Origin of the sequence: Desulfogranum mediterraneum DSM 13871 (assembly GCF_000429965.1) — a bacterium.
GTDB lineage: Bacteria > Desulfobacterota > Desulfobulbia > Desulfobulbales > Desulfobulbaceae > Desulfogranum > Desulfogranum mediterraneum.
The window spans coordinates 289,739-346,175 of the sequence record NZ_KE387004.1; the positions used below are offsets into that span (position 1 = coordinate 289,739).

At 59.7% G+C, this 56,437-nt stretch carries 52 protein-coding genes, 2 tRNA genes and 1 riboswitch (2 of these 55 cut by a window edge); of the genes, 33 read left to right on the forward strand and 21 right to left on the reverse strand.

Translation table 11 applies throughout. From position 1 onward, the window contains the following. The 3 genes from G494_RS23985 to G494_RS0116125 all read left to right on the forward strand — a co-directional run. Nucleotides 1-113, forward strand: partial view of an ABC transporter ATP-binding protein gene (locus G494_RS23985; RefSeq protein ID WP_232362583.1) — the end only. 604 nt of this gene lie to the left of the window's left edge; the window shows 113 of its 717 coding nt (coding positions 605-717); its start codon lies off the left edge, out of view; its stop codon occupies nt 111-113. Then, nucleotides 110-2,488 (forward strand): ABC transporter permease, encoded by a 2,379-nt coding sequence (locus G494_RS0116120; RefSeq protein ID WP_028585345.1) that lies wholly within the window; start codon nt 110-112, stop codon nt 2,486-2,488. Before G494_RS23985 ends, G494_RS0116120 begins: the two co-directional genes overlap by 4 nt. Before the next feature lie 70 nt (nt 2,489-2,558). Beyond that, nucleotides 2,559-3,764, forward strand: a complete 1,206-nt coding sequence (locus G494_RS0116125; protein ID WP_028585346.1) for an efflux RND transporter periplasmic adaptor subunit — start codon at nt 2,559-2,561, stop codon at nt 3,762-3,764. Nucleotides 3,765-3,848: 84 nt separating this feature from the next. On the opposite strand, the gene G494_RS0116130 is transcribed toward G494_RS0116125, so the two are convergent. Together G494_RS0116130 and G494_RS0116135 are read right to left on the reverse strand one after the other, a co-directional pair. Then, the gene (locus tag G494_RS0116130) at nt 3,849-4,157 is read right to left on the reverse strand and encodes a hypothetical protein (protein WP_051305775.1); all 309 of its coding nucleotides are present in this window, start codon (nt 4,155-4,157) and stop codon (nt 3,849-3,851) included. A gap of 270 nt (nt 4,158-4,427) precedes the next feature. Then, complete coding sequence (locus G494_RS0116135) at nt 4,428-5,450, reverse strand: haloacid dehalogenase-like hydrolase (RefSeq protein ID WP_084456983.1); 1,023 nt, start codon at nt 5,448-5,450, stop codon at nt 4,428-4,430. Between the two features lie 292 nt (nt 5,451-5,742). Here G494_RS0116135 and G494_RS0116145 point away from each other — a divergent pair, with 292 nt between their 5' ends. Next, a complete protein-coding gene (locus tag G494_RS0116145) occupies nt 5,743-6,528 on the forward strand; it encodes an enoyl-CoA hydratase/isomerase family protein (protein ID WP_028585349.1) in 786 nt (261 codons plus the stop codon). Between the two features lie 94 nt (nt 6,529-6,622). Next, nucleotides 6,623-7,558 carry a pyridoxal-phosphate dependent enzyme gene (locus tag G494_RS0116150; protein ID WP_028585350.1) on the forward strand — a complete coding sequence of 312 codons (936 nt, stop codon included), beginning with the start codon at nt 6,623-6,625 and terminating at the stop codon, nt 7,556-7,558. Nucleotides 7,559-7,713: 155 nt separating this feature from the next. Here G494_RS0116150 and G494_RS0116155 read toward each other — a convergent pair whose 3' ends face one another. Next, the gene (locus tag G494_RS0116155; RefSeq protein WP_028585351.1) at nt 7,714-7,920 is read right to left on the reverse strand and encodes a hypothetical protein; all 207 of its coding nucleotides are present in this window, start codon (nt 7,918-7,920) and stop codon (nt 7,714-7,716) included. A gap of 550 nt (nt 7,921-8,470) precedes the next feature. Further along, nucleotides 8,471-8,611, reverse strand: a complete 141-nt coding sequence (locus tag G494_RS27005; protein ID WP_153305916.1) for a hypothetical protein — start codon at nt 8,609-8,611, stop codon at nt 8,471-8,473. A gap of 386 nt (nt 8,612-8,997) precedes the next feature. On the opposite strand from G494_RS27005, the gene G494_RS25700 reads away from it, so the two are divergent. Both G494_RS25700 and G494_RS0116175 read left to right on the forward strand, forming a co-directional pair. After that, nucleotides 8,998-9,768, forward strand: a complete 771-nt coding sequence (locus tag G494_RS25700; protein ID WP_161630008.1) for a helix-turn-helix domain-containing protein — start codon at nt 8,998-9,000, stop codon at nt 9,766-9,768. Between the two features lie 167 nt (nt 9,769-9,935). Beyond that, the gene (locus G494_RS0116175) at nt 9,936-10,274 is read left to right on the forward strand and encodes a tRNA-binding protein (RefSeq protein WP_028585352.1); all 339 of its coding nucleotides are present in this window, start codon (nt 9,936-9,938) and stop codon (nt 10,272-10,274) included. A 70-nt stretch (nt 10,275-10,344) separates the two neighbouring features. Here G494_RS0116175 and G494_RS23995 read toward each other — a convergent pair whose 3' ends face one another. After that, on the reverse strand, nt 10,345-11,781 hold the full coding sequence (locus G494_RS23995) for an MFS transporter (RefSeq protein ID WP_035247159.1): 1,437 nt from the start codon (nt 11,779-11,781) through the stop codon (nt 10,345-10,347). A 246-nt stretch (nt 11,782-12,027) separates the two neighbouring features. Continuing rightward, nucleotides 12,028-13,176, reverse strand: coding sequence for a ribosome small subunit-dependent GTPase A (rsgA, locus tag G494_RS0116185; RefSeq protein ID WP_084456985.1), 1,149 nt, complete (start codon nt 13,174-13,176; stop codon nt 12,028-12,030). A 535-nt stretch (nt 13,177-13,711) separates the two neighbouring features. Here rsgA and G494_RS0116195 point away from each other — a divergent pair. From G494_RS0116195 to G494_RS0116210, 4 genes are all read left to right on the forward strand, one after another. Further along, complete coding sequence (locus G494_RS0116195) at nt 13,712-14,017, forward strand: putative quinol monooxygenase (protein WP_028585354.1); 306 nt, start codon at nt 13,712-13,714, stop codon at nt 14,015-14,017. 27 nt (nt 14,018-14,044) lie between these two features. Next, nucleotides 14,045-14,704 (forward strand): carbohydrate-binding family 9-like protein, encoded by a 660-nt coding sequence (locus G494_RS0116200; protein ID WP_051305798.1) that lies wholly within the window; start codon nt 14,045-14,047, stop codon nt 14,702-14,704. Nucleotides 14,705-14,754: 50 nt separating this feature from the next. Next, a complete protein-coding gene (locus G494_RS0116205) occupies nt 14,755-15,114 on the forward strand; it encodes a VOC family protein (RefSeq protein WP_028585356.1) in 360 nt (119 codons plus the stop codon). Nucleotides 15,115-15,256: 142 nt separating this feature from the next. Then, entirely contained in the window at nt 15,257-16,603 is a 1,347-nt protein-coding gene (locus G494_RS0116210; protein ID WP_028585357.1) for a dihydrolipoyl dehydrogenase family protein, read from the forward strand. Nucleotides 16,604-16,690: 87 nt separating this feature from the next. Here G494_RS0116210 and msrB read toward each other — a convergent pair whose 3' ends face one another. Further along, the gene (gene msrB / locus G494_RS0116215; protein WP_028585358.1) at nt 16,691-17,794 is read right to left on the reverse strand and encodes a peptide-methionine (R)-S-oxide reductase MsrB; all 1,104 of its coding nucleotides are present in this window, start codon (nt 17,792-17,794) and stop codon (nt 16,691-16,693) included. Between the two features lie 885 nt (nt 17,795-18,679). Between msrB and G494_RS24000 the strand changes: the two genes are divergently transcribed. Together G494_RS24000 and G494_RS24005 are read left to right on the forward strand one after the other, a co-directional pair. After that, nucleotides 18,680-19,057 carry a VOC family protein gene (locus G494_RS24000; protein WP_035247006.1) on the forward strand — a complete coding sequence of 126 codons (378 nt, stop codon included), beginning with the start codon at nt 18,680-18,682 and terminating at the stop codon, nt 19,055-19,057. Nucleotides 19,058-19,148: 91 nt separating this feature from the next. Next, nucleotides 19,149-20,075 carry a DUF169 domain-containing protein gene (locus tag G494_RS24005; protein ID WP_084456986.1) on the forward strand — a complete coding sequence of 309 codons (927 nt, stop codon included), beginning with the start codon at nt 19,149-19,151 and terminating at the stop codon, nt 20,073-20,075. Nucleotides 20,076-20,223: 148 nt separating this feature from the next. On the opposite strand, the gene G494_RS0116240 is transcribed toward G494_RS24005, so the two are convergent. From G494_RS0116240 to G494_RS27950, 3 genes are all read right to left on the reverse strand, one after another. Continuing rightward, the gene (locus tag G494_RS0116240) at nt 20,224-21,291 is read right to left on the reverse strand and encodes a sensor histidine kinase (protein WP_035247009.1); all 1,068 of its coding nucleotides are present in this window, start codon (nt 21,289-21,291) and stop codon (nt 20,224-20,226) included. Between the two features lie 2 nt (nt 21,292-21,293). Then, nucleotides 21,294-22,001, reverse strand: a complete 708-nt coding sequence (locus tag G494_RS0116245) for a response regulator transcription factor (protein ID WP_028585361.1) — start codon at nt 21,999-22,001, stop codon at nt 21,294-21,296. A gap of 135 nt (nt 22,002-22,136) precedes the next feature. Next, nucleotides 22,137-22,268, reverse strand: coding sequence for a hypothetical protein (locus G494_RS27950; protein WP_269746605.1), 132 nt, complete (start codon nt 22,266-22,268; stop codon nt 22,137-22,139). A 44-nt stretch (nt 22,269-22,312) separates the two neighbouring features. Between G494_RS27950 and hrpB the strand changes: the two genes are divergently transcribed. Together hrpB and G494_RS0116260 are read left to right on the forward strand one after the other, a co-directional pair. Continuing rightward, entirely contained in the window at nt 22,313-24,856 is a 2,544-nt protein-coding gene (hrpB, locus tag G494_RS0116255) for an ATP-dependent helicase HrpB (RefSeq protein ID WP_028585363.1), read from the forward strand. After that, complete coding sequence (locus tag G494_RS0116260; protein ID WP_028585364.1) at nt 24,853-25,764, forward strand: radical SAM protein; 912 nt, start codon at nt 24,853-24,855, stop codon at nt 25,762-25,764. Before hrpB ends, G494_RS0116260 begins: the two co-directional genes overlap by 4 nt. Here the strand turns inward: G494_RS0116260 and G494_RS24010 are convergent. From G494_RS24010 to G494_RS0116290, 5 genes are all read right to left on the reverse strand, one after another. Then, on the reverse strand, nt 25,757-27,004 hold the full coding sequence (locus G494_RS24010) for a diguanylate cyclase (RefSeq protein ID WP_161630009.1): 1,248 nt from the start codon (nt 27,002-27,004) through the stop codon (nt 25,757-25,759). The genes G494_RS0116260 and G494_RS24010 overlap by 8 nt on opposite strands. A 292-nt stretch (nt 27,005-27,296) precedes the next feature. Beyond that, a complete protein-coding gene (locus G494_RS0116270; protein ID WP_051305799.1) occupies nt 27,297-27,701 on the reverse strand; it encodes a YkgJ family cysteine cluster protein in 405 nt (134 codons plus the stop codon). A 297-nt stretch (nt 27,702-27,998) separates the two neighbouring features. Further along, nucleotides 27,999-28,892 carry an ABC transporter substrate-binding protein gene (locus G494_RS24015; RefSeq protein ID WP_084456990.1) on the reverse strand — a complete coding sequence of 298 codons (894 nt, stop codon included), beginning with the start codon at nt 28,890-28,892 and terminating at the stop codon, nt 27,999-28,001. A 35-nt stretch (nt 28,893-28,927) separates the two neighbouring features. Then, nucleotides 28,928-30,946, reverse strand: a complete 2,019-nt coding sequence (locus G494_RS25705; RefSeq protein WP_051305779.1) for an adenosylcobinamide amidohydrolase — start codon at nt 30,944-30,946, stop codon at nt 28,928-28,930. A gap of 153 nt (nt 30,947-31,099) precedes the next feature. Beyond that, nucleotides 31,100-33,085, reverse strand: a complete 1,986-nt coding sequence (locus G494_RS0116290) for a TonB-dependent receptor plug domain-containing protein (RefSeq protein ID WP_028585366.1) — start codon at nt 33,083-33,085, stop codon at nt 31,100-31,102. Nucleotides 33,086-33,277: 192 nt separating this feature from the next. Beyond that, nucleotides 33,278-33,477, reverse strand: a riboswitch (cobalamin riboswitch). Between the two features lie 287 nt (nt 33,478-33,764). Here G494_RS0116290 and G494_RS0116295 point away from each other — a divergent pair. The 12 genes from G494_RS0116295 to G494_RS0116350 all read left to right on the forward strand — a co-directional run bounded on the left by G494_RS0116295 (nt 33,765) and on the right by G494_RS0116350 (nt 46,376). Continuing rightward, nucleotides 33,765-34,073 (forward strand): type 2 periplasmic-binding domain-containing protein, encoded by a 309-nt coding sequence (locus tag G494_RS0116295; protein ID WP_153305918.1) that lies wholly within the window; start codon nt 33,765-33,767, stop codon nt 34,071-34,073. 121 nt (nt 34,074-34,194) lie between these two features. Further along, the gene (locus tag G494_RS0116305; protein ID WP_084456993.1) at nt 34,195-35,106 is read left to right on the forward strand and encodes a CsgG/HfaB family protein; all 912 of its coding nucleotides are present in this window, start codon (nt 34,195-34,197) and stop codon (nt 35,104-35,106) included. 17 nt (nt 35,107-35,123) lie between these two features. Continuing rightward, nucleotides 35,124-38,033: a CsgG/HfaB family protein gene (locus G494_RS0116310; RefSeq protein ID WP_028585369.1), complete on the forward strand. Its 2,910-nt coding sequence runs from the start codon at nt 35,124-35,126 to the stop codon at nt 38,031-38,033. 44 nt (nt 38,034-38,077) lie between these two features. Further along, complete coding sequence (locus G494_RS0116315) at nt 38,078-39,610, forward strand: hypothetical protein (RefSeq protein WP_028585370.1); 1,533 nt, start codon at nt 38,078-38,080, stop codon at nt 39,608-39,610. 195 nt (nt 39,611-39,805) lie between these two features. Beyond that, nucleotides 39,806-40,291 carry a DUF1425 domain-containing protein gene (locus tag G494_RS0116320; RefSeq protein ID WP_028585371.1) on the forward strand — a complete coding sequence of 162 codons (486 nt, stop codon included), beginning with the start codon at nt 39,806-39,808 and terminating at the stop codon, nt 40,289-40,291. 15 nt (nt 40,292-40,306) lie between these two features. After that, nucleotides 40,307-40,870, forward strand: coding sequence for a hypothetical protein (locus G494_RS0116325; RefSeq protein WP_028585372.1), 564 nt, complete (start codon nt 40,307-40,309; stop codon nt 40,868-40,870). Between the two features lie 181 nt (nt 40,871-41,051). Further along, nucleotides 41,052-41,531 (forward strand): YMGG-like glycine zipper-containing protein, encoded by a 480-nt coding sequence (locus tag G494_RS25710; protein ID WP_028585373.1) that lies wholly within the window; start codon nt 41,052-41,054, stop codon nt 41,529-41,531. 346 nt (nt 41,532-41,877) lie between these two features. Next, nucleotides 41,878-42,759, forward strand: coding sequence for a transporter substrate-binding domain-containing protein (locus tag G494_RS24030; protein ID WP_035247017.1), 882 nt, complete (start codon nt 41,878-41,880; stop codon nt 42,757-42,759). A 29-nt stretch (nt 42,760-42,788) separates the two neighbouring features. After that, the gene (locus G494_RS25715) at nt 42,789-44,963 is read left to right on the forward strand and encodes a two-component system sensor histidine kinase NtrB (RefSeq protein ID WP_051305780.1); all 2,175 of its coding nucleotides are present in this window, start codon (nt 42,789-42,791) and stop codon (nt 44,961-44,963) included. Nucleotides 44,964-45,129: 166 nt separating this feature from the next. After that, nucleotides 45,130-45,267 (forward strand): hypothetical protein, encoded by a 138-nt coding sequence (locus G494_RS27010; protein WP_153305919.1) that lies wholly within the window; start codon nt 45,130-45,132, stop codon nt 45,265-45,267. Nucleotides 45,268-45,294: 27 nt separating this feature from the next. Then, complete coding sequence (locus tag G494_RS27955; protein ID WP_084456997.1) at nt 45,295-45,684, forward strand: peroxiredoxin-like family protein; 390 nt, start codon at nt 45,295-45,297, stop codon at nt 45,682-45,684. Between the two features lie 134 nt (nt 45,685-45,818). Further along, nucleotides 45,819-46,376 carry a DJ-1 family glyoxalase III gene (locus G494_RS0116350; RefSeq protein WP_028585375.1) on the forward strand — a complete coding sequence of 186 codons (558 nt, stop codon included), beginning with the start codon at nt 45,819-45,821 and terminating at the stop codon, nt 46,374-46,376. 414 nt (nt 46,377-46,790) lie between these two features. On the opposite strand, the gene G494_RS0116355 is transcribed toward G494_RS0116350, so the two are convergent. The 5 genes from G494_RS0116355 to G494_RS0116375 all read right to left on the reverse strand — a co-directional run bounded on the left by G494_RS0116355 (nt 46,791) and on the right by G494_RS0116375 (nt 50,200). Next, a tRNA-Met gene (locus G494_RS0116355) sits at nt 46,791-46,867 on the reverse strand. A 143-nt stretch (nt 46,868-47,010) separates the two neighbouring features. After that, nucleotides 47,011-47,087, reverse strand: a tRNA-Met gene (locus tag G494_RS0116360). Nucleotides 47,088-47,191: 104 nt separating this feature from the next. Next, nucleotides 47,192-47,647: an acyl-CoA thioesterase gene (locus G494_RS0116365; protein ID WP_051305781.1), complete on the reverse strand. Its 456-nt coding sequence runs from the start codon at nt 47,645-47,647 to the stop codon at nt 47,192-47,194. After that, the gene (locus G494_RS0116370; RefSeq protein ID WP_028585377.1) at nt 47,640-48,872 is read right to left on the reverse strand and encodes a cofactor-independent phosphoglycerate mutase; all 1,233 of its coding nucleotides are present in this window, start codon (nt 48,870-48,872) and stop codon (nt 47,640-47,642) included. Before G494_RS0116370 ends, G494_RS0116365 begins: the two co-directional genes overlap by 8 nt. 23 nt (nt 48,873-48,895) lie before the next feature. Next, nucleotides 48,896-50,200 (reverse strand): homoserine dehydrogenase, encoded by a 1,305-nt coding sequence (locus tag G494_RS0116375; protein WP_028585378.1) that lies wholly within the window; start codon nt 50,198-50,200, stop codon nt 48,896-48,898. A gap of 345 nt (nt 50,201-50,545) precedes the next feature. Between G494_RS0116375 and G494_RS0116380 the strand changes: the two genes are divergently transcribed. From G494_RS0116380 to G494_RS24045, 6 genes are all read left to right on the forward strand, one after another. After that, nucleotides 50,546-51,220 (forward strand): adenylate kinase, encoded by a 675-nt coding sequence (locus G494_RS0116380; RefSeq protein WP_028585379.1) that lies wholly within the window; start codon nt 50,546-50,548, stop codon nt 51,218-51,220. Nucleotides 51,221-51,321: 101 nt separating this feature from the next. Then, a complete protein-coding gene (locus tag G494_RS0116385) occupies nt 51,322-51,906 on the forward strand; it encodes a D-sedoheptulose-7-phosphate isomerase (protein WP_028585380.1) in 585 nt (194 codons plus the stop codon). Between the two features lie 57 nt (nt 51,907-51,963). Continuing rightward, the gene (locus tag G494_RS0116390; RefSeq protein ID WP_028585381.1) at nt 51,964-52,923 is read left to right on the forward strand and encodes a hypothetical protein; all 960 of its coding nucleotides are present in this window, start codon (nt 51,964-51,966) and stop codon (nt 52,921-52,923) included. Between the two features lie 68 nt (nt 52,924-52,991). Then, nucleotides 52,992-53,921: a hydroxymethylbilane synthase gene (gene hemC, locus G494_RS0116395; protein WP_028585382.1), complete on the forward strand. Its 930-nt coding sequence runs from the start codon at nt 52,992-52,994 to the stop codon at nt 53,919-53,921. A 154-nt stretch (nt 53,922-54,075) separates the two neighbouring features. Then, nucleotides 54,076-55,638, forward strand: coding sequence for a uroporphyrinogen-III C-methyltransferase (gene cobA, locus G494_RS24040; RefSeq protein WP_035247021.1), 1,563 nt, complete (start codon nt 54,076-54,078; stop codon nt 55,636-55,638). A gap of 58 nt (nt 55,639-55,696) precedes the next feature. Further along, the gene (locus G494_RS24045) at nt 55,697-56,104 is read left to right on the forward strand and encodes a cereblon family protein (protein WP_051305782.1); all 408 of its coding nucleotides are present in this window, start codon (nt 55,697-55,699) and stop codon (nt 56,102-56,104) included. Nucleotides 56,105-56,114: 10 nt separating this feature from the next. Here G494_RS24045 and G494_RS0116410 read toward each other — a convergent pair whose 3' ends face one another. Next, nucleotides 56,115-56,437: the 3' portion of a glycosyltransferase family protein gene (locus tag G494_RS0116410; protein ID WP_232362584.1), read on the reverse strand. 865 nt of this gene lie beyond the right edge of the window; only the last 323 of its 1,188 coding nucleotides appear in the window; its start codon lies beyond the right edge, outside the window — the gene reads right to left on this strand; the stop codon is at nt 56,115-56,117.

Below are 56,437 nucleotides of genomic sequence, written 5' to 3' on the forward strand. Positions count from 1 at the left end.
CCCCGGCCATGGCCCAGTTGGCCAACCGCACCGCCATCATCGCCGACGGGGTCATCGCTGAGATCATCACCACTGCAGATCCCCTGCCTGCCGGAGCGGTGGACTGGTCATGAACGCCCTGAACCGCAAACTTGTCCGGGATATCCGCCACAACCTGGTCTTGCTGCTGGCGGTCAGCGCTATCATCGCCGTGGGCATCGGCTGTTTCGTGGGGATGCTGTCCACGGCCCGCAACCTGGAGTATGCCAGATCCAGCTACTACTCCTCCTGCCGGCTGGCTGATTTCTGGCTCGACCTCAAAAAGGCACCGGTCCAAGAGGTCAGGCGGCTGGCCGCCATCCCCGGCATCTCCGAGATCCGCGAACGTATCCAGTTCCAGGTGATGCTGGACCTGCCCGGGGCGGAAAAACCCATCGGGGCCACGCTCCTCTCCCTGCCCGACCAACCGGCCCCGGTGATCAACAATATCATCCTCCGTCAGGGCACCTACTTCAGCCCGGGCCGAGCCAACGAGGTGATTGTCTCGGATAAATTCGCCCAGGCCCGCAGGATCCGGCCCGGGGACACCATCATGGCGGTGCTCAACAACCGGCGCAGGGAACTGGTGGTCACGGGCACGGCCATCAGCGCCGAGTTTGTCTACCTGGCCTCGCCCGGGAGCATGGTGGATGAACCTGGCAGCTATGGCTTGCTCTTTATCAAACGCAGCTTTGCCGAAGACAGCTTTGGCTTTCACAGCGGCTGCAACAGCGTGGTCGGGCTGCTGGCCCCGGGGGCACGGGCAGAAAGCAAGGTCATGGTCGAGGCCCTGGCCGCCAGGCTGAAACCCCATGGAGTCTTTAGCGGCATCCCGCGCCAGGAACAGTTTTCCCCCATGGTCCTGGATGGCGAGATGAAACAGCTGCTCAACACGGCTGTTATCTTTCCCCTGTTCTTCCTGATCGTGGCCGCCCTGGTGCTCAACGTCCTGATGATTCGCCTGGCCGAGCAGCAACGAACCGTCATCGGGACCCTCAAGGCCATCGGCTATGACAACCGGGAGCTGATGCACCACTTCCTCCGCTTTGCCGCGGTCACCGGCCTGGTTGGCGGTCTGCTGGGCTGCCTGTTCGGCTACCTGCTGGGGGATGCCATGACCAGGATGTATGTCCGCTACTTCACCTTCCCCCAGCTGACCAGCCAGCTTTATCCTGATCTCCAGCTGACCGGCATCGCGATTGCCCTGCTCTTCGCCATCCTGGGAACCATCAGGGGGGTACGCCGGATCATGGCCCTGGAGCCTGCCGAGGCCATGCGCCAGGCGCCGCCGCCCCTGGGTGGAGCGGTCTTCCTGGAGCGCTTTCAAGGCTGGTGGACCGGCCTGGATGCCCAGTGGCAGATGATCCTCCGCGGCCTGCTCCGCAACAAGGGACGCACCGCCATTGCCATGTTTTCCGCGGCCCTGGGGAGCAGTATCGTGGTCCTGGCCTTTGGCTTTGTCGACTCCATGGACCAGATGGTACGCCTCCAGTTTGAACGGGTCCTGCGAAGCGACTACCACCTCAGCTTCCATGACGAGCTGAGCAGCTCCGGGCTTGACGCGGTCCGTCGTCTACCCGGGGTGAACCGGGCGGAACCGGTGCTCAACCTGGCCTGCACCTTCAGGCGAAACAATCGGCTGAAACGGGGGGTGATCATGGCCATCCACCGGGGCAGCAGCCTGACCACCCCGGTGGATGACCAGGGGCGTCCCATTGGTCTGCCGGCTACCGGCCTGCTGATGACCACCCGGCTGATGGAACAGCTGCAGCTGCGGCCCGGTGAGCTGGTGGAGGTGGTGCCGGTAAAGGGGGAACAGCTCAGCCGCAGGCTACCGGTGATCCAGTCCATGGAGAGTATGCTGGGTCTGGTGGTCTATGCTGATTTCCACTGGCTCAACCGGGTGCTGGGGACAGAGGGGGTGCTCAATGAGGTCCGGATCCTGGCCAGCCATACCCCTGCACAGAGACAAGGCTTCATGACGGCCATCAGGGCCATGCCCGGCCTGGAGAGCCTGACTGATCTGGGGGAACAGCGGCAGGCCCTGAACAAACAGCTCAACGGGGCCATGCGCTTTTCGGCTGTAATCATGATTCTCCTGGCAGGGGTGATCTTCTTCGGTGCCATTCTCAACTCCACCCTGATTGCCATAGCCGAGCGTCAACGGGAGATGGCCACCTTCCGGGCCATGGGCTACTTCAGCCATGAGGTGGCCAGGATATTTTTGCGGGAAAACCTGGTCAACAACCTGAGCGGCACCCTGGCTGGCCTGCCCCTGGGCTACTGGCTGCTGAAGGCCTCTATGCAGGCCTTCAGCACTGATGCCTACAGCTTCCCAGCTCACCTGGCGCCCATGAGCCCGCTCTACACCCTGGGATTGGCGTTCCTCTTTGTATTGCTCTCCCAAATCGTGGTAATCAGAACCCTGGGCCGGCAAAACTGGCTGGAAGCCCTGAGCCTGAAAGAGTGAGTACCCCCTAACCAGGGTACCCCCTCGGCTCTCCTGGCCGAGGGGACCTGTAGCTTGAGGAAAAAGAACCATGGCAGCAGCAAAAAAACGTCGCTGGGTTTGGACAGGGGGTAGCCTCACCGCCCTGGTCCTGATCACTCTGACCATCTATGCCAAGCTCCACCAGCAGGCCCCTGCCCGCCTGGCGGTTGCCGTCCAGGGAACCATCCAGGCCTATATCGAGGAACGTGGCCAGACCAGCCTGCCCCACATCTATCACCTGACCATGCCCATGCAGGGACGGGTCCTGCCCATGACCGTCCAAGAGGGGGACCAGGTCAAGGCCGGTGCCTTGGTGGCCCGGCTGGATGATGCCGACTGGCAGGATGCCACCCAGGAGACCCGGGACATCATCAAGGCCGTGGCCAAGTGGGTGGAGGCAGCCCGGGCGGAGGTCAAGGCCAGCGAAATCCGCCGTGATTATACCCAGTGGGAGTGGCAGGCCGACCAGAAGCTGTTGAAGACCCGCTCCATTAGTGAAAAACAGGAGCGGGAATCCAGGCACCTCTACCTGGATGCTGCGGTCAAAATCGAAGAGAGCCAGGCCATGCTCCACATGAGTGAATCCCTACAGTCCATCATGGACCTGCTGCCCGGCTATGTCCAGCGTAACCTGGAGCGTACCCTGGTCAAGAGCCCGGTCTCCGGGACCATCCTCAAACGCCACGTCTGGAACGAGCGGGTGATGACCCCGGGTGAGCCCCTGCTGGATATCGGCAACCTGGAGGAACTTGAGATCGCAGCCGAAATCCTGACCGAGGATGCGGTTCGGATTGAGCCCGGCGATCCGGTGGAGATCTTTGGCGGGGCCGTCGGAGAGGCACGGATAGCGGGCAGGGTGCGGCTGGTGGAACCGGAGGCCTTTACCAAGATCTCTTCTCTGGGGGTTGAAGAGCAGCGGGTGCGGGTGAAGATCGTCTTTACCAGCCAAGGCATGGAATCCCTGGCAAGATCAGGACAAGGACTCGGCTTGAACTATCGGGTCAGGGTCCGGATTATCACCGCTCAGAAGCCGAAGGTGATCCTGGTACCGAGGACCGCCCTCTTCCACGGCAGCAAGGGTCAGTGGCAGCTCTACACGGTGGTGGCCGGACGTGCCCGCTTGCGTACTGTCCAGGTGGGGCTGATCAATGATTTTAAGGCCGAGATCGTGGCCGGGGTTCAGCTGGGAGAGACGGTGGTTATGGCCCCGGAATCCTCCATCTCCGACGGCACCAGGGTGATGGCCATGAAGTAAGGATGAGGACCAGGGGGCAGGTCCCACCGGCGAGACCTTGGGATAGGGAATCGCCGGCTGACCAGGGAGATTTTTTTGGGGGGATCAGTGGGTCGCTCCGGAGCTCATCCCTTTGAACTGGGCATAGAGATCATGGAGCCTCTGCCGCATCTCATGGATTCTTTTGGAATCCTCATCCGGTAACCAGCGGGGTTCGCTGATGGAGTAGATGTACTTGGCCAGTTCATCCAAGGAACTCTCCAGGGCGGAACACCACTCATCGTTACATTCGCTGCCGAACTCGGCGCTCTCCTGGATATCATGTTCTATAATCTCAAACGACTGGTTCAGGTTATCCATAAACGTGCGATGGGTCATCAGGAAGGAATCGACCATATCCTTTTGCATCTTCATAACAGTACCTCTTCTTGGCAAGGATAGAACCGGGTGAAGAGCCCTCAACGCCGAGAGCTGGATGAGCTCCCGGCAAGGGTTCCCAGGGGAACCTTGAAGCGTGCTCTGGCTGTTCACCACTGGCAGGTGGACCATCGGGATGCAGGGTATATTGACACGAGGTGGAAACATAGCCCGCTCTGCCCAAATGATCCTGTGTCTTCTACTATAAGGTTTATTGGAGTTGGGACAAGTTAGCTCGATCAAAAAGAGCCGCTCAGCCACCCCCCTTCACTGCTCCTGCCCCCTGGGATCGACAAAGACCCGATTCCAATCCTCCTTGATATCCACCACCTGCCAGTTACGTTTGGCCGCCTCGTCGAGGGCCTGGGAAAGCCTGCCGATCTCTGAATCACGATCATAGGCATACTCGCGTTTGCCGTCGGTGTGGTGCACCAGCAGGCCGAGTCGAGGTCCCTGACCGCTGGTCACCCACTCAAGCATCTGAAAATCACCGTCTGAATTGCCAAAGGCCATGACCGGGCGCCGACCGATGTGGTGGTTAATGGCCAGCGGCTTTCCTGCTTTATCGTTAAAAAAATCCAGTTGCTGCTGCCGGCGAATCACTGGCCGGCCCTGACGCTGTTCATAGCTGGTCTTCACGGTGGTGCCGATCACCTGCTCCGGCGGAATGCCGTAGACCTGCTCGCTCCAGGGTCGCATGAACTGCAGGCCGCCGCCTGAGACGATAAAGGTTTTAAAACCATTGGCCCGCAGATAGTCGAGCAGTTCCACCATGGGCCGGTAGACCATCTCGGTGAGCAGTTTACCGCTCTGGGGATGCCTGGCCGTGGCAATCCAGTCACTGACCTGCTGCTGGAACTCGGCCTCGCTCATGCCACCATGGGTGGCCAGCAACAGTTTTCTGAAGTGGTCAGCCTCCCCAAAGAAGGCCTGATGGAGTTCACCCCGCAGTACCGAGGCAAAGGGCTCCTGCCTCTGCCATTGGGGGTGCAGGGAGGCAAGTGCACGAATCCGATCAGCGATAAAGTAGACCTGGAAATAGAGCGGTTGTTCCGCCCAGAGGGTGCCGTCATTATCAAAGACCGCGATACGTTGCTCCACCGCAAGATACTCGGGAGAACCTTCCGAGGTGACCGTGACCACAAAATCGATCAATTGAAACTTGGGCAGGGTTTCGTTCCATGACGGCAGGGGGTCGGACTGGGCCCAGCCAAGAGTGCTGACTAGAAGAATGGCAGCAGCCATGAGGGGTAAGACAGCTTGCACGGGGACACGGACTGGGCTGGTCATCTCTCTCCTCCTCGTTGAGGTCCCTGACAGAGGACTTCCCTCTAAGGACTAAGGACCAAGGACCGGGTGGGGTATCCTCATCTGAGCGGCCACGGCTCGATCAGACACAGATACTACCTTTTCAATGAACATTATAGCATCGATGGCAGAGATTATACCATGGCCAAATCTTTTCCTTCTTTTACATCTTTTATTTGCCGCTTCGCAGAGCCGCGGGTAGGATACGAGCTATCATCTGCCTGGCTAAGGTCCGGTCTCTCATCCAAAAACAGCATCAACAGCGAGGACATCCATGGCTGAGCGTATCCTCCTCCCCCACACCAGAGATGGCATCTGTACCATCACCATCAATCGCCCCCAGAGTCTCAACGCACTCAACAGCAGGCTGCTGGCGCAACTGACAGAACTGGTAACTGAACTGGAAAAGGACCGGGCGGTCCAGGTGGTTTTGATCACCGGTGCCGGCGACAGGGCCTTTGTGGCCGGAGCAGACATTGGAGAGATGGCGGCCATGAGCCCCGGCCAGGCCCTGGAGTTCTCCCGCAAGGGGCAGCGGTTGATACAACTGCTGGAACGACTCGACAAAACGGTCATTGCCGTGGTCAATGGCTACGCCCTGGGCGGCGGCCTGGAGTTGGCCCTGGCCTGTGACTTTATCTACGCCGCCGAAAATGCCCGCTTTGCTCTGCCCGAGCTCAGCCTGGGGGTAATCCCAGGTTTTGGCGGCACCCAGAACCTGCCCAGACTCATCGGCCCCAACCGTGCCCGTGAGCTGATCTTCTCCGCCAGAATGATTGATGCCCGCCAGGCCGAGGCCTGGGGCATGGTCAACCTGGTTCTCCCCCAGGACAAACTCCTGGACCATGCCCGGGAAACAGCTCAGGCCATCATGGCCAACGGCCCCGCTGCACTCAGCCTGGCCAAGGAGGCCATCCGCAGCGGCATGAACATGACCAGGGATGAGGCCATCCCCCACGAGAGTGTTCTCTTTGCCCACCTCTTTGCCGGCTCTGAACAGGCCGAGGGCATGGCCGCTTTTCTGGAAAAGAGAACTCCGCAATTCAACAGCGACCAGTAAGCTCCATGGAGCGAGTAAGGCTCAGTTGCTCCCACGCAAAGCAAGGTTGCCCCTGCCAGGGCAAGCTGCATAAGCTGCCAGGACCACCCCTGCCATGAACCTCCATATTGAAACACCACTGCTCCCTTCCAGGGCCTTGAGCCTGGAGAGCCGACGAAGCGTCTGGCTCAAGCTGGAGGCCCTCCAGCCCTCGGGCTCCTTTAAACTGCGCGGCGTCGGCCATGCCTGTACACACTATGCCCGCCAGGGTGCCCGCCGCTTTATCTCCTCATCCGGCGGCAACGCCGGCCTGGCCACCGCCTACGCAGGACGCCGGCTGGAGATCCCGGTGACCGTGGTGGTGCCGGAGACGACCCCTGAGCGAGCCACAGAACTGCTGGCACGTGAACAGGCCGAGGTACGGGTCCATGGGGCCAGCTGGCAGGAGGCCAACGAACTTGCCCTCTCCCTGCTGGGCAAAAACGATGCCTTTCTCCATCCCTTTGACGACCCACTGCTCTGGCAGGGCCATGCCGGCCTGATCGATGAGGTCGCTGCCGCCGGTCTCAAGCCCGATGCCATTATCCTTGCCGTGGGCGGTGGCGGACTGCTCTGCGGAGTGGCCCAGGGCTTGCACAGACACGGCTGGGACGAGCTGCCGATCATTGCCGTAGAAACCGAGGGCACCGCCTCCTTTCATGGGGCGGTGGAGGCAGGCAGGCTGGTTAAGCTGGCCAAGATCAGCGGTGTGGCCACCTCCCTGGGCGCCAACCAGGTCTGTGCCCAGGCCCTGCAGTGGGTAGGCCGGCATCCCGTCACCACGACCCTGGTCTCGGATAGAAGCGCCCTCTCTGCCTGTGAACGCTTCCTTGATGATCATCGCCTGCTGGTGGAACCGGCCTGCGGTGCGGCCCTGGCTGTAGCCTATGAAGAAACTGCCCTCCTGGAACGCTACAGGACGGTGCTGGTGGTGGTCTGCGGCGGGGCCACCGCCACCAGCGAACAGCTCAGACAGTGGCGGAGGCAGACAGCTCACCAGCCACTGTCTTGATTGTTATGGGCTCTGCCCCTTTATCGCCAAGAATGCGAGCACACTTTTTTTAGCTTATGGGGTACCTTGGAGCGTCCCGAGTTCCAAGGAGGAGTGAAGTCTGATCAGCACCCCATTTTCCTCTCTGGCTGGGACAGACACCTGCTCACTGCTGCTCAGGAATCATCCTCCAGGGCCAGTTCCAGATCGATCATCTCCCTGGCCCGCTCCAGGGCGCGCTCTCTGTTCTCCCCACCCATGGCCACATACTGACGGTAGCCGCTGGGACTGATGATCTCAAAGCTGAACCTGGCACACATCTTTGCCTCGGCCTTCACTGCAATGGCCCAGCCCTTATAGACATCGCTTAGCTGGTGCTGCATGATACCTCTCCCTCCCCAGGAAGCCAAAGGACGGCTTAAACCATTGGTTTTTCGACCAGGCACGGCTTATGCTCAACCTTATGCTTAACCATTTACCCTTGGAATATTGAATATATAACTGGAGCACATTGTCTCACGGCTTGAAAGCGGACAAAAGTACACCTCGTCTACACCTCGTCAAGATACCGTACAACAGGTTAATTCTGACAGGTGAAAGAGTTCCAACCACCGTTTTGTATACACCAGAAGGGATCTTCCTTGAAGCCCTGTTTCCGGCAAAAAGGCTGAACCGTGCTCTCTGGAGAAGGATATCCCCGATCCTGAAAAAAAAAAGGCTTTCAACGTTGCTGTACGCGTGACAAAGAGGGACAGCCCTTGGCTGGACTAGAGGCCAGCTTGAAAAATTGCTTTTTCTTCCAATCTCGGCGTTGCACTCAAAATTTCACCCTCGGAATATCAGATGTATGCCTGCGGTAAAATTTATCGCGCGCCTTGACCTTGATCGAAAAATCTCATTTTTCAAGGTACCTTAAAGAGGCCCACACAGAGTTCAGCCCCGGTCAACCAGGGCCAGTTCCAGGTCGATCATCTCCCTGGCCCGCTCCAGGGCACGCTGTTCGCTGTCACCACCCATGGAGACATGTTGGCAGTGACCATCAGGATCTGTAATATCAAAACAAACCTGGCACACATGGTACTCTCCGCGGTCACCGAGATCGCCCAGCCCTTGTAGGTGTCTCTACTTTTCCGTTTCATAATCGTGCTCCACTGTGCTAGAGATACCAGGCAGGGACGTGCTGCCCCCATACAGTAACAGTAAGTGTGGCTGCTCCTTTTTTCCAGAGAGGCCCAGCCCTGGCGGAAACAGGGAGGGGCTTTAAGAAAACGCCTCCTACCTCGGGCTTGAGCTCACCCCGGAGAGTGGAGACCGTATCCGGAACAGTAAAGAGTGGGCGAATTCACTCCTCCAGCAGCGATCGTTCAGCCCATTAGATGCCCGCACACCATACCTCCAGACCCCATTCGCTCAGGATGAAAGAACCTCTTCACTATCGCTCGCCCCTCTCTCCGGGGATTATGGCACTCTCGTGTAGATCCGAATTTGTCTTTGAAGACCACATCCATGAGGGCCATGTACTCTGGGTCAACTCTGAGGGCGCTGAACAGTATCACCTCCAAGGTCGGTCAGCACTCCTCCAGCCAGGGTGGGTCAGCATCATAGAGCCTGGGGTGGTCCACGCCAACCACGCCTGCACCCCGGCAAAACGACACCTGCGCAGTCTCTACCTGGACCGGAAATTCTTTAGCTATCTGGAGAAACTCCTCAGCGGGAGTTCCTGGGGCGGTTCCTTGCTCCCGACGGTAGTCGTCCGGGATGGGCGATGCTGGCAAAAGACCATCACCCTCCATCAGGCAATCATCACTGCTCGGGATCAGCTTCTGATTGATGAACTGTTGCTCTCCCTCTTTACATCCATCAGACAAGCCAACTTCAGGGAAAAGTTGGATCATGGCAGTACCGGCAAGGCTAGCAAGAGGCTGAACAGGGTCGTTGACTCTATGCGGGCCGGGCTGGATGAAGAGCTTTCCCTGGAAATCCTGGCCGGTATAAGCGACTGTAGCGCCTTTCATCTCATCCGGCTGTTTCGTGAGCAGCTGGGAATGTCGCCCCATGCCTACCTCGTTCAACTGCGTCTTGAGCGGGCCCGGCAACTCCTGGACAGCGGTCAGCCCATCGCAGAGGCTGCCCTCCTGGCGGGTTTTGCCGACCAGAGCCATCTCACCAGGAGGTTTAAACGGCGCTATGGCCTGACCCCAGGCTCCTATCTCCGTCAGAAACAGAGCTGAAAGAAGTTCAACGCCACCTGGCAGGGGCGGTCCTTGGTCTCTCTGCACCTGTCCGGGCAAGGGTGCCTCTCTCCATGTCAACTTTGTTCAAGACAGCTTCCTCTGGATTAGCTAATGTCTGTCCCCTGAAGGCAAAGAGAAACGAGCAACCAACAAGGAGCAGAAGCATGGAAACCATCAGCTGGTCTGATTTTGAACAGGTAGAGTTACGGGTGGGCAGGATCATCGGTGCAGAAATCTTCACAGGGGCCCGCTCACCTGCCTATATCCTCCAGGTGGATTTTGGCGAGGAGATCGGCGTCAAAAAATCAAGCGCCCAGATCACCGAGCTCTACACCCCGGAGGAACTGCAGGGACGGCTGGTGGTGGGGGTGGTCAATTTCCCCCGCAAACAGATCGGGCCGCTGATGTCCGAGTGCCTGATAACCGGCTTTCACAACAGGGAAGGGGTCGTGGCCCTCTGCGTCCCTGATCAGGAGGTTCCCCTGGGTGCCAAATTATGCTGATCAACACCCGCCCAGCGCCCCGCAGAGGCTCTGCTCTGCTGACCACGGGGAGTAAGGAGCACAGGGGGCATTAATCCTGGGCAGCGATCTTGCTCGGGCTTTCATGGATGGCACCGCGAAACCAGGAAAAGTAGACCCCCAGGCAACAAAAGAGGGCGGAAAGGGTATAGACCAGATGGATGCTTTCCAAAAACGGCCCATAGATTCCCGGGGTAATGGCCTGTTGACCGACCATGATGGAGAGGACCAGGGTGGCCAGGGTCATGCTGAACATCTGTCCCAGCAGTCGCATGGTGGCCACGGCCCCGGAGGCAAGACCGTAATAGCGCGGCTCCACCGCACCCATGATGGCGCTCATATTGGGCGAGCTGAACAGGGCAAAGCCGATCCCCAAGAGGGCCAGGTCGGCTATGATCAGCCCGACCGGGGTCTGCGAGCCGATCAGGGTCAGCAAGAAAACACCGATCACCGTGACCACCATCCCTGCCGAGGCCAGCAAGCGGGGTTCGATCCGGTCCGAAAGACGACCGGCCATGGGCGAAAGCAGGGCCATCATGATCGGCTGCACCATCAAAACCGTGCCTGCACCTTGGGGTGACATTCCCTTGAGGTACTGGAGATAGAGGCTGAGCAGAAAGGTCACGGCAAAGGTTGCACCATAGTTGAGCAGGGCTGCCAGGCTGGAGAAGGCAAAGGCCCTGTTGGTGGTGAAGAGGCGCAGTTCAAAGAGCGGAAAGCTCACCAGGAACTGACGGCGGAGAAAACCGTAAAAGAGCAGGCTGCCGGCCGAGAACAGGGCCCAACCCGGCAGGGAAGGTATCCGGGTCGCCCCATAGACCACCATAACCATGGCTGCGGCGTAGAGCAGACCGCTCCAGAGATCGAAACGCTGGCCCGGATCGCCATACCACTCTCCCTTGAGTTGCTGCAGGGTCAGGAGCAGGGAGCCCAGCCCCAGGGGGACCATCAGCCAGAAGATGGAGTGCCAGCCAAGGTGCTGGACCAGCAACCCGCCGACAAAGGGACCCACCGAGAGGCCGATATAGACCGCCGCCACATAGATGCCGATGGCCCTGCCCCGTCTCTGGGGGGGAAAGATAGAGCTGATGATGGCCATGCCGGTGCTCACAAAGAGGGCCGCACCCAGGCCCTGGACAAGCCGGCCGACCATCAGTACCAGAAAGCTGGAGGCACAGGCCCCGGCCAGGCAGCCGAGGGTATAGATCAGGAGGCCCAAGGCAAACACCCGTTTCCGGCCATAGATGTCGGCCAGTTTGCCTGCAGGCACCAGGGCTACGGCCGTGGCCAGCAGGTAGGCGGTGGCGATCCAGCTCAACTGGACCGCATCCAGCTGCAGTCCCTGCTCCATGGCCGGCAGGGCAATGTTCACCGCAGAGAGCATGAATGGTCCTATAAAGGAGGTCACCGTGGCCACTATCAGGGCCGATCGTTCCAGTCTGGCCTGCTCCCCGCTCTCCGCTGTTCCTGCCTCAGTTGGTGTGCTCATCTGTTCTTTACCTGCTTCCAAAATGATCCTTTTTCCCGGCCGGCAACAGCCCCTGATCACATGAGCACTCCCTGGCCGCACTCCACAACGCTGGCCACCAACCAGGGAGAATAGGATGATGCCGGGCAGATGGCCCTGTCGGTTCCAACGGCTCAGGGGCGATTGCCACCCTTTTCCTTTAACCTGGAGGAGCGACACTCCATCTCCTGGGTGTGCTCCCCTCCCGGCCAAGAAGCGATGAGGGGCTTACTCATACTTTCTTTTTTTCTTGATCGCCTTCGCCTTCTGGGACACCCCTTTCCAGAGTTCCCGCTCTACCCTGGCCGGCCCCCGCTGCTCCCTGCTGGAGAGATACTGCAACTCCCGCTGCATCTTGAGGTAACTCTCCAGCCGCTGGGGAGAGAGCTCGCCGCGGCTGATCGCTGCCCTGAGCTCGCAGCCGGGTTCATGACTATGGCTGCAGTCCTGAAAACGACAGCAGACTGCCAGCTCTTGAATCTCGGGAAAGGCCGTAGAGAGAGCGCCCCGATCCTGACCAAAGGCGATCTCGCGCATACCGGGATTGTCGATCAGCATCCCTCCCGAGGGAAGCATGATCAGCTCCCGGGTAGTGGTGGTATGTTTCCCCTTACCCACCGTATCACTGACACTACCGGTTGCCTGGAGCCTTTCACCGCAGAGCCGATTCACCAGGGTGGACTTTCCTGCCCCGGAAGAGCCCACCAGGGCAATGGTCTCCCCCCGGCTAATGGTGGCACTCAACGATGCCAGGCCCGATTCATCCTCCACAGAAAGCAGATGCACCGGCACCCCAAAGGCAAGTCCTTCCACCTCGGCCACACACTGTTCCGGCTCCTGGTGGAGGTCTGCCTTGGTCAGGACAATAACCGGAGACAGGCCGCAGTTATAGACCATGGTCAGGTAGCGCTCGAGACGGCGGAGATTGAAGTCCCGGTCAAGACCACAGACGATCCAGACCGTATCCAGGTTGGCACCAATCACCTGTTCCTTTACTGCCCCCGGCTCCTTGCGGCCATGGGCTCCGGCCGCTGCCCGGAGCAGACAACTCTTCCTTTTCAGAACCCGGAAGATCAGAGCGTCCTGGGCCAGGACCCAGTCACCCACTGCCGGATAAAGGGCCTCGCTCTGTTGATGCAGCCCGCCGGCCGCCGTGGCCAGCCACTCCTGCTGCCCCTGGCTGAGTTGAAAATAATGCCTGTGAACGCCGATCACCCTGGCAGGAACGAGTGAGTTCTGGTCCGGCAGCTCAAGCTGATCGGCCTGCCCCGGCCCTGCCAGCTGCTCTTGAAAGAAAGCTTGCCAACCCAGGGATTCCAGGCCAGTGGTGGAAGGTACTTGTGAAGCGTTACCTGAGCTCTTGTGGTTGCTCTGCATATCTGTTTCCTCAAAAAAATTGTCCTGCACCTCGCCGCACCGAGCCTCTCGGCTGGTGGCTGGAGCACCAGCAAAACCGGCGCAACAGGTGCATTAAGATGTTGTTACAACGAAGAAAGAGATGTTACTGAGAAAGGGGACGACTCGACGACCAAGAGCAGAAATGAAGCTCTGTGCAGATAGAAGAGGGGCCTGGGCTGGGCCAAGGCTCCGGGATGATGCTACGACTCCTGCTCAATCAGTGCTGTTGCCCGTCATCACCTGGTCATCAGTAACGGGGAGAACAAGATCCATTGACTGTTTGAACATAAAAAAACTCCCTGAGAGAATAGATTGATACCCAAGCATACCTGCTTAGCCCGGCAATCGTCAACTCTTTCCCGCTTCCGGGCTGTTCCTTCAGGTACCTTCTTTAAGTACCTTCTTTAGGTAGCCTTTATCCGGCCAAGGGTATAGGATAGAACAATCCTTACCAAGTTCCAGCCCCACTGTTTGTCTTCGTCAGAGCGGAGCACTATCCCCAGGAGCTGCTGTTATGATCCACGTGATCGCATCCATCGAGGTCCGGGCCGAGCGATTGGACGATTTTTCCCAGCTGTTCAAGCGGCTCATCCCGGAAGTCCGCAGCGAAGAGGGCTGTCTGGAATACCAGCCCACCGTTGACCTGGATACCGGTCTAGCTGCCCAGGAGCTCAACCCCCGGGTGGTCACGGTGATCGAACGCTGGCAGAGCCTTGAGCACCTCCGGACCCACCTGGCCGCACCCCATATGGAGGCCTTCCGTAAACAGGTCAGCGCCATCGTCACCAAGCTCAGTCTCAAGGTCCTGGACAAGGTATAACCACCAATGGGTGTCTTGAATACAGCCATGCACGCCCAGGTACACCAGCTGACCAGCCCACTCGCCCTCCACGATCAGTGGGAACACGCTCCCTGGCGGGATCTCCCTGCCCAGGTGCTGGCCCACCACATGGGCAGCAGACCACAGCCCTGCCCCGAGGTGGCCCTGAAGATCGGCTACAGCCAGCGAGCCCTCTACCTGCTCTTTCGAGTTCAGGACCAATCGGTCAGGGCAAGGGCCAGAAAGCATCAGGATCCGGTCTGGGAAGACAGCTGTGTGGAATTTTTCTTCACCCCGGGTCCGAACTGCTCCCTGGGCTACTTCAACCTGGAGATGAACTGCGGCGGGACCATGCTGTTCCACTTTCAGGCCCGCCCCCGCAGTGAGCGGACCATCATCCCCCTGGAGCTGTGTGAGCGGATCACGACGGTCCACTCCCTGCCCCCTCGGGTGATGCCGGAGATCACCGCTCCCCTGAGTTGGACCCTGGCCTACCGGCTGCCCCTGGAGCTGCTGAGTCCATACTGTCCCGTGGTGCGTCCCGCCCCTGGGGTACACTGGCGGGGCAACTTCTACAAGTGCGGCGACAAGACCAGTCTGCCCCACTGGTTGACCTGGGCCCCAATTAATGGTCCCAGGCCCGATTTCCATCGTCCCGATGCCTTTGGCTCTCTCCACTTCCTCTGACCCGTCCCTGGTCAGGTATCCCCGAAAACCCCAGCCCCGGAGGCATTCCCATGGCAGACCATGAAACCATCAACTACCTGGAGTTCCCGGCCAGGGACCTGGCCGCAAGCAAAGACTTTTTCAGCAGGGTCTTTACCTGGAGCTTTATCGACTACGGCCCGGAGTACACCGCCTTCTCCAGCGCCACCATGGAGGGCGGCTTCTTCCTCTCCACGGAGGTAATGTCCACGGCAAAGGGCAGTGCCCTGGTGGTCTTCTACAGCAGCCAGCTGGAGCAGACCCTGGAAAAGATCCTGGCTAGCGGCGGCACCATCATCAAACCGACCTTCAGCTTCCCCGGTGGCCGCCGCTTTCACTTCGCCGATCCCAACGGCAATGAGTTTGCGGTCTGGTCCGACCTGGGGAACTAGGCAGGGCACCGTCTCCACCGATTTCAGCGGCTGGATCCCCCCTTTGCCGGCTCGCGCTCGCAGCACCTTTCCGCTCAAGAGCTCTTAAAAGCCAGCAAGAGGCGTGTTCACTCCAATCAGCCAACCTCAACCCCAGAAGCCCATGAAAAAACAGAACTTTGATACCGTTGTGGTCGGTTCCGGCACCTCCGCCTACTTTGCCGTTGACGGTCTGCTCCGGCACGGTCAACAGGTGGCCCTGATCGATGAACGTCCCTTTGGCGGGACCTGCGCCCTGCGCGGTTGTCAGCCCAAGAAGTACCTGGTGAGCAATGTGGAGGCCGTGGCACTGGCCAGCCAACTGGAGGGGCAAGGCCTCACCATTCCACCCCAGACCGACTGGCAGGCACTCCAGATCCTGAAAAACCGTTTTCTGGAGGGACGCCCCGAGGCAGAGCTCCGTCAGTGGCAGAAAAAGGGGGTCACCACCTTCCAGGGCAGGGCGGTGATGAGCGGAACGGACCGGCTCACCGTCAACAACACCGTGCTCACGGCCGACAACATTGTCCTGGCCACCGGGGCCATCCCCAGGCGGAGCACCATCCCGGGGGCCGACTACCTCCAGGACAGTGAAGCCTTCCTCAACCTGGCACAGCTCCCCAAACGGATCCTCTTTATCGGCGGCGGTTATATCTCCTTTGAATTCGCCCACGTGGCCATTCGGGCAGGGGCCGAGGAGGTCACCATCCTCCACCGTTCCGCCCTGCCCCTCAAATCCTTTGATCAGGACTGTGTCCAGGTTCTCCTGACGGCCAGCCGCGCCCTGGGCATCCGGGTGCTCCTCAACCAGGAGCCGACCGCGGTGGAGATGATTGATAGCGGCTACCTGGTCCATGGGAAAGGCGGGCAAAGCTGGGAGGCGGACTGCATCATCGAGGCCAGCGGCCGAGTGCCCAACCTGGAGGTGCTGGCTGGAGGAGAGGGCAAGGTGGATGCGGACAGGCGGGGAATTCTGGTCACCCCCTATCTGCAGAGCGTCTCCAACCCCAGGGTCTATGCCATCGGCGACTGCGCGGCCACAGGCTCCATGCTGGCACCGGTGGCAGACAGGGAGGGCCAGGTCGTGGTGGCCAACATTCTTGGAGAACGGCAGCAGAGCATCGATTACGCGGTGGTGCCCAGCGTGGTCTTCACCATCCCGCCCATGGGATCGGTGGGTTTGACGGAACAACAGGCCAGAGAACAGGGTCTGGAGTTCCGTAGCCGACAGGGCTCCACCAGCCGCTGGCCCTCATCCCTGCGCATCGGTGAGGCAGAGGGCTTCTATAAGATCCTGATCGACCCCGAAACCGATCGCCTCCTCGGGGCCCACCTGGTCCGGCACAATGCCACCGAGGTGATCAATACCCTGGCCCTGGCCATGAAGTACCAGATCACGGCCAACGAACTGGCCGACTTCATGTGGGCCTACCCCACCTCCACCTCTGACCTCAAGTACATGGTCCGCTAAACACCCTCCCATGGGCCGGGCCCCAAGGCAAAGGGCTTCTTCCCGGGAGAGGAAGAAGCGCAGAGGTGGAGACGATACAGGGGCCCCCTATTGAAACAGGGAGAGGTATTCGGCCAGGCCTTCCCCTTCCAACTCGGCCACCGGCACAAAGCGCAGGGCAGCGGAGTTGATGCAGTAGCGCAGGCCGGTGGGAGCCGGGCCGTCCTCAAAGACATGGCCCAGATGGGAATCCGCCCCCCGACTGCGGACTTCGGTGCGGACCATGAAAAAACTCCGATCCTTTTTCTCGACAATGTTCTCCCGTACCAGGGGTTTGCTGAAACTCGGCCAACCCGTACCGGACTCGAACTTATCCCCGGAACTGAACAGCGGTTCTCCGGAGACGATGTCCACATAGATGCCGGCCTTCTTGTTATTCCAGTATCGGTTGTTAAAGGCAGGCTCGGTGCCGTCCTCCTGGGTGACCTTGTACTGCAGCGGTGTCAGCCGCTCTTTGAGATTCTCCCGGTTCATGGACTGCTTGGGAGATCTTGGCGGCTTTCCATCATCACCCCAGATCTTTTTCAGGAAGGTATCCCGTCCCGAGTTGGCCCGGTAGAAGCCATAGCGGATGGGATTTTTCTTATAGTAATCCTGATGATACTCTTCGGCTCGATAAAAGGTGGCCGCCGGTTCGATGGGGGTGACGATGGGCCGGTCAAACAGGCCGCTCTCTGCCAGCTCCACCTTCGAAGCCATGGCCAGTTGCCGCTGCTCATCGTCATAGTAGAAGATGCCGCTGGTGTAGGCATGGCCACGGTCGACAAACTGGCCGCCGTCATCGGTGGGGTTTATCTGTTGCCAGAAGATATCCAGCAACTGTCGGTAGCCGACCTGCTCGGGATCGTAGACCACCTGGATGACCTCGATATGGCCATGCTTGGAGTAGTCATTATAGCTTGGGTTCTCCGTGGTCCCGCCGGCATAGCCGGATTCTACCGAGATGACCCCTTTCAGCTGTTCAAAGGGTTTTTCCATGCACCAGAAACAGCCGCCGGCAAACATGGCCCGTTGATGTTCCCTCTGTTCAGTGGACATAGGCTTCTCCATTGTCTGTTCTACCGTTGAACCGGCCTGGCCACGGGCAAGCACCATGGCTGCCGCAGATATGGCCAAGATTCCGATCAGGGATAACAAGGTCAGAGTTTTCATATGTTCCTCCTTTCACAGTGGTTTCTCTTCTGCCGGAGGGAAAGCCCGCCTGCTGATCAGGTCCTGATCACAGCTCACCCGGCTCACCCCCAGCTTCCCCTGCCGACCATTCTTCAGCCAAACGATTCCGCGCTGCCCCTCCAGGGCAGCCTTTCCTGGATCGTATCAGGCACCCACAAGGCTCCTGGTCTGCAGGGACTCGGCAAGAACTGGCGACCGCCATGCCGAGTTCCGAGATACCATAAATAAGATAAGGCCGATGGCCATACTCTGCAGCTGTTTCATCATCAACGCCCCCGCTGCTCTTCCGGATAACAGTTCACCTTCTCAGGCTAGCTCTACTCTAATGCATGCCCATGAAGGTGGCATAAAGAGGGTGTAAAGATCAGGTAAAGATCGAGAAGGCTCCAGTTCGCCCCTGTCCCTGGAAACAGCTGCCCCCTCCGGGCAAAGGATCTTCACTCGCCCGGGATCCTGGAAACCATTTGCCTAATGGAGGCAAGAGAGCTACAGTACAACCTCTTGAACTTACTACACAAGTGTCAACAGCCACCACCATGGAGCAGTTCGACGGCTCCTCCCCATTACCACAAGACCTGACCCTGCAAGGGCTCCGGGACAAGCACAGCTTTTCTTCCCTCCTGGAGAACCGGCTCTGCCGGAGTGGAAAGATGGTGACTGAGGGTGATCCTTTATTAGAGAGAATTAGAGAGAAAAAAGAAAAAAAATGGCCACCATGCCCGGATGGGCAGCCAAGGCAGGGAAGGAATGACATCCGGTTTCTGGATGCTATTGAGTTATGGCCACCTTGAAAAATCTCATTTTTCAAGGCACCCTTATGTTCACCAGTGATACTGGGAAATAATAATTCCGAAAAAAAACAACATGAAATTCAATCATCTGGGCATCCCAACAGCTGAAAAATTTGAAGGCGAGATTGATATTCCGCACCTTAAAATGACAGTATCAGATCACGCAAACAATCCGTATGGAATACAATGGATGAGATTTTGGCCTGATGCACCATACCCTGAGTTGGTACAGACAGTTCCACATGCTGCTTTTGAAGTAGACGATCTCATGGCAGAACTCAAAGGAAAAAAGGTCATCATTGAACCAAACGCACCAAGTGAAGGTCTGCTTGTCGCGTTCATAGAAGTCAACAATGCCCCGGTAGAGCTCATGGAGTACAATAAAGAGACATCATCGACCAAACCAGAGCAATTAAACCGGAGCAAGCAAACCGACCCCCAAGCTAGCTAACCATGTAATTTCAAGAAGATAAGCTAGCAGAAAGCTACTGTTGTGCCAATGATAGCTCAGGACACGAGCACACAACTCAGCAGGAGGATCCATGAAGAGCCTGATTGCAAACAACCTTGAGCCGGAGTTCGAACCGGTGGCGGTGGTCTGGAGCGATACCATGCCCGCCGATGCCTTTCAGTTCAAACAGGGCAGATTCGGTTGCATCCTCTACCTCTTTGCCGAAGCCAGTACCCGGGGCCGAGTTACCGGCGGCAGCCGCGAGAGTATCGTTTGCAGCGGAGGTCGTGCTGCCCTGGGATTTGGGATGGAACTCGATTCCTCAGAGGAGCTCTTGGACCGTCATGCCGCCCTGTTCAGCAAGGGCCTCAAATCCGCCCGGGATCAGGCAGCCTACCAGGCCAGAATAGAGGCCGCACCCAAGACCTGGCACTCCATGTTACTCCATGGTGAGCGCAGGCAAGCCTCTGCGGCCTTGGCCAGAGAATGGATTCTGCATGGTTTGCCCCACTACACCATTTCATACAGGTATGTTCTATTTAAACCCCTCAGCCAGACCAATGCTGACGATAATCTCCGCGCGGTCATCTTTCCGCTCAATCCGCTGGAGCTTGCAGGTCTTGTGACCCTTGCCGGATCGGTCATGGAGGGAACAGACCCTGTCCGGGTACCCCAGGGGGCAGACTGCAACAGCATCAGCGCCTTTGCCTATGCCGAAGCTGAATCGATTGCACCGAGAGCGGTGCTGGGGATGCTGGGGATAGACGGCCGAGAGGTTATGCGAAAACGTTTCCGGGACGACACCCTGACCCTCACCCTGCCTGCGCCCCTCTTTTTTCAACTGGAACAGGAGGCAGAGGACTCCGTTTTCCAACTCCCCTCCTGGCAGAAACTTCAGGGGAACAGGGGTAAACACGCCGATCTCAGCAGGCACGCCGGGGTACAGCACGGCCAGACCTGGGCAAGCATTGGAATTCATAGCAACATACAGGAAAGAGGAGCCCTGCCAGGGCCCTAAACAGCCTTAACACCGACTTTTCGCAGGTGAAAAGGCAGGATTAAACTCCCCGCTCAAACGGCCTCCCCTGAATCAGGATAAACCGCAACCGTTCCCCAAGCCCCTGCTCCAGGTTCGCCAACACCAGGAGGGTAAATCGTCCTGAAACTCAGTCCACGGGCAGGCTGAACCAGACCGTGGTCTGCTGTCCATCGCTGTCGGCGCCGACCCGGCCGCCCTGGGCCTCGATCAGGCGTTTGCTGATGGCCAGGCCGAGGCCAAAGCCTCCGTCACGGGATCTGGAGCGGTCGGTGCGGAAGAAACGTTCAAAGATAAAGGGCAGATCTTCCCTGGGGATGCCGGGACCGGAGTTGGTGAAGGAGACCCTGACCTGATCCTCCCGGTCAACGACCTCCAGGCGGATCTCTCCGCCCGCCGGGGTATACTTCCAGCAATTTTCAAAGAGGTTGCGCATGGCCTGGAGCAGCTTGTCCCGGTCAATCAACAGGGGGGTGGTGGAGCTGAGGCAGCTGACCACCCTGATATCCTTGTCACGGAACTTATGCTGATAGAGCTTGAGCATCTCTCCGAGTTCTTCAGCGGGCAGCACCCGGGTACGCCTGAGCATGGCCCGGGCCGCATCGGCCCGGGCCAGCTGTTGGAGGTCATCCACCAGCTGCATCAACTGGAGGCTCTCCTGGTGGAGCATGGCCATGGTCTCGGCAGATGGCGGCAGGACCTGGTCGTTGATGGCCTCCAGGTAGCCGCAGAGGTTGGTCAGCGGGGTGCGCAGTTCATGGGCCACATCGGCCACCATGTTCTTGCGCAGCTGGTCCAGCTGTTCCAGGCTGTCGGCCATCCGGTTAAAGGAGTGGCCCAGTTCCCCCACCTCATCGGCGGTACTCACCCTCACCCGGGAGGAGAAATCACCGGCTGCGAAGTTGACGGTGATTCGGGACATCTGGGAGAGGGGCCGCAGGACCCGCCTGGTGAGGAGATAGCTGAGCAGGGCGGCAACGATCAGGGCCACCAGGCTGGCCCAGAGCAGGTAGTGATGGATGGAGCTCAGAAACATCGAATGGATCTCATGGGGCGAGATCGCATAGTTGTCCATCAGGTGCATGAAGTAGACGGCGGCCAGCTTGTCGATGGCCAGCCAGATGATACCGATAATCACCACGATCACCGGCACGATGTTGGTCAACAGCAGTTTCCAGAGCAGCCGGTTTTTCATCATCCTCACCTGGGCGGTTCCTCGGTGAAGCAGTAGCCGAAACCTCGAACCGTGAGGATCAGCTCCGGCCTGGCCGGGTCGGCCTCGATCTTCTGGCGCAGCTTACCGATATGGACATCGATCACCCGCTCGATCACGCTCTCGCCATCGTCATGGAAGGTGGCCAGGAGCTCTTCCCTGGAGAAGACCCGGCCCGGTGCAGCCATCAGGGTATGGAGGAGCTTATATTCGCTGACCGTCAGCTCGACCAGCTTGCCGGCCAGGGTGACCCGGTGCTTGTGGTGATTGAAGATGAGCGCACCGTGGCGCAGCTCCTCTGCCGGGGCGGCTTCCCGGGGACCGACCCGACGAAGTATCGCCTTGACCCGCTCCACCAGCTCCCGCGGGCTGAAGGGCTTGACCACATAGTCATCGGCCCCGATGGAGAGGCCCATGACCCGGTCGATCTCCTCTTCCCGGGCGGTCAGCATCAGGATCGGCACCTCGGAATACCTGCGGATCTGTCGACAGAGCTCCCATCCATCCAGCCCAGGGAGCATGATGTCGAGGATCAGAAAGCAGGGTTGCCTCTCGCGGGCCAAGGCCAGGCCGGTCCGCCCGTCATGGGCGATCAGGGTCTGAAACCCTTCCCGCTCCAGGTAGGTCTGGACCAGCTTGGCGGTGTTCAGGTCGTCCTCGACGATCAGGATGGTATTGTTCGCTGTGGTAGCCATGGCGCTTCCCTGTTCAAGACTCTTCACCCAGAGGGGACCTGGTCTGGTAAACGGCAGAGTGGCAGAGGCAGGAGCTTCCCCCTGGCCCGCCTCCCTTGCCCTTGCCCTTGCCGGCAGGCTGCTGCATCCATGCTACTATGAACCCGAACAAATAACCACCCTCCCGGCCGGCTCAACGGTCACGGGCGGATAGGGGGCCTGGAGTTGATAGCTGATAAAGGACTTGCCCCCGGGACTGAAACTGACTACCATGCTCCATCTTTTCATTTCTCCGTTTCCCCGTTTGACGCTGCCCGGCCTGGACCTCCACCATGCATCTGCCCCAACTTCCCATCCAAGAGAGCATCCCTCAACTGAAGGCGGCCCTGGCCCAAGGCTCAGCCGTGTTGGCGGCCCCTCCCGGCTCCGGCAAGACCACCCTGGTACCGCTCTGCCTCTTGGAGGAAAGCTGGCTTGGCGAGAAGAAAATCCTTATCCTGGAGCCGCGACGCCTGGCCACCAGGGCGGCAGCAGCCCGGATGGCCTCACTCCTGGGGGAAGAGATCGGCCAGAGAGTGGGCTACCAGATCCGCTTCGAGCGGAGGATCTCCGCAGCCACCCGGATCGAGGTGATCACCGAGGGCATCCTCACCCGTCGGATCCAGCAGGATCCGGAACTGAGCGGGGTGGGCCTGATCATCTTTGATGAGTTCCATGAACGCTCCCTCCACGCAGACCTGGCCCTGGCCCTCTGCCTGGACCTGGGCCAGCTCCGCGACGACCTCCGTCTGCTGGTGATGTCCGCCACCCTGGACACCGCCCCCACGGCGCGCCTCCTGGGTGGGGTACCGGTGATCAGTGCCGAGGGCAGGAGCCACCCGGTCCGGGTGGACTATCTCCAGGCCAGCCCCAGGGGACGCATCAACGAGGTCACTGCCAGGGGGATACGCCGAATGGTGGAGGAACAGCAGGGCGACATCCTGGCCTTTCTGCCCGGCAGCGGTGAGATCAGGGCCACCCTGGAACAGCTTCGCCAGGACCCGGCCTGTGACGATCTTATCCTGGCCCCCCTGTTCGGCGACCTCTCCCAAAAGGAACAGGACCGGGCCATCCTCCCCGATCCTGAGGGGCGACGGAGGGTCATCCTGGCCACCTCCATTGCCGAGACCAGCCTCACCATCGAAGGAGTCACCACGGTGGTGGACAGCGGCTGGTCCAGGCGGCCCCGCTTTGAACCGGCAACCGGCCTGACCAGGCTGGTCACCGTCCGGGGATCCCGGGCCGTGGCCAGGCAGCGGGCAGGCCGGGCCGGACGCCTGGGTCCCGGCTCTTGTCTGCGCCTCTGGAGCAGGGAAGAGCAGCACAGCCTGCCCCCCTTTCACCCGGCAGAGATCATCAGCGCCGACCTGGCCGGATTGGCGCTGGAGCTGGCCCTCTGGGGCATCAGCGATCCCGGGGAACTCTCCTGGCTGGATCCGCCCCGCTCCGGGGCCTATCAAAAGGCCAGAGAGCTGCTCCACAGCCTGGGGGCGGTCAACGATCAGGGCAGGATCACGGCCATGGGCAAAAAACTGGCCGCTCTACCCCTGCATCCCCGCCTGGGCTACATGCTGCTCAAGGCCAGGGCCATCAGGCAGCTGCCCCTGGCCTGCGACCTGGCCGGACTGCTGAGCGAACGCGACATTCTCCGGGCTGAGAGCCGCCACGCCGGCGCCGACCTCCAGCAACGGCTCCGCCTGCTCAGGCGCTTTCGCAGCGAGGGGGCTCAGGCCGTCAGCCGCCGGGGCGGCGATCCCGGCGCTTGCCGGCGGGTGGACCGAAGCTCCCGCCAGTGGCAACAGCTCATCAGGGGAGAGCAGGAAGCGGAAGACCAGGATGCCATCGGCCGCCTGCTGGTCTATGCCTTTCCCGACCGGGTCTGCGGACGTCGCCCCAAACAGCGGGAGCGTTACCTGCTGGCCTCAGGCCGCGGAGCCGCGCTCCTCCCGGGCGATCCCCTGGCAGGCAGCGACTATCTGGTGGCCCCCCACCTGGATGGCGGCCGCAGAGGCCACCACGGCGAGGGCCGGATCTTCCTGGCCGCCCCTCTGGAACGGGCTGAACTGATAGCAAACCACCCTGAACTGCTCAGCAGCTCCCGGCAGGTCTGCTGGGATGCGGCTGCGGAGCGGGTGGTGGCCAGTCAGACCCTCAAGCTGGGGGCCCTGGTCCTCGAACAATGCCCGGCCACGGAGGTGAGCGCGGATGAAATCTGCCATGCCATGCTGGAGGGTATCCGCCTGCGGGACCTTACCTGCCTGCCCTGGAGCAAAGAGCTGCGCCAGTTCCAGGCCCGGGTGGAGCTACTCCGCCGCCAGCTGCCCGAGCAGGGTTGGCCGGATCTCTCCGACCAGGCCCTGTTGGCCGACCTGGCATGGCTCAGCCCTTACCTGGGCGGGATCAGCCGCCTGCAGCAGCTCAGGCAGCTCCCCTTACAAACCATCTTCAACACCATCCTGGGCTGGGAACGGCAACAGCGACTGGAGAGGCTGGCACCCCTGAGCATCACCGTACCCAGCGGCTCCAGGATCAGGATTGACTATCTCCAGGGCGACTCGCCGGTGCTGGCGGTACGCCTCCAGGAGATGTTCGGCCAGCTGAGCAGCCCCACCATCTGCGGAGGCCGGCTGCCGCTGTTGATCCACCTGCTCTCTCCGGCGCGCCGCCCCATCCAGATCACCTCGGATCTGGCAGGGTTCTGGACCGGCAGCTACCAGGAGGTCAAGAAGGAGCTCAAGGGCCGCTATCCCAAACATTACTGGCCCGACGAGCCGCTGAAGGCTCCCCCCACCCGGGGCGTGAAACCCAAGAACAAGAGCCGACAAGACAGACCATGAGAACAATCGCCTTTGGCTACTCAAGCCGTTGCAACATCCGCTGCAGTCACTGCGTGGCCGCCGGAGAACCTCCTGAGAGCACCAAGATGGAGCTGGCCACGGCCAGGGAGATCATCAACCAGCTGGCTGAGGCCGGAGTCAGGGGCATCAGCTTCACGGCCGGCGAGCCCTTTGTCTTCTTCGATGACCTCTTGGAGCTGCTCGAGTGCTGCAGCAAGGGAGGCATCTACAGCCGGGTGGTCACCAACAGCCTCTGGGCCAGGGACCGGGACCAGGCCGAGGCCCGGCTGGCCCGACTCCGCCGGGCCGGTCTCTCTCAGCTGCGGCTCAGCTACAGCAGGTGGCACCAGCAACAGGTCCCCCGGGAGCAGGTCCTCCATGCCGCCCGGGCCTGCCAGGGGGCAGGGGTGGACTACTTTGTCTCTTTTGTCACGGATTTCAGTGCTGAGGATGATCCCTATGAGGCGTACCTGCGGGACCATGATCTGAGATTTTTCCCGGAACCACTCATCTACGCCGGCCGGGCCGATGGCCTGGAGCGCACTCCCCTGTTCACCGATTATCAGGAAAACCGCTGCCCCATGAATCCCTACCTGGCCCCGGACCTGACCATGTATGCCTGCTGTGATGCCGGCAGTCACTTTACCACCACCAAGGTCTTCCGCCTGGGGAGTCTCAGGGACTCCACCGCGGCGGAGCTCTTTGCGCGCAGCGAGTCCTCTCCCCTGTTCCACTGCATCCGCAACCAGGGGATCTCCACCATCGCCTCCTTTGCCGGCTACAGGGCCCGTGAGATCGTCACCCATCGCAAGTGTGAGCTCTGCAAGAAGCTGTTTGACGATCCCCAGACCCTGGCCGCTCTGGAGGCAGCTTCTGCCCGGGGAACCCTGCAGAGCTGGCTCAGATAGCGGGCCGCTGGTACGGCTGCACCTGGTTACGCCCCAGGGCCTTGGCCCGGTAGAGGGCCTGGTCGGCCTGGCGGATCAGCTCTTCATGGGACCTGGCTGAACTGTCCCTGTGGGTGGCCAGCCCCAGGCTGATGGTCACCACCTTGCCAACAGCTACGCCCTCATGGGGGATCTGCAGCTGCTCGATCGAGGAGCGGATCCGCTCGGCCACGGTCATGGCTCCAGCTTGTTCGGTATCCACCAACACCACCACAAACTCTTCACCCCCGTAACGGGCACAGAAATCCCCTGATCGCTTCAGGGCCGCCTGCAGGCTCTGGGCAACCTGTTGAATACAGAGATCACCGGCGCCATGGCCATAGGTATCGTTGTAGCGTTTGAAGTTATCGATATCGCACATGATCAGGGAGAGAGGCTCATTTTCCCGGCAGCAACGATCAAAGGCCATGAGGATACGCTCTGAAAAACTACGACGGTTGGGGATGCCGGTGAGGGCATCCATGATGGCCTGCTGTCGGATCGTCTGATAGGAGGCACTGAGTTTCCTCCCCACCAGGCCAAGGCCGACCAGGCCCAACAACCCCATGCCCAGGTGGGTGACGATCATCATGGTGACAGACGTTTCAGCCTGAAAGGGAAGGGTGATGCTGATGCCGCCGCGGACATCCCCGAGGCGGTAGCCCTGCCCGGCGTGACAGGGAAGACAGGCCTGTTCGGTGAACAGCGGGGCCATATAGAAGAAGTCGCTCCGACCGCCCCGGCTCATCATCTCACCGCCCTCCCGGAGGCCATCCTCAAATTGCTCCAGGTAGGAGGCCTCCAGGGGAGTGGCCTTATTCTCCGGCCTGAGGGGATTCAGACTGGTGATATGAAACTGGACCCCCTGCCCCTCCTGGGCGATCTCGGCGATCTGCCGGGTCATGAAAGCGGGATTGATCTTGGTCAGGACGGTGTCTTCCCCGATGACCAGATCACGATCAGGAGCGGTCAAATAGGGGTTGGGCCGGGTGCTGGGGGTCACCGGTACATAGACGCCGCCATGGCGGGCATTCCACTGACGGCTGATGACCACCTGCTGAAAAAAGCTCCTGGCCGTGAACAGAGCCAGGTTGCGCTGTTCCCTGATCGTTCCACTATAATTCCCCCAAAAAGAGGCCGCGATGACCACCAGCCAGAGCAGACTGAGGCCTATGATACCTTGCCGGATATTCAACTCCCCCTCCATCATCAAGGATTGCATCAGGGTCCGCTGCCGTGAGCTTCTCGAGGATAAACGCCCTGGAGCAGAGAAGCCTGCACCTGGAACACGGCCACCATCACTGGGATCAGGATACCACATTTTGGTATAGTGGCGAAAAAAAAGGAGCACGAAGACTCTCTCCCCACAGGAGAACACCATGACCACCCGGTTCAATGCCCCCTCAGCCAGGGGATATCACCCCAGCTCAACGCCTGTCCGGAAGAGAACGATCTGTGACAACTTCGACCTGTGCACAGAGCCCAAGGGCCGCAAAGGAGGATTGGCCAGGACACTAGCCAGAGACAGGGGCCGACTCCTTGGCGACAAAGGCACAAAAGCCGTTACGGGGACCGACCAGGGGGTGGTTACGACAGGTGTCCGGTCGCTTCTCATAGATGGTGCATCGCCGGCTGGTTTGATCCAGATAGAGGCAGTCGCCGTTGGCCAGGCGCGTCAGGGTAAAGAGTCCCTTCTTCTGATAAAAGTGTTCAATCACCCCCGCCTTCTTCAACCGCTTGGCAACGCGTTTGGCAGACTCTTCCAGGTCAAAGGTGTCAATCAGCTCCATCCGAACCAGGTCCTCCATGGTGACCTCCACGGGCAGGGAACAGCAGGCGGCCGTACAGGAGAGGCAGAGTTTACGACGGTATTTAATCCAGGTAGCAGTATCTTCGAGCAGGGGGAAAGGTGCGGACATGGTAAAGGCTAAGCTAGGGGGAATCAGATTTTTTTTAAACAAAAAGCCGATTCCATTACCATGAATGGCCGGAGAATGCCATTTCTCCTGGTCCCTGAAGGAATAAAAAAACGGTGCGCCAGGACGACGCACCGTTTTTGACACTCCTGTTTGCTGTTCAGCTGGGGATGAAAATGAGTTCAAGCGGTTCAAGCGACTCTTCCGCCCTGCCAAGCTCCGGAAGCCGGCACCATCACAGCTGAGGCTTGTCCAAGAGAACCGGCTCAGAGGCCAGGCAGCAAAAGATGAGGAAGGGTCTCAGGAGCCGCTCCCGGCTCGGTCTTGCGGATGGATCAGGGCCGCGATCCGGGCAAAGGCCTCGGCAAAGCTCACCGGCGAGGGACTGCAGACCAGATCCGGATCAATCACATGGATCCGCTGCCGATCCACGGCCTTCATCCCGTTGAAGCGGAGCCACTTCTGCCGCTCCCGGGCAGCTACCCCGGCCTCGCTGCCCATGATGGCGATGATGATCACATCGGGATCCGCAGCCAGGACCCGTTCATAGTTCATGGCACCGTTGCTCCGGGTGCCGGCAATGTTGAGGGCTCCGCTGTAGCTGATATAATCGTTGGTAAAAGAGCCGACCACCGAGGAGAACATGGGCTGGGAGCCGATCTGGAGAAAGACCTTCTGGCAGGGGGCGACGGCGTAGTGGTCTTGAACCTGTTTCACCCTGGCGCGGGCCCGCGCCACAATCTCCCTGGCCCGCTCCTCCAGACCGAGCAAGCGTCCCAGACGGAGAAACTGGCTGCAGATGCTTGCAAAGGAGGAGGGCTGTTCAAACTGGACCACCCGTAGTCCCAGGGCCCGCATCTTATCCAGTTGCTGCTGCTGGGTCAGGCCGGTGGCCAGCACCAGGTCGGGCCTGAGGCTGATGATCTTTTCCAGGGAGACCTGCATCACTGAGCCAATCTTTTCCTTCTCCCTGGCCGCCTCGGGGCGGACACAGTAGGAGGTGTTGGCCACCAGACGATCCTCTGCCCCGAGCAGGTAGACATTCTCGGTGTTGATGGGGCCCAGGGAAACGATCCGCCGGACCTCGGGCATGGGCACCTCCTCAAGAGTCCGCCCCTCTGCCAGGAGCTGAGTGGTGCTCCCCAGGAGCAGGAGCAAAAGCAACAGGACAACAGAATTCGATCTCTTCTTCATCGTCATATCATACAAGAAAAAAATATAATGCGCTCCTATTGCCCTGGTATCCCAGCGCTGAGCTCGGCTCCGGTGAAGATGGCAGCCATTCCCAGGCCGAGCATCCGGGGAAGCTGTTCCAGGCCTCGCTGATCCAGAACAGAGAATCCGCCACCAGCGATCTCAGCAGCCAGGGATTGCGCCCAACTGCTGAAGGCGCTGGTCTCCTCCAGCAGTCCCTGTTCATACTGATCGCTCAGGGCCAGAGTTGCCTTGATAAAATCACTGTAGCGGGGCTCCAACAGAATCCGTTCCACTCTCTGATGCAGCGCTCCTGCCTGCTCAGGAGCCCGCAGCCGGCAGAGCTGCTGGAGATCAAGCCTCCGCTCCTTGAGGCGCTGAAAGATCGAACGCTGTGCTGCCAGTCCATTCTGCCTGCGGATCGCCTCCTGCACCCCCTTATAGACGGCCCGGGCGATGAGCTCGCCCATCTTGGTGTGGCCTCCGCTTGCATCGATGGGATAGCCCCTGCCCTGGACCACGATGATGTTGTCGGTACCGGTGCCCGTGGCCTGGCTGACCAGGGGTGAATAACTCGAGCGAATATCCAGTTCCTGGAGGGCGGCAGCCTTGGCCTCGGTGGCAGTGATCAGTGCCCGGGACATGGCCCGGGAAGACAACTCCATGTTGGTGAAGAGCAGAACATTGATGGTCCCGGGTGTGCTCTTCTCCTCCTGGTCAGGCTCATAGAAGGCTCCGCTGTCATGGCCCATCCGCACCGCATTACTGGAAACCCCGGCAGTGACCAGGGCCGTCACCTCCATGGCCTTGAACGACTCCCTGGCCACAGCCAGATTATCGATGTCAGCACCGGTAAAGAGGGCTGCGCTCTTCTCCTTTTCCAGGCCCAGGACCTCGAGGGTTTCCCGGCGCAGGGCCTCCAACCCCTGGTTATGGCCCAGGCCCCAGGATGGCGGCGGGAAGTAATGGTTGAGCACCGTGGTGATGCCGCTGCGAGGCCCCTCCAGGGTGGAAAGCACTGCCATGGGTGTTTTCAGCCGGACCACCAGGGTCCGGTTACGAAAATCCTTGATGTCGCTCTCGACGACGCCGGCCTCCCGGACATAGTCCAGATCCAGGTCCAGGGGTTTTTCGGCCACCACCTGTTGGGGCAGGACAAAGGCGGCTGGTTCGCCAAACTGCTGTCGATAGAGCCGGGCAGCGAGCCAGGAGACAAAGTAACCGCTCTGGGTGGCGGCCCGACAGGTAAGCTCACAGGGGAAGAAATAGATCCGCCTGTTCTGCACCGCCTCCACCTCACGCCAGCCCGGCTCTTCGAGGAGCGACATGATCGTCCGATCATTGCCGCAGCCATAGAGAACCTGGGGATTAAAGGCCTGCCACTCGGAAAGCTCCACCGGGACAATGGTGCCGCTCTTGCCAAAGGTGGGAGGGATGCCGCCGGCCGCCCGGATGAATTCCTGCTGAAAGGAATCATCCCCCGGTGTCATCACCTGATCCCGGCCCATGAGCCGCATCACCCGGAGATGATCCTGCTGCGGGATAGTCCTGATCTTGGCGGCGATCAGCTCCAGCCGACGCTGCTCCTCGGCAATCACCTCCTCGGCCTGTTCTTCCCGATGAAACATCCGGCCCAGCAGAGCGATCTGGGCAAAGCTCTCTGCAATGGAGCGGGGAGCGAGGCGAATCAGGGTGGCAGTGGCGCCAAAACGGGCCACCACCCCCTGCTGCAGGCTGGAGTAAAAGATGGTGTCCGGCTTGAGGCTGGCCACCCGCTCCAGGTCGGGCCTGAAAAACCCGCCCACCACCGCCTTGTCTCCGCTCTCCGGCGGCAGCTGCGAATGATAGGTGATGCCGCTCACCACCTCGGCCGCTCCGATCCGAAGCAGGATCTCGGTGACCGAGGGCACCAGGGAGACCACCCTTTGGGGTGGTTTGTTCAGGGTGATCTGTTGGTTGCCGGAATCAACAAAGGAGAGCGGATAGCTCTCGGCCTTGAGCGCGGCAGGCAGCAAGAAGAACATCATCACGAGCAGAAGCAGGAAATTTTTCATGGTGAGCCATCACGGAAGTTCTTTTCAAAGGAAGAAGCCTGCAAGCAGGGCCCAGAGCCTCCCCTGGGCCCCTCTGCAGGCGAGCGCTGAACTCAGCAACAGTGCCGCCATCCGGGCAAGCCCGGGCAGAGGGGAGAGGAGGAGAGGGCAGCACTAATACTGCCAACGCAGCCCTACGAACCAGCTGATTCCTGGCAGGGGATAGCCCTTGACATAGGCATACTCCTCGTCAAAGAGGTTGCGGATCTCGCCGCGGAGGGTGAAATCCCCGTAGGTCTCGGACTCCAGGAAACGGTAGGAGGCCACCAGGTCGGCCACGGTGGAGGAGTCGAGCTCTACGATGGGGGTGGGAAAGGAGCCGGACTCCCAGTCCTCCACATCCTGCTTACCGCTGTAGGCCAGGTTGAAACGGACCATGGCGCCCTCGCCGTTGTTGACCACCAGGCCGGCGGCCAGGTTGGTGCCGCTGACATAGAGCAGGTCCTTGCCGGTCTCCTTATCCTCATACTCGGTGAGGATGGTCATCCCCAGATAGGGCCGTACCTCCCAGCTCCAGCTGAAGGGTTCCCCCAGGTCGTAGCTGAGCTCTGCCTCAAAGCCGGCAATGGTGGCATCCCCAAGGTTCTGCCAGCTGCTGGAACCGTCGGCCAGGGCGCTGCTGATGATCTTATCCTCAAAATCGGTATGAAAGTAGGTCAGTGCAGCCTGGAGACTGCCCAGGCCATAGTCAAGGCCGCCCTCATAGGTTGTGCTCTTTTCCGGATCCAGATCCTGGTTGCCCACGGTCCTGCGGCCAAAGCTGCTAAAATCGGCTGCCAGCTGATCGGCCGAAGGCATCATAAAGGCCTCGGCATACTGAGCACGCAGCTTCAGCTCGTCGCTGACCATCCAGGCAAGCCCCACCTTGGGGGTGAGACGGGTCTGGTCCTCATCCCGGCCCGCAGGTTCTTTGACCTCCACCTCGTACCAATCGTAGCGCAGTCCCAGATTGACGGTCAGCCGATCCTCCAGGAGTGCACTCTTGCCCAGGAAGAAGAGCGCGGGATTGGAGTAGGTGGTTTTTCTGGGAGTCCAGCTGTTCTCCACCTCATAATCAAGCCAGTCAAATCCTGCGGTCAGGGTGGCAAAGGCACAGTCGGCGGTTAACTGGGCCTGGGCCCCCTGCTGATCGGTCTCGTTGGACGAGGGGATACCGGTGTCCCAGCCCGTGGGGTCAGAACCGATGGGTGATTTCCAACTGTTCTCATCCTTGCCGAAAAAGTAACGGACCAGCCACTGGTAGCGGTCGTTGAGGGTAGCCCCGCTATAGGTGCCGTCAATGGAGTAGTTCTTCTTATCCGAGGTGTCGTCCAGGTCATTCTGGCTCAGATAGCCGGGATTACCGGCCTCATCCACCTCAAAACGGTTGACAATGACCCCCAGGCGATTGTTCTCGGAAAAGGAGTAGCCCAGGTTGGCGCTGAGGCTGCTCTCGTAGTCCACGCCGGTATTGTAAAAACGATCGCCTCCGCCGGTCTCGTAGTCGCCATAGGTCCGCTGGGTGTAGGCGCCGGCAAAGTCAAAACCCTGCTGCTTGACGGTGCCGCCGATGCTGCCCTCAGCCTGATCAAAAGAACCGCCGCCAGCCTCGACAAAGAGGCTGTTCTCCGTTCCCCGACGGGTGATCACGTTGACGACCCCGCCCATACCGGCAGAACCGTACTGGACCGCACCCGGTCCCCGGATGATCTCGATCCGCTCCACGTTCCTGGTCATCAGCTTGGCCACGTTACCGGTCCCGGCACGGCGACCATCCAACAGCACCAGCACATGCCCCTGCAGATCGTTGCCATGGGTGTCGGTGCGAAAGCCACGGATACCGATGGCGGTCAGGGCTCCGGGATACTGCTGGACATGCCCCAGCCCCTTTTCGGCGAGCAGCTCACCCACATTGCGACCGGCAGACTGTGCCAGCTCTTCACGGTTGATCACCGTCAGGTTGGCGCTGACCTCTCTTTGGCTTTCCGCACTGCGGCTGGCAGTCACCACCAACTCGTCGGTCATGGCCGGACCGCTTGCCTGCTCTGCGGCCAGCACAGCTTGCGCCTGGCTGCAGAGCAGCACGGGGATGAAAAGAGCGGGATAGTACTTTTTGATCATGTTTCCTCCTCCTTAAAAACATCGGCTGTCCGGGGGAGAAAAAAAAATCCCCGGACCAATCGTAGAATAATTGATCCGGGGATGCCCTGTTATAATCCACAGATGTCACGGCCTAGCTCTTGTCCAGGGAGATAGGCAGGCTGAGCAGCCCCCAGCTTGGTGCTGACGGCTCTGCTCAGGGTGCACCGATAGGGTACACCTTGTTCTCAGGCAGGTCTTCTGACTCACCCCCCCAGGCAACGGCCTTCCCACAGAGATCTGCAGTGGCATCCGAGGTTGCACGGGTTGACTTGCCCGAGGGCAAGAAGGGGCTTACAGCGGCGGGCCCGTTCCGGAGTTACACCGGATTCCCTTTTCATCCAGCTGGTGGAACCTGAAAAATCTGATCAGTCAGGTAAGTTGAACAACAGTGAATTGTCAAGTTAAATTAACATTTTCTCTTAAAATAAAGTGTCAACAAACAGCTCCTCTTTCTCCGCCAGGAGAGAAGAAACGGTAAACAACCGGGGTAAGATTTGACTTTTCCCCACAAGTAAGCTATCACTTTAAGCGTTATTTCAAAGCGTTACAAGGCAAACCAACAGCGGCAACGGGAAAAAAATCCTTGAATCGCAAGGGCTTCATCCCAGAGGTCACCGTTAACAGAGGTGCCCACACCTCGAACCTTAAGAGGTCTGCCATGAACCACCTTGCCCGGGATCCCAGCAAACCACCCATGCAGTTCAGAGATGCCGAGGGCTCCCTGCGCGGCTTTGAAGTCGACTACCTGGAGGCCATAGCCCCGGCCGCTACGGCCATCGGCCGGGCGCGGCTCAGAAAATTTGCAACCCTGCCTGAGGCGGTAACCGCCCTGCAGGCAGGAGAGCTGGAGACGCTGACCTGCGACGGTCCACTGGCGGGACACCTGATGCAGGAAGATAAAGGGGCGACATCCAGCTGCTCTTTGTCCTGGAGCAGGAACGCACCAATTACTACGGGATTGTCGTGAGCAAAGGCGACCGGGCTCTCCGCTCGGTTCAGCAGCAGATCGAGGTTGAACTCCAGAAAAAGTGGTTTTCCAGGCTCCTGAAAATCAACTGACCCGAATCCATTGAACAGATAGGTGAATCATGTCGTGTCTTCGTTTTCCCCCCCGTCTCCTGATGCTGCGCTGCCAGCTGATCGCTCTTGGAGCCATTGGCGGCTTGCTGCTGGCAGCAGGAACCGGTCTTGCTGCAGAAAAGCCCACCATAGCCATCAAACCGGCCAAGATCTCCTCCAACGTGTCCTCTTCGGTGAAGAGGTACCTGAACCGGGAAAAACTGCTGGCAGAGATGGAGGCCTCCTTTTTGGCTGCCAGGAAATTCCAGGTCGTCAGCCGTGACCAGGACGCACTTCAGGCCATCAGGGAGGAACAGCAGTTTGCCCAATCAGCCTTAACTGCCGGGGACGCTGCCCGTTCCGGGGCATTGAAAAATGCCGACTACCTAATCCTGCCGGAAGTCTATCGCTTTGCCTTCTATGCCAAGACCACCAAGGTCCCCAACCTGCAAAAAAAATATTTCCGCAGGGATTACGGTACCCTGGAAATCAATGCCCAGATCGTGGACACCGCCACCGGCCAGATAGCCGCCACCTTTTACCTGAAGGACAGCTTTTCCACCGGGGAAACCATGGTGAATAGAAGCGGCGGCGTCCCCAACACCAAACACTTCTCTGACCTCTGTAAGGCTGTCTCCGCCCAGATGGTGGATCAGTTCCTGGCCCTGGTCTTCCCGGTGGAGATCATCAAGGTCCAACCCGGCAAGGTCTATCTCAACCGGGGCAGGGACGGCGGCTACCACCCAGGCGATATCCTCCAGGTCTACGAAAAAGGCGAGCTCCTGGTCGATCCCCATACCGGTGAACAGCTGGGCTCTGCCGAAGAATTTGTCGGTAAGATCAAGGTCAGCAAGGTCAAACCTAAATTCACCATCGCCACCATCTTGGAAGACAAACTTGAGGGCGAAATCAGCGTCGGCTGCATAGTCCGCAAACAGTAAACACCTGGAGAGAGATCATGCCCAAACCATGGAGAGCAAGCTCCTGCCTCATCCTTCTGCTGCTGAGCCTGTTTGCGGCCAGTTCAGCCCCGGCGACGGTCAGCACAGCAGCCCCCTCCCCTGTTGCTCCAGCCGCAGTTGGTCCGCTTAGGCCGGCCACGATCTCCGTGCTCAGCCATACCGACTTTATCCCGGATGCCACCGGGGTCTATGCCCACCGTTCCAGGCAGGGCCGTGACAAGACTCCGCCCTTTGGTGCCGACAACGACCAACACACCGGCAGTGACCAGGCCTATGACCAGCTTGAGCGAAAGCACGGCTATGATCCTGAGGCCGTGGGCCTGCCTGAACTCCTGGCGGATGTGATCCTGGAACAGCTGGCCAAGAGCAATCGCTTTCTGCCGGTGGAACGCAAGGCCCTGCGAACCGCGGTCCTGGAACAACGGTTCGGCCAACAGCTGCAAAAGAGTTACCTGGATCGGACCCTGGATAAGGCCATTGCCGAAATGGACAGCTTTGAAGTCGGCGCAGGGCTGGCCATGCCCTCCACCGTGTCCGGCGCCAAGTATAACGACCTCCTCCACGACTTCAAGGATCTGGCCACCAGCGTGGGTGCCGACTATCTGGTACTGGGCAACCTCCATCAACTGGGCAGCAGTGTCCAGAACATCACGGTTCCGCTGAGCGAGCGCAACAGGACGGTCCGGAAAAAGACGGCCAAGGCGAGGTTGCGCCTGCGGGTCATCCAGGCCAGCAGCGGTACCGTCCTGGGCGCCGCCAGTCTCCAACTCCAGGTGCCGGCCATCCTCCTCAACGGAAGCCCGGAGGAGGGCGAGGACTTTGCCTTCATGGAAGATCTCGGCCAGCAGGCCGCCCGGCAGATCCTGGACATCATCTTTCCGGCCAAGGTGGTCAGCCTTGATCCCCTGATCATCTCCAGGGGAAGCAACGATGGCATCCGGGTCGGTGATCGGTTTGGCCTTATCCGGGAAGGAAAGACCATCAAAGAGAGCTCCGGGGTCGTTATTGGCCACCTGAAACAAGTCCTGGGCAGGGTGGAGGTGATCACCGTCCAGGAGACCCTGGCAGTGGTTCAGGCCCTGGAGGGTGCTGATTTTCGCCGGGGAGATCTGGCGGCGCTGGAACTCCAGTCCCCCTCCCCCCAGGTCCCTGCCCCACAAAACGCCTCGGTACCCTTGCAGTCCTCCTCGACCCTAGGAGTGCAAGGCCGGCCCAGAGTTGCCGTCGGCCTGGTGAAGTGCGGCTCCACGGCAAAGACAGGCTGCAGCAGCGCTCACATCCCCATCTTCACCGACACCATCATCACCCGCCTGGTGCAAAGTAAACGCTTCACCGTCATCGATCGCCAGGAGGTTGACCAGCTCCTGGACGAACAGACCGCCCAGGCCCTGGCCGCCAACCGCAACCTGCCTTCGGCCATGGGCAGCCTCAAGGGATGTGACTACCTGCTCATCGGCAGTCTGCAGAATTTCTCCCAGGAGGAGCAGAACTTCCAGCTGCCCAACTCTTCCAGGGTGATGAAGATGCTCGCTGGCCATGCCGAGGGCAATATCCGACTGGTGGATGCCCGCAGCGGTGATATCATGGAATCACGCAAGATCAGCCTGAGCCGGCAACTGGAGATCCAGGCCGGAGCAGCCCGGTTGACAGCGGCCCTGGCCGATGCCTTTGCAGATCAGGTGGTGGCCAACCTGCTCAACGCCGTCTACCCTGTCAAGGTGGCAGCCGTGGCCCCTGACGGTACCATCTACATCAACCGGGGCAGCGACGGCCGACTCACCAAGGGTGACCGCCTGGAGATTCTTCGTCCCGGTCAGCGGATAACCGACCCTGACACCGGGGTGGAACTGGGAACCATGGAGACCCGAATGGGAGAGCTGCAGCTCTCCCAGGTGGAGGCAAACCGCAGCCTGGCCACCATCCTGGAGGGAGAGGCGGTACAGGCCGGCGATCTGCTTAAACCTGTTTCAGCGACAAGCAAGGAGACGGCCTCCACCAGCCCCGCACGCAGCGGCGGCCTCCTGCCTATAAGCTCGTCAGCTGCCCCCCAGAAACCAGGACGGCAAGCGGAGATGTTCGTCAGGGCCACCCTGGCCCTGACGTCTCTGCAGCTCAACGCCCGCCAGACCTTTAAAGACAGTGCCATGATCTCTGCTCTTCAACAGGGGACCATGGACCAGCTGAGCGATACCCTGGCGGATGCCCTGGACAAGACCCATCGTTTCACCCTGATGGAACGTCGGCAGATCGATCGCCTCCTGGACGAAAAGGCCTTCCAGGCCATTGCCCGTGGAGCAGATATCCGCCCCTATCTTGCCGAGCTGTCAGGGGCCGACTACCTGGTCCTGGGCGAGCTGACCAACTTCTACCTCCACCTGCGGAAAGAAAAGGTCCCCTACCTGGATGAATACGAGCTGAGTTCCACCGGCTTTATCGAGGGGAATCTGCGCATCGCCGACAGCCACAGCAGCGCCATCGTGGCCACAGAAAAAATCAGAATCAAGCAGTTCTATACCAACCTGGGGGTCGAAGAGATTCGAACCAGGCTGATCGATCAGTTCGTCACTGCGGCAGCTGCCGGCATCATCCAACGGATCTACCCCATCAAGGTGCTGGCAGCCATGGCGGACGGTACCATCTATCTGAACCGGGGTGCTGACGCCGGCATCCAGGAGGGGACCACCTTTGCGGTTGAGCGACCAGGCCCGCCTCTGATCGATCCGGACACCGGACTCTCCTTTGGCAGCGCCGAAACCACCATCGGCTTCCTGGAAGTCACTGCCGTGGAGGAGGCGCGTTCCCGGGCAAGGATGATAGACGGCGGCCAGACTGCTGCCGGAGATATCCTGCGCCGCCGCGCCCCTGCCCGGGTAAAAGCGGTAGAAAAAATGCAAGTGGCCTGGTAATCCGGCCACAGCCACGCCTGCAACCCTTCAGCCAGAGGAAGGAGATGGAACCAAGAGAGACTCAAACCACCGTACTGCAGCCCCGGCAAAGGCTATGGCTCACCGCCCTGGGGGTGATGCTCACCCTCTCCCTCTTGCAGGGGTGCGTACCCACCCAGAGCGGCAGGCCTTACCATCGGTCGGCTCAAGCGCAGCAACCATGCTCCTACTATGCCGGTTATTCAAAAAAATACCTGCCCTACCGGCAACAGCTTGCCGCCGGCCAGTGGGATACCCTGCTCGCCACCCTAACCGCGGAAGAGGAGGCCATTCTGGCCGAGAGCCGGTCTGAACAGAACCTGGCCGATGAACTGCGGCTGGTGGGTCTCATGGAGCGGGCCTCCCTGGCCCTGCAATCCGGTAATGCCGACAAGTCTCTGAAATACTGTCGGCTTGGTCAGGACCTGATCGAACAGCGGGAGTCGGAGTCCTACTTCAGTGGGGCCATGAGCAGTGTTGGTTCGGTCTTCACCGACATGGCCGGAGCCGGAGAGTTCGGCCGCTACGAGGCTCCAGGATATGAGAAGGTGCTGCTCCTGGATATGGCCGCCATGGCCTATCTGCTCAAAGGTGATGATCGAGCCTTCAACGTGGCTCGGCTGGCCGTGCAATGGCAGGATGAGGAGAAGGAGAAGTTTGAGCAGGAGTTGGAGGAACTGGCCCGGAAAGAGCCGCCGCAAGCCGACGGCAGGGCCAGGGCCCAGAACACCTCCCAGCGGCTGAGTTCCACCCTGGACCGGGAGTTTGCCAAGTACGACGACCATGCCCTGTCCGTGGCCAACGCCTTTGTCAACCCCTTTGGAGATTACATCACCGGCATGGTCAACGAGTTCAAGAGCATCAAGATCAAATCCCTGCTCAGTAACGCCCACATCGCCTACAAACAGGCCCTGAAGCTCAACCCCAAGAGCAAGGTCCTGAAACAGGCGGTCAGGGATACCAAGAGGAAGCGATCTGCCTCACGCCTGATCCACGTGGTGGCCCTGGATGGATTTGTCCCGGAAAAGAAGGTCCTCTCCATTCCCCTGGAGCACAACCTGGAGGTGGAACTGCCCACCTACGAACCCATCCCCAGCCGGGTCAAGACCATCAAGGTGACCACAGCCAAGGGCAAGGTCCTGGCCACCCTCTCACCGGTGGCCGATGTGGAGGCCCTGGCCCTGCGACACCAGAAAGATTCCCTGCCGGCCATCCAGGCCATGGTGGTGGCCTCGGTCATCCGTGATCTCGTGGTGGTGGAGACGGGCAACTCCCTGCTGGGAGGGCTTGGCGGCTTGGTCAGACAGGTGCTGGATGACCACCAGGAACCCGACACCACCTCCTGGATGACCCTGCCCAGCAGGGTACTGGCGGCCAGGATCTATCCACCCAAGGGACTTAAGACCTTGAAGATTCAGTCCTACGACCACAAGGGCAGAAAACTGGCCCAGCAAAAGCTGCGACTGGCCAAGGGCGGCCGCCACTTTGTCCTGGTCAGGAGCATCGACCAATCCATGCACGCCTACCCCAGCAAAAGCATCTGGTCAGCAAAAAAATAACAGCAGGAAAGCAACCTCTAACAACCAAGGGTACCTTGCAAAATTAGATTTTTCGATCAAGGTCAAGGCGCGCGATGAATTTTACCGCAGGCATACATTTGATATTCCGAGGATATTTTTTTTTGAGCGCAACGACGAAATTGGAAGGAAAAGCATTATTTTAAGGTGGCCCCAAACCTTACCTTGGAGTGTACCATGCGATATATTTCACCCACCCTCATAGTTCTCTGCACGGCAACCCTGCTCAGCGCCGGTTGCACAACGGTTTCCCAGCCTGAACAGGTCCCCGGGGCTCACTCCAACCAGGAAATCATCCAGACCTCGGCCGTTGATTCCAGCTACCCCGGCCTGAAACGGATCATCGCCTCCCAGTATCTGGTCGGTTATATCAGTGTGGTCAACCCTAAACTCGGTTCCCAGGGCAGCTTCAGCAAGGCCCAGGTCACGGTCCAAAACCTGACCCAAAACCGCTATGAACTGGAATATCAATACCAGTGGGAAGATAACGCCGGCTTTGCCGTCGCCTCTCCCCGCCCCTGGAAACGATTTGTCCTGGGCCCCAAAGAGGCCAAGGTCTTTTCCGAGATGGCCCTGCGCCAGGACGCCAGCCAGACCATGTTCACGGTTCGCCTGGTGGACGACGCCTTTATTGAGCTGAACAAACAACGTAACAAAAAATAAAGCAAAGGAGTACCGATGAACGCACGACAACTCAGCTGTTTGCTCAGTTCCCTTACCCTGGCCTTTGGATCCGCCTTTTTTTCAGGCTGTGCCCAGGTACCCACCAGTATCGGCAGCCAGAGCAACGTAGGCATGATCGCCGAGGGCGAACGGGTTCACCTGGATGACAAGATAACCGCCGAAGATATGGTCGCCCTGGCCGGCAAGGTCACGGAAAAAATGCTGGGATCTTCCCGGGTGCAGTCATGGCCTGGGAAAAAGAAACAACCTCTTCTGGTGATTGCGGTACCGGAAAACACCACCCACGATGCCAACATCATCACCGAAGACCTCCAGGATGAGATCATCGCCAAAGTTCTTGATTCAGGGGTGGCCAGGGTGATTGACGAGAGCAGTGTCTCCTCCCGCTATGACTACATCATCAAGACCACCATCACCTCCACCAGCCAACGCGGCAACGGCGGCAGCAAGGTGACCTACTACACCTGCAAACTCCAGCTCTTCTCCCTGCGGGGTGAACGCCTGGGACAGTGGCATGACAAAATCGGCATGACCAAGGCTCCGCGCAGCTTTTTTTAGAGAACCACCCCATGACGGGTGGGGTACTCTTGAACCAAGAACAGCAACGACAGGGAAGAGCCGGTTCGCCTGCAACCAGCAACCGGCACTGTCTTGTTTCCAACCTGGCGAACTGGCTTACTCGGGGATTCATCCCTATGATTACTGCAGAACTCGATCAACCCGGAAAAGGAGGAGTACCATGGACCGATTTCAGCCGTTGTTTGCCCCCCTGCTCGTTCTGACCTGTAGCCTCTCCCTCCTGAACGGTTGTGCCACCCACCAGGGGTATCAAGGCGCAGGGATGGGCGCTCTCACAGGTACCACCGCAGGGATTTTACTGGACCCGGACAATCGCTGGCGAGGTGCCGTCATCGGTGGCAGTTTAGGCGCACTGCTCGGCGGTTCCTTGACCGAATCCCCACGCTATTACACCAGTCCCTACCGTGACCCCTACCGTAATCCGTCCTACTACGGTCAGGCGACACCCTACTCGTACAGTCGTCAGCAGGCGAGCCGAGGCGCCCTCATCGGAGGAGTGACCGGCGCCACCGCAGGGGCCCTGCTGGACAACAGCAACTCCTGGAGAGGCGGTATCATTGGCGGTATTCTGGGTTCCCTCTTTGGCGGCAGCATCGGCAGCATCAACACCCAACCAGGCATTCCGATTCTGCACCCATAGAGCTCTCCAAAAAAATACCGCTTTCTCTTTTCCTTTCATTTCCGAAGACATACGGGAGAGACAGGCTTCGATGGCCGGAAATAATGGTCCGGAGCCTTTGTCTCCCCCTGCCGCTCAGGTCACTGCCTGGAATATATTTTTCCCCTTGGGTTTTATACCGACCATTGTTTCTTTTTTTTTGATTCGCCCTCCTGCTATACGATAGACTGGGAGTACGGTTGCTGAAAAACTGTCCGTCGCTCGCGGCCTCTTCATCCCTCAGCATTCAGGACTGAAACAACGAGCCGCAGCCAGGAACGAGTTCTCTTGTACAACCACAACCAACAGAACCCGCAGGGAGAGAACCATGCGCCATCTCCTGTTACTGTTTAGTCTTGCCTGTTTTGCCCTCTCCACCACTCCCGGCTTGGCCACCGACCTGGAAGAGGTGCTGGCCCGGGGCGGGCTCAGACACCTCCAGATCCCCTATGCCAACTTCAACCTCGGGGACAACAAGGGGCTGAGCCATGAACTGATGAAGGGCTTTGCCGACGCCCTGGGAGTCAAATATGTGGCCGTGACCACGACCTGGAACAAGGCCATTGGTGACCTCACCGCGAGCCCCCTTCCCGGGAAGGAAGGGACACCCGCTCCGGCGGCTACTCCTCGGGTCCGTGGTGATGTCATCGCCAGCGGCTTCACCATCCTCCCCTGGCGAGAAGAACTGGTGGCCTTTTCCCTGCCCGTGTTTCCTACCCAGGTCTGGCTGGTGGCAGCCTCGAATTCTCCCCTGAGTCCCATTACACCCGGGGCCGGCACGGCCCAGGACATTCTCCAGGTGAAGCAACTGCTCAGGGGCAAAACCGTGCTTGGCAAGAAGGACACCTGCCTGGACCCCTGCCTCTACGAGTTGGCAGCGGTCCAGGCCCAGGTGCGCTATTTCTCCGGGGGGTTGAATGACCTGGCACCGGCGATCCTGCGCGGTGAAGCAGACGCCGCACTCCTGGATGTACCCGATGCCCTGATCGCCCTGGAAAAATGGCCGGGCCAGATCAAGATCATCGGCCCCATCTCCCCCCAGCAGCAGATGGCGGTCGGCTTTCGCCACCAATCCCCCCGATTACGTGCCGCCTTTAACCGCTACTTCACCACCCTGTGGCAGGATGGGAGCTACCAAGGGATGGTCCGGCGCCACTACCCCCATGCAGCCAGATACTTTCCTGCTTTTTTTGCAAAAAAATCGCCCTGAGCAACCTGAAAAACATGCCGCGGTCGCCCATGAAACGTTTCCTGAAAAGAATCCAGCTGGAACACTCTTTCCCCAAGATCATCATCGGCCTGGTCGCCCTCCTGGTGGCGGCACTCCTCTCGATCAACTACCTCTCCCAACAGCGGCTCCGCCAAATAAGTCGTCTCCAGATCCAAAATCTCCTGGAAAATGAGGTACAGGCCGTCAACAACTTTCTCCAGGAACGAAGCAACGACCTCTACAAACTCTCCCTGGACAGAATATTGCTCTCCTATTTTGAAAACAGGGCTCTGGGAATGAGCATGGCCTACGGCCTGGGTGTCAGCCTCGCCAACACGGCCATCACCCTGGAGCAGATCTATCAGGCAAACACCCTTGGCGGTCAACCGATCTACGCACAACTCTCCCTGCTCAACCTGCAGGGAGAGATCCTGACCAGCTTCCCCAGGTCCTCTCCAGGGACGATCACCCTCCCCCAAGGCTACGATAAGAGCAGCAAACGCCCCCAGCTCTTCCCCAGCGGCATGGGTCAGATCCAGCTGTTGACCCCCCTGTTTCTGGGAACGACCACGGTGGGGAGTATTCGGGCGGAGATCTCGCTCAAGACCATGGCCAGGCTGTTGCTCAACCCGGCAAGCCACAAGGCCTTTTCAACCTTTAGCTACGATAAAAAAGTCCTCTACAGTTCCCGGCCGGAATACCATTTGAGTGATTCGTTCCTCTTGCTCTTCAGCAGCCCGCTCCCCCCCACTCCCCTGGACCTGGAGCTCGGCCTTATTCACTCCTCTCAGCAGCCCAGGGACACGGCATGGACCATGTTTGCCTCCCAGCAGGCGGGCAGTCCCCTCCGGCTTTTCCGCTTTGAGTATACCCAGGCGATCTACAACACCTTCCATGCCCTGATGGTGATGGGCGTACTGGCGCTGATCTCTGCAGGCCTGATCCTCGGCCTGGCAGCCCTTTCCAGCTGGCAGGAGAGGGCCTTCAAGGCGCACCGGCTTCAGGCAACGGTGCTGGAGCAGGTCCCGGAAACCATCATCGTCACCGACATCGACGGCATCATCTCCTATGTCAACCCAGCCTTTGAACAGACCTCGGGATACGCCCGGACAGAGGTTATCGGTCAGCGTCCGGCGATCTTTCGTAGCGGCCTCCATGATCTGGCCTTTTACCAGGATCTCTGGAAAACCATCCGCAAGGGCCGCACCTGGTCCGGCCATTTCTCCAGCAGAAAAAAAGACGGCTCGATCTACCATGAAGATGCCACCATTGCGCCGGTACGTGACAGCAACGACAGGATCACTCATTTTGTGGCCGTCAAGAAAGACGTGACCCAACTCCTGGAGATGCAGCGTCAGCTCGCCCAGGGGCAAAAACTTGAAGCCATCGGCCGCCTGGCGGCTGGTATTGCCCATGAGATCAACACCCCGACCCAATTTGTTCTCAGCAACACCTCCTTCCTGGAAGAGGCCTTTCAGGATCTGGACACCATGATCAGGGGCATGGAAAAACTGCTGCTCTCCCCTGTCCCGGGGGCTGTGCAGGAACAACAGGGTCAGGCCGTGGCCGAACTCCAGGAACAGGCGGACTGGTCCTTTCTTGGCAAAGAGATCCCCGAGGCGATCAGCCAGTCTCTGCTCGGACTACGTCGGGTGGCCGCCATTGTTTCCGCCATGAAACGCTTTGCCCATCCCAGTGAGGGGAACTACGAGTTGACCGATATCAACCAGTGCCTGCAAAGCACCACCACGGTTGCCCGTAATGAGTGGAAGTATGTGGCTGAGGTGGCATTCGATCTTGACCCAGAGCTCCCAGAGGTCCCCGGCAACGCCGATGAATTGAACCAGGTCTTCCTCAACATCATCGTCAATGCTGCCCAGGCCCTGGGAGAGCAGGAGCGGCACGACCACCAGCCTGAGGGTATCATCACCATCGCCACCCGGACGGCAGAACAAGAGATTGAGATTATCATCACTGACAACGGCTGCGGCATGGATAAGGAATTACGGGAAAAAATTTTTGAACCCTTTTTCACCACCAAAGAGCTGGGCCAGGGAACAGGCCAGGGCCTTGCCATAGCCAGGGATGTGGTCGAAAAACACCAGGGATCTATTCGGGTCAGCTCAGGTCTGCATCAGGGCACCAGCGTAACCGTTGCCCTGCCCCGCTCCGGATCGTTCACTGATCAGCAGGATCTCGGTTAAACGGGCTCCTCCCAGCTTGACCAGGGAGCCCTTGGGCGGCTCCCCCGAATACCTCTGCCCGCCTTGAACTTGAATATGAACGACCTATCTTAGTAATCAGGACAGTTAGTAATCAAGACAGTTAGTAATCAGGACAGGATCCCGTTTTTCCCCTGGAGGTACGCCCATGAGTAGTGTGAGCAAACAGGAACTGAGGCGACTCGCTTCACTCCCCATCCTTGACCGTCATGGCAAAGAGCAGAGCTACGGCTCCCTCTGGCAGGTCCAGAGGGTGGCTATGATCTTCGTCCGTCACTTTGGCTGACTCTTCTGCCGTCAGCAGGTTGCTGAACTGGCCAGACAGGAACAACAGTTTCTCAACGCCCCCTGTACCCTCATCGTCATCGGTAACGGCCAACCCACAGCCATAGCCCCCTTTATCCGTGCCACCGGCTATCGAGGCAGGATCTTCACAGATCCCGAGTTAACAGGCTTCAAGCTCCTGGGCTTCTCACGCACGATCCAGGGGGTCCTCGCCCCCAGCTCTTTTTTCAGCGGCCTCAGGGCACTCGGAGAGGGGCACAGGCCTGCAAGCCTGCAGGGAGACCTCCTCCAACTCGGCGGCGCAGCGGTGATCGGACCCGGACCGCTGCTCTCATACTGCTACCGCAGCCGCAGGGCCGATGACCATCCCCCGCTCACCGAGCTCCTCAAGGCCTGCACCGGGGCAGCTGGATCCTGAACCGGCCCACCGGGGAGGAGAGCTTTCGCTCTCTCCCCGGGCAGGACTTGTCATCCTCCCCCATCTTGGATTATGCTCAGCAGAACGATTAGCCCAGTCACGTTCTCTTCAGACATCAAACAGAGGAAGGATCCATGGAAAAAAAAGTGTTAGTGCCCCTTGCCGATGGTATCGAAATGATAGAAGCACTGAGTATCGTCGACGTCTTTCGCCGGGCAGGCGTCCGGGTGGATACCGCCTCGGTAAACGAGAAGATCATCACCTCTTCCCATAATGTCCGGATCGAAGCCGACAGGCTGATCGAGGAGTGTATTGCCGAAGACTACGACCTGGTGGCGTTGCCCGGTGGGATCCCGGGAGCAGAAAACCTGCAGAGCTCCAAGCCCTTGATCGAGATCCTCAAGAGGCAGAATACCCAGGGAAAACTCTACGCTGCCATCTGTGCCTCACCTGCGGTGGTCCTCCAGCCCCATGGCCTCCTGGAGGGGAAGAGGGCCACCTGTCACCCCCTGTTCATCGCTGACCTTGCCGGTAATGAGTGCGCCGAGGTGAAGGTGGTGCGGGACAAGAACTGTGTCACCAGCAGAGGAGCAGGCACGGCCGTTGATTTTGCCCTGGAACTGTTGGCCATCCTCATGGGCGAGGAGAAGAAGAGGGAGGTGGCTGCAGGCATGGTGGTCGAGATCTCCTGAGCCCTGCCATAATCCCCCCCTCACAAAAGCTCGCTTCGGGTCGCTTCCTCGCTCCCAGGCCGGGTGCCAGGGCAATGGCCTCCACTGCCCTGGCACCCGGCTCAAGTCCAGCTCTGAATCCAGGCATCGGGGAAGACGCACCTCCCCCCTGCCGGCGCAGCCCGGTTTTTGAAGATTCGAGGATGATCTCAGCAGAATCAACGAAAGGACAAGGCAGACAGCAACCAGCGAAGAGGGCAGCAGTCACAGCAGGAATCAAATCAAGAGAGGAGATGGGGAAACATCGGGGCATGGGGAGCCAGGAAGGATGGGGCCAGGAGGCTACAACAAGTGGGATAGCGTGCCGGGCTTAAGTCAACAGCTCCAAACAAAAACAGGGATGTAAGCTTCAAGCTTACATCCCTGGAATAATCGTGGTAGCGGGGGCCGGATTTGAACCAGCGACCTTCGGGTTATGAGCCCGACGAGCTACCGAACTGCTCCACCCCGCGACGCGTGGAGAGATATTTACCATCTCTCCCCTTCCCTGTCAACACTTTGTGTCATCAGCAGAAAAAACATACCGAGCGTTAAAGCAACCGCTCCAAACAAAAACAGGGATGTACGCTTCAAGCGTACATCCCTGGAATAATCATGGTAGCGGGGGCCGGATTTGAACCAGCGACCTTCGGGTTATGAGCCCGACGAGCTACCGAACTGCTCCACCCCGCGACGCGTGGAGAGATATTTACCATCCCCCCCCTTGCCTGTCAAGATTAAATCCCCCCTTGCCTTTCTTTTTGCGCTTTCCTCTCCTTTTCCCGGCTCAGCTGCCCTCAAGAGGGATCAGCAGGCACCAGGGCAGCGATCCGGGCCCGGACCTCCTCGGGAAAGGGGCTGAGTTTCCCCTGCCGATCGGTACAGGCCAGGGTGGTGAAGCCGCGTACCAGCAACTGCTCGTTCCCCGCCTCTACCCTGGTGATGGCGTAATGAAAACGGCAGGAGACCCGCTTGACCTCGACCAGGGAGGTGGCAATGGTGAGCAGGTCATCGTAACGGGCAGGCGCCTTGAAACGGAGATAACTCTCGGTCAGGGGCAGGATGCAGCCCAACTCCTCCATCCTGGAGTAGGGCAGGGCCCAGGCCCGCATCATCTCGGTGCGACCGATCTCAAAGTAACGCAGATAGTTGGCATTGTAGACCACCCCTGCGGCATCGGTGTCCCCGTAGATCACCCGGCAGGTGGTGGTAAAGATCGGTTCACGCAGGCCTGTGGAGAGCGACCTAGCCATGGTGTCCGTCCTGTTCCATGAAACGGTTGAAGAAGGCGGCTCCGGACTCCAGCCTGAGACCGCTCTCCTCAACGGCTGCCAGGACGTTGGCCTCGGTATAGCCGACACCGCTGGGAGCGGCGACGCCCCGGGAGTCATAGAGGACCATGGGTACCGGCCAATCTTCATGGGTACGGCGATGGATGGGAGTATAGTGATCCATGGTGACCACCAGCCGAAACGCTTCGTCCCGCTCTTCCAGGCCGGCGAGGATGGGAGCCACGATCTTCTGGTCAAAGTCTTCAATGGCCTGGACCTTTGCTGCGGCCAAGCCCTGGTGACCGGCCTCGTCCGGGGCCTCGACATGCACCGCCACAAAGTCCCTGCTGGCCAGGATCTCCAGGGCGGCCTCGGCCTTGCCCTGGTAGTTGGTATCCAGGTAGCCGGTGGCCCCCTCCACCTCGACCACCTCCAGACCACCCAGGGCACCGATGCCCATCAACAGATCCACGGCAGAGATCATCCCGCCGCTGATCCCGTAGCGCTGGGGCAAGCCCTCCATCCGGGGACGATAGCCCTCACCCCAGAGCCAGATCGCATTGGCCGGCAGCTTACCCTCCTGCTCTCGCCTGAGGTTCACCGGATGGTCCGCCAGCACCCGGGCCGCCTGTTCCATCAGCTGAAACAGGGCAGGATCATGCTGGTAGCGCTGATAGTAGGCGCTGACATCCTGGTCCATATGGTCATGGGGCGGCACGGTGACCAGGGCCTCCGGGATCGCCCCCCTGTAGACCAGCAGGTGCCGATAGCTGATCCCGGGATGGAGCCGCAAAAGCTCGTTGCCGCAACTCGCCTGGACCGCCGAAATCAGCTGGCGGCTCTCCTCGGTGGAGATATGGCCGGCACTGTAGTCCACCATCACCAGCTGGTCATCCTCACGGCGGACATTGACCAGGTTACAGCGAAAGGCCAGCTCGTCGGGCTCCAACTCCACCCCCATGGAGGCGGCCTCCAGCGGGGCTCGGCCGGAATAGCACTGCTCCGGTTCATAGCCCAGCAGGGAGAGGTTGGCCACATCGCTGCCCGGCGGGTAGCCCGGCGGTACGGTTCGGACCAGGAGCAGCTCGCCCCCACGGGCCAGCCGGTCCATGGCCGGAGTGGCCGCAGCCTCCAGGGGGGTCTTATCCGCCAACTGGGGGACAGCCACATCGCCCATGCCGTCACCGATCAAGAGTATATATTTCATAGGTATCCGCTTTGCCTCGGTTGTTATTCTTCTTCAAGCAGGCGGATCTTGACCACCGGCGCCACCACGCTCTCAAGCTCGGCTATCTCCTCCAGGGCCGCGGCCACGGCCGATTCCTTGGCCGTATGGGTCAACATCACCAGGGGCACGACATGGTCTTCCCTGCACCCCTTCTGGACCACAGACTCCAGGCTGATGCCGTGACGTCCGAGGATACCGGAGATGGTGGAGAGCACCCCGGGTTCGTCCCGCACCGTAAAACGGAAGTAGTAGGGGCCGAAGAGCTCATCCATGGGGGTGACCCGACGGCTGGTTATCTCTTCAGGCAGGTAGGCCAGGGGCGGCACCCTGCCGATGGATCCGGCCTGGATGTTGCGGGCGATATCCACCACGTCGGCAGCCACCGCACTGCCGGTGGGTATCATCCCGGCCCCCAGGCCGTAGAGCAGGACATTGCCCACGGTGTCGCCGGTGAAGTGGATGGCGTTGTAGGCCCCACTGACAGAGGCCAGCAGGTGGCTCTCCGGCACCATGGTGGGATGGACCCGGGCCTCGACATGGTCACCATGGTTGCGGCTGATGGCCAAGAGCTTGATCCGGCAGCCGAATTCCCTGGCCAGTTCGATATCCAGGGGTTCAATCTGGGAGATGCCTTCGGTGGCGATCTCGTTATGGGTGATATTGGTCCCATAGGCCATACACATCAGGATCGCCAGCTTATGGGCCGTATCGATCCCCTCCACATCATAGGTGGGATCAGCCTCGGCAAAGCCCTGTTCCTGGGCATCCTTGAGGACCTCATCAAAGGGGACCCCCTCCTCGGTCATCCGGGTCAGGATATAGTTGGCCGTACCGTTCATGATCCCCATGATGGAGAGGATCCTGTTGGCCACCAGCCCCTCACGCAGGGATTTGATCACCGGGATGCCGCCGCCCACACTGGCCTCAAAGCCCACCTCTACCTGGTTTTCTGCGGCAGCGGCAAAGATGTCCCGCCCCTCCTGGGAGAGCAGGGCCTTGTTGGCGGTGACCACATGTTTGCCGGCCCGGATGGCTGCCATGACCAGGGACTTGGCCGGCTCAATGCCGCCGATGGTTTCTACGATGATATCGATGTCCGGATCCTGAATAAGCTCGGCCCCGTCCCGCACCAGGCTCACCCCACTGAACTGCTCCGGCAAGGCAGACAGATTGATGTCGGCAACCTTTGCCAGGCAGATGTCCACACCCGTCCGTTTCAGCAGACGTTCTTTCTGAGAATAGAGCACCTCTGCCAACCCACTGCCAACGGTACCGAAGCCAATGATCCCAACCTGAATTTTTTTCATGGTCAATCAACCTGATCTAGAAGTAATAGACTTGTTATTTGTGGTGGTTTTTTTAATCGCTTTACTGACGCTTGTCAAAAAATAGTGGCCCTCGTCAACGGGAATAATTCCCTGATCAGCCACCGCCCTGCCCTGTTATCTTCCTGAATTCCCGGAGGCCGGAGCGAGCTCTGATCAATCATTTTCATGGCTCTGATCAATCATTTTCATAGCCAAAGAATACGACTTGCGGTATAGTCGGGGGATTAATGAGAGATCATTCATTTTTTATACCATGTTTTATCAATAGAAATCAATGTGTTGCAAGACACGCTATCGATCGAACTCTTCACTAAGGAGACCGGCATGAACATTCTTACCTTCGGCCCTAACGGCAGCGGTAAAGGCACCCAGGGCGCTATCATCAAAGAGAAATACGGCATCGATCATATCGAATCCGGAGCGATCTTCCGCGAGCACATCAAGGGCGGCACCGAACTGGGTAAAAAGGCCAAAGAGTATATCGATCGCGGCGACCTGGTACCCGATGACATCACCATCCCCATGGTTCTGGAGACCCTGAACAAGTCCAAGGAAAGCGGCTGGCTGCTCGACGGCTTTCCCCGCTCCCTGGCCCAGGCCGAGGCCCTGGACAAGGCCCTGAAAGAAGCCGAGATGAAGCTGGACTGCGTGGTGGAGATCATCCTGGATCGCGAGATCGCCAAGGAACGGATCATGGGTCGTCGCCTCTGCGCCAACGACAACAACCATCCCAACCACATCGCCTTTGACGCCATCAAGCCCGTGGAAAAAGACGGCAAGCTGGTCTGCCGGGTCTGCGGCGGCGAGCTCTCAGTCCGCGCCGATGACCAGGACGAAGATGCCATCAACAAGCGTCACGGCATCTACTACGACGAGACCACCGGTACCATGGCTGCGGTGAACTACTTCAAACAGCTTGACGGTTGCCCGGTCATCTCGGTCGACGGCTCAGTGGCCATCAAAGAGGTCTCTGAACTGATCATGAAGGACCTGCCCTAAGTTGGATCAAGCTCTGTTGCTGTGCAAGGCGTTTCCACCCTTCTGAGGGTGGAAACGCTTTTTTATTTGACAGCTGATGCTTTTTTTCTCATTGTGAGCCCATGAAAGCGCTTATCTCAAAAAACCTGGTCCAATCGATCATGGCCAAGGAGACCTTTGTCCATGAATCCATTGAAGAGATCATCACCCTGACCCAATGGACCCAGGAGACCCTGGAAGACGGGGGCAAGCTCCTCCTCTTCGGCAACGGCGGCAGCGCCGCCGACGCCCAGCACCTGGCCGCAGAGTTTGTCAATCGTTTCCTGATCAACCGCCGCCCGCTGCCGGCCCTGGCCCTGACCACAGATACCTCGGTGATCACCTCCATCGGCAACGACTTCTCCTTTGAGCTGATCTTTGCCAAGCAGATTCAGGCCTTCGGCCGCCCCGAAGATCTGGCCCTGGGGATCTCCACCTCCGGCACCTCGGCCAACGTGGTCAAGGCCATGGAGACCGCCAGGGAAATCGGGATGAAGACCGTGGCCCTCACCGGAGGCACCAGCCGACCCGGCGGTGATCTGGCCGCCATCTGTGACCTGATCCTGAATGTACCCTCGGACTCGACCCCCCATATCCAGGAAACCCATCTCTGGATCGAGCACCTGCTCTGTGAAATCGTCGAGCAGGCCATGTTTACCACGGATTAACCCTCTTTCCCCTTCCCCACTCCCAAGGGTGCAGGGTCCTTCTGCCAGTGTAGCTCTATGTCTCGTTATGCCATCTCTCCGCTCGATCTGGACAAACTGAACACCTACTCGGTCTATGACCGCCATTCCAAGGTCAGCGTCAAGGACTTTGCCCGCCCGGCCCAGGCGGGCATGCGGGTCAGTGACCTGATCGCCGCCCTTCCTGCCCAGCTGACGGGCAGCGATTTTCCGGCCTGTATCCGCAGGGTCGCAGCTGCCCACAGGAATGGTCGTCCCATCATCCTGGGCATGGGCGCCCACGTGATCAAGGTCGGCTTGAACCCCATCCTGATCGGGCTGATGAAAGAGGGGATCCTCTCGGCCATTGCCCTCAATGGTGCCGGCATCATCCATGACAGCGAGATCGCCATGGTGGGTCGGACCTCAGAAGAGGTGGCCGATGTGCTGGGTGCCGGGGCCTTTGGCGCGGCCCAGGAGACCGGCGAGTTCCTCAACGGGGCCATCAACCGGGGTGCCGAACAGGGCCTGGGCATCGGCGAGGCCGTGGGCCGGGCCCTCACCGAGCAGGACTTTCCCCATAACGACCAGAGTCTCCTGGCCATGGCCTACCGCTACAAGGTGCCGGTAACGGTGCACGTGGCCATGGGCACGGATATTATCCATATCCATCCCAGCGTGGACGGCGGCGCCATCGGCAGGGCCGGACACCACGATTTCCGGCTGTTCTCCACCCTGGTCAGCACGCTCCAGGACGGGGTCTACCTCAATGTCGGTTCCGCGGTCCTCCTGCCCGAGGTCTTTTTAAAGGCCCTCACCGTGGTCCGCAACCTGGGCCATGAGGTCAACCGGTTGACCACGGCCAACTTTGATTTCATCCGTCACTACCGGCCGGCCACCAACGTGGTCCACCGTCCCACCCTGGAGGGCGGCAAGGGTTATAACTTCACCGGCCACCATGAGCTGCTGCTGCCACTCTTTGCAGCGGCCCTCCTTGATGAAATTGACAAACAGGAGTGAAACCTGTATATCGCTCTACCAGCATCCTGCCTCTCCCCTGAAAATTCAACTCCCGGAACAACAGCCCCATGAGACCCCTGATACGTATCGGCACCCGTGCCAGCCAGCTGGCAGTTACCCAGGCGAACTGGGTAAAAGAGCAGATTGAACAGGCCCACCCGGGCACCCGGGTAGAGTTGGTCAAGATCACCACCAAGGGAGACAAGATTCTTGATGTTCCCCTGGCCAAGGTCGGCGGCAAGGGACTCTTTGTCAAGGAGATCGAGGATGCGCTCCTGGACGGTCGGGTCGACCTGGCGGTCCACTCCATGAAAGACGTGCCCACGGAGTTGCCACCCGGCCTCCACGTGGCCATCGTTCCGGTGCGGGAGACCCCGGAAGATGCCTTTGTCTCGGTCCGCTATGCCGGCCTGGATGATCTCCCCAAAAACGCCACGGTCGGCACCTCCAGCCTGCGACGCAAGGCCCAGTTGGCCGCCCTCCGTCCGGATCTCAAGATCATCGACCTGCGCGGCAACCTCAACACCCGCCTGGAAAAATTGGAACAGGGGCTCTACGATGCCATCATCCTGGCCGGTGCCGGTCTGAACCGGCTGGGCATGCAGGATCGCATCGCCTCCCTGTTCACCCCGGAGCAGATGCTGCCGGCCATCGGCCAGGGCTCCCTTGGCCTGGAGCTGCGCATGGATGACCATGAACTCCTTGAAGGCCTGCAGGTCCTCCACGATCCACACACCGCCACCACCGTGGCCGCCGAGCGGGCCTTTCTCCTTCGACTGGAGGGGGGCTGTCAGGTACCCATCGGAGCCCATGCCACCCTGGAGGAGGAGACCGTTCGCCTCACCGGCCTGATCGCCAGCGTGGACGGCACCACCATCCTGAAAGACACCATCCAGGGCAGCCCCCAGGAGGCTGCCGCACTTGGCACCAGGCTGGCGGAGACCCTGCTCAATCGCGGCGGAAAGGCGATTTTGGATGAGGTCTACCAGGCATCATGACCCTGAGATGTCGAGGATAGCTTCCTGAACATGGAGCCGACACGGAGTGGAACAACCATTTAGAGACACCAACGAACCAGGCAACGCTGACCATATACCGCAACCTTCCAAGACTCTTTCCCCAGGCAAAATCCCAGTGAGCGACCTAAAAACCATGAAAAAGAACACTGTTGGCAAAGTTTACCTTGTTGGCGCAGGCCCCGGTGACCCCGGCCTGATCACCATGCGCGGCAAGTACCTTCTGGAGCGCGCCGAGGTGGTGGTCTACGACTATCTTGCCAATAAAAAGCTGCTCAACTATGTCCCCAAGACCGCAAAATTCATCTATGCCGGCAAGAAGGGAGGAGGGCTCCACGCCTATACCCAGGAGGGGATCAACCGCCTGCTGGTTGATCATGCCAAAGAGGGAAAGACGGTGGTCCGCCTCAAGGGAGGAGACCCCTTTATCTTTGGCCGCGGTGGAGAGGAGATCGAAGATATCGTTGCCGAGGGGATAGATTTTGAAGTCGTGCCCGGGGTGACCTCGGCAACAGCGGCAGCCACCTACGCAGGTATCCCCATCACCCACCGGGATTATACGGCCTCGGTGGCCTTTGTCACCGGTCATGAAGATCCCACCAAGAAGTACTCCAATATCCGCTGGGATCAGCTGGCCACCGGCGCAGGCACCATCGTCATCTATATGGGGATCAAGACCCTGCCCCTGATCACCAAGAAACTCATCGGCTACGGGCGCTCACCGGACACACCGGTGGCCGTGGTCCGCTGGGCCTCCACCCCGCAGCAGCGCTCGGTTGAGGGCACCCTGGGGACCATCACCGAGGTGGTCCAGGAGGCGGACATCAAGCCACCGGCCCTGGTGATCATCGGTGACGTGGTCAAGCTGCGTTCCACCATTGACTGGTACGAGAAGCGCCCCCTGTTCAACCGACGGATGGTGGTGACCAGGACCCGGGAACAGGCCAGTGAGCTGGTGTCGCAGTTGGAAGAACGCGGGGCCGAGTGTTTGGAATACTCCACCATCCACATTGAACCGGTGGAGGATTACAGCCTGCTGGACCAGGCCTTTGCCCGGATTGCAGAGTATGACTGGATCCTGTTCACCAGCCTCAATGCGGTGACCTACTTCTTCAAGCAGCTCTATGCCTCGGGCCGGGACAGCCGCAATCTGGCCGGACCCAAGATCGCGGTGGTGGGCCGGGCCACGGCTGAAGAACTGTTGAAGTACGGCCTGCGGGCCGATCTGATTCCCCAGAAGTTCACCGGTACAGGTCTGGCCGAGGCCCTGCTCAACAAGCAGGTCGGAGCCGGCTCCAAGGTCCTCTTGCCCCGGGCGCTCAAGGCCAGCGAGATCCTGCCCGAGACCCTTGGGGACGCCGGAGCCAGGGTAGAGGTGGTCCCGGTCTATCAGAACGTACCGCCCCAGGGCCGCAAAGAGGAACTGCGGGAAGAGCTGGAACAGGGCAACATCGATCTGTTGACCTTTACCAGTTCGTCCACGGTCACCAACTTCCTGACCATGCTGGATCCGGCAGACGATGCGGAGCTGCAGCAACTGCTCGACGGCGTCACCATCGCGGCCATCGGTCCGGTAACGGCTGAGACCATCACCGAGCGAGGCTTAGGGGTGGATATCCAGCCCGAGAGCTATACCATAGCAGACATGGTAGAGGCCATTGTCCACCATTACCGGCAAGCGGAGCCCGAGGAGGCCTGATCGTCGCGGCCGGATCGCGCCAGCCTTTCCATGGGCCAGGCGCTCGGGGCTGCTTGCCGTGCAGAGGCGGCCCCTCTACTGTCGCATCGCCCTGCCGAGCCGAGGCAGCAACAGTGCCCCAGGTACGCACCGCCCTCAGGCGGTCAGGACCAGGGAAGGGGTCTACTGCAACAGCTGCCTCCACCTGATCACCTCCTTGGAGTTCAAGGCGGTGATCAATGGCCAGCACCAGCACACCATGTTCAACCCGGCCGGCCTGCTCTTTGAGCTCTGCTGCTTCTGGCAGGCGCCGGGGATGGTGAACTCGGGAAAACCGTCAACCGATTTCAGCTGGTTCTCCGGCTATGGCTGGCAGGCGTCCCTCTGCGGCAACTGCAGGCGCCATCTTGGCTGGCGCTTCAGCGGCCCCCAGCCGACCTTCTTTGCCCTGATCACCAACAGGCTGCTCTTCGGCACTGCGCCTTAGGCCGCGCGTCTCAACCTGTTGCCCGGAACTCGGCCAGTCGCCCCTTGATATAGTCTATCCCCTTGAGCTCAAACCGATCCATGGCCTGCTGATAGGGCTGCAGGTCCGCCAGCATGGCCGTCACCTTGGCCCCCATCTTTTCCGGCCCCAACTCACTCCAGGCCAGGTAGTCGATCAGCCCCTTTTTCTGGAAGGCCCGGGCCCGGAGAAACTGTTCCTTACGAGGGGTATCCCTGGGAATAATCAGGGAGGGGGTCTTCTGACTGAGTATCTCACACATGGTGTTATAGCCGCCCATGGAAACCACCAGGTCGGCGGCCCCGATCAACTCCT

What these genes read in the sequence shown, in the direction of transcription:
- G494_RS0116120 (WP_028585345.1), top strand. Translation starts at nt 110, where the DNA reads ATGAACGCCCTGAACCGCAAACTTGTCCGGGATATCCGCCACAACCTG.
- G494_RS0116125 (WP_028585346.1), top strand. Translation starts at nt 2,559, where the DNA reads ATGGCAGCAGCAAAAAAACGTCGCTGGGTTTGGACAGGGGGTAGCCTC.
- G494_RS0116130 (WP_051305775.1), bottom strand. Translation starts at nt 4,157, where the DNA reads ATGAAGATGCAAAAGGATATGGTCGATTCCTTCCTGATGACCCATCGC.
- G494_RS0116135 (WP_084456983.1), bottom strand. Translation starts at nt 5,450, where the DNA reads ATGACCAGCCCAGTCCGTGTCCCCGTGCAAGCTGTCTTACCCCTCATG.
- G494_RS0116145 (WP_028585349.1), top strand. Translation starts at nt 5,743, where the DNA reads ATGGCTGAGCGTATCCTCCTCCCCCACACCAGAGATGGCATCTGTACC.
- G494_RS0116150 (WP_028585350.1), top strand. Translation starts at nt 6,623, where the DNA reads ATGAACCTCCATATTGAAACACCACTGCTCCCTTCCAGGGCCTTGAGC.
- G494_RS0116155 (WP_028585351.1), bottom strand. Translation starts at nt 7,920, where the DNA reads ATGCAGCACCAGCTAAGCGATGTCTATAAGGGCTGGGCCATTGCAGTG.
- G494_RS25700 (WP_161630008.1), top strand. Translation starts at nt 8,998, where the DNA reads ATGGCACTCTCGTGTAGATCCGAATTTGTCTTTGAAGACCACATCCAT.
- G494_RS0116175 (WP_028585352.1), top strand. Translation starts at nt 9,936, where the DNA reads ATGGAAACCATCAGCTGGTCTGATTTTGAACAGGTAGAGTTACGGGTG.
- G494_RS23995 (WP_035247159.1), bottom strand. Translation starts at nt 11,781, where the DNA reads ATGAGCACACCAACTGAGGCAGGAACAGCGGAGAGCGGGGAGCAGGCC.
- rsgA (WP_084456985.1), bottom strand. Translation starts at nt 13,176, where the DNA reads ATGCAGAGCAACCACAAGAGCTCAGGTAACGCTTCACAAGTACCTTCC.
- G494_RS0116195 (WP_028585354.1), top strand. Translation starts at nt 13,712, where the DNA reads ATGATCCACGTGATCGCATCCATCGAGGTCCGGGCCGAGCGATTGGAC.
- G494_RS0116200 (WP_051305798.1), top strand. Translation starts at nt 14,045, where the DNA reads ATGCACGCCCAGGTACACCAGCTGACCAGCCCACTCGCCCTCCACGAT.
- G494_RS0116205 (WP_028585356.1), top strand. Translation starts at nt 14,755, where the DNA reads ATGGCAGACCATGAAACCATCAACTACCTGGAGTTCCCGGCCAGGGAC.
- G494_RS0116210 (WP_028585357.1), top strand. Translation starts at nt 15,257, where the DNA reads ATGAAAAAACAGAACTTTGATACCGTTGTGGTCGGTTCCGGCACCTCC.
- msrB (WP_028585358.1), bottom strand. Translation starts at nt 17,794, where the DNA reads ATGAAAACTCTGACCTTGTTATCCCTGATCGGAATCTTGGCCATATCT.
- G494_RS24000 (WP_035247006.1), top strand. Translation starts at nt 18,680, where the DNA reads ATGAAATTCAATCATCTGGGCATCCCAACAGCTGAAAAATTTGAAGGC.
- G494_RS24005 (WP_084456986.1), top strand. Translation starts at nt 19,149, where the DNA reads ATGAAGAGCCTGATTGCAAACAACCTTGAGCCGGAGTTCGAACCGGTG.
- G494_RS0116240 (WP_035247009.1), bottom strand. Translation starts at nt 21,291, where the DNA reads ATGATGAAAAACCGGCTGCTCTGGAAACTGCTGTTGACCAACATCGTG.
- G494_RS0116245 (WP_028585361.1), bottom strand. Translation starts at nt 22,001, where the DNA reads ATGGCTACCACAGCGAACAATACCATCCTGATCGTCGAGGACGACCTG.
- G494_RS27950 (WP_269746605.1), bottom strand. Translation starts at nt 22,268, where the DNA reads ATGAAAAGATGGAGCATGGTAGTCAGTTTCAGTCCCGGGGGCAAGTCC.
- hrpB (WP_028585363.1), top strand. Translation starts at nt 22,313, where the DNA reads ATGCATCTGCCCCAACTTCCCATCCAAGAGAGCATCCCTCAACTGAAG.
- G494_RS0116260 (WP_028585364.1), top strand. Translation starts at nt 24,853, where the DNA reads ATGAGAACAATCGCCTTTGGCTACTCAAGCCGTTGCAACATCCGCTGC.
- G494_RS24010 (WP_161630009.1), bottom strand. Translation starts at nt 27,004, where the DNA reads ATGCAATCCTTGATGATGGAGGGGGAGTTGAATATCCGGCAAGGTATC.
- G494_RS0116270 (WP_051305799.1), bottom strand. Translation starts at nt 27,701, where the DNA reads ATGTCCGCACCTTTCCCCCTGCTCGAAGATACTGCTACCTGGATTAAA.
- G494_RS24015 (WP_084456990.1), bottom strand. Translation starts at nt 28,892, where the DNA reads ATGAAGAAGAGATCGAATTCTGTTGTCCTGTTGCTTTTGCTCCTGCTC.
- G494_RS25705 (WP_051305779.1), bottom strand. Translation starts at nt 30,946, where the DNA reads ATGAAAAATTTCCTGCTTCTGCTCGTGATGATGTTCTTCTTGCTGCCT.
- G494_RS0116290 (WP_028585366.1), bottom strand. Translation starts at nt 33,085, where the DNA reads ATGATCAAAAAGTACTATCCCGCTCTTTTCATCCCCGTGCTGCTCTGC.
- G494_RS0116295 (WP_153305918.1), top strand. Translation starts at nt 33,765, where the DNA reads ATGAACCACCTTGCCCGGGATCCCAGCAAACCACCCATGCAGTTCAGA.
- G494_RS0116305 (WP_084456993.1), top strand. Translation starts at nt 34,195, where the DNA reads ATGTCGTGTCTTCGTTTTCCCCCCCGTCTCCTGATGCTGCGCTGCCAG.
- G494_RS0116310 (WP_028585369.1), top strand. Translation starts at nt 35,124, where the DNA reads ATGCCCAAACCATGGAGAGCAAGCTCCTGCCTCATCCTTCTGCTGCTG.
- G494_RS0116315 (WP_028585370.1), top strand. Translation starts at nt 38,078, where the DNA reads ATGGAACCAAGAGAGACTCAAACCACCGTACTGCAGCCCCGGCAAAGG.
- G494_RS0116320 (WP_028585371.1), top strand. Translation starts at nt 39,806, where the DNA reads ATGCGATATATTTCACCCACCCTCATAGTTCTCTGCACGGCAACCCTG.
- G494_RS0116325 (WP_028585372.1), top strand. Translation starts at nt 40,307, where the DNA reads ATGAACGCACGACAACTCAGCTGTTTGCTCAGTTCCCTTACCCTGGCC.
- G494_RS25710 (WP_028585373.1), top strand. Translation starts at nt 41,052, where the DNA reads ATGGACCGATTTCAGCCGTTGTTTGCCCCCCTGCTCGTTCTGACCTGT.
- G494_RS24030 (WP_035247017.1), top strand. Translation starts at nt 41,878, where the DNA reads ATGCGCCATCTCCTGTTACTGTTTAGTCTTGCCTGTTTTGCCCTCTCC.
- G494_RS25715 (WP_051305780.1), top strand. Translation starts at nt 42,789, where the DNA reads ATGAAACGTTTCCTGAAAAGAATCCAGCTGGAACACTCTTTCCCCAAG.
- G494_RS27010 (WP_153305919.1), top strand. Translation starts at nt 45,130, where the DNA reads ATGAGTAGTGTGAGCAAACAGGAACTGAGGCGACTCGCTTCACTCCCC.
- G494_RS0116350 (WP_028585375.1), top strand. Translation starts at nt 45,819, where the DNA reads ATGGAAAAAAAAGTGTTAGTGCCCCTTGCCGATGGTATCGAAATGATA.
- G494_RS0116365 (WP_051305781.1), bottom strand. Translation starts at nt 47,647, where the DNA reads ATGGCTAGGTCGCTCTCCACAGGCCTGCGTGAACCGATCTTTACCACC.
- G494_RS0116370 (WP_028585377.1), bottom strand. Translation starts at nt 48,872, where the DNA reads ATGAAATATATACTCTTGATCGGTGACGGCATGGGCGATGTGGCTGTC.
- G494_RS0116375 (WP_028585378.1), bottom strand. Translation starts at nt 50,200, where the DNA reads ATGAAAAAAATTCAGGTTGGGATCATTGGCTTCGGTACCGTTGGCAGT.
- G494_RS0116380 (WP_028585379.1), top strand. Translation starts at nt 50,546, where the DNA reads ATGAACATTCTTACCTTCGGCCCTAACGGCAGCGGTAAAGGCACCCAG.
- G494_RS0116385 (WP_028585380.1), top strand. Translation starts at nt 51,322, where the DNA reads ATGAAAGCGCTTATCTCAAAAAACCTGGTCCAATCGATCATGGCCAAG.
- G494_RS0116390 (WP_028585381.1), top strand. Translation starts at nt 51,964, where the DNA reads ATGTCTCGTTATGCCATCTCTCCGCTCGATCTGGACAAACTGAACACC.
- hemC (WP_028585382.1), top strand. Translation starts at nt 52,992, where the DNA reads ATGAGACCCCTGATACGTATCGGCACCCGTGCCAGCCAGCTGGCAGTT.
- cobA (WP_035247021.1), top strand. Translation starts at nt 54,076, where the DNA reads ATGAAAAAGAACACTGTTGGCAAAGTTTACCTTGTTGGCGCAGGCCCC.